This window comes from Streptomyces beigongshangae, assembly GCF_019710745.1.
GTDB lineage: Bacteria > Actinomycetota > Actinomycetes > Streptomycetales > Streptomycetaceae > Streptomyces > Streptomyces beigongshangae.
This window is the reverse complement of record NZ_JAHKJW010000058.1, coordinates 1-49,081: the sequence shown is the minus strand read 5'-3', so window position 1 is coordinate 49,081 and position 49,081 is coordinate 1. Positions and strand designations below refer to the sequence as shown.

The window sequence follows — 49,081 nt, the reverse complement described above, 5'->3', positions numbered from 1 at the left end:
CTCGCCCTCGCCGCGGCGATCGCGCTGGGGGCGGCACACCGTGCCCCCGCCGCGTGGGCCGCCGTGCCCCTGGCGGCGGCCGGCGGCCTGATCGCCGTCGCCGCGGCGGGTGGCGTGCTGCGCCAGATCCTGCCCGGCGCGTGGACGGTCCCGGCATGCCTGGCCTGCGGCATCGCGCTGCTGACGGTACGCGGCACCCGGCTGCCCCCGACCCTGCGCCGCGGCCTGTGGTGGTCCTCCGCGGCCGTGCAGGCCCTGGCCCTTTCCTGGACCCTGCCCGTGGTCGCCCTGGTCCTGCTGGGCCCGGCCGGCCGGACGGCACACGTGTGGTCGGGCGCGCCCTCCGACGCCCGTGACGCGGTGACGGTCCCGGCGTCCTGGCCGCCCGGCGCGGACACCGCCGCGCTGGTCCTGGCGGCCGTGGCGGTGGTCCTGGCCCTGGCGTTCCGGTCCGGCCCGCACCGGCTCCGCGCCCGGAGCGGGGCGTCGGCACTGGCCTGGGTCACCGCCCTCGTCCTGCCCGCCACCCTGCACCTCCCCTACGGGGCGGCGCTCCTGTGGCACGGCGCAGCCACGGTGGCGGCGCTGACGGCGGCGGCGCACGCCCACACCCGCGCGACCGAGGGCCGTTCCTCGACCGCCGACCGCCCCGACCGCATTTCGGCCACCGACCGCATTTCGGCCGCCGACCGGCTCTCGCTCCCGACCGCGACCGCGCTCGGTCTGGCGTTCCTCGGTTCCCTCCACCTCGCCGCCCTCTCGCTGGCCGCCGAGGCCGCCACGCTGGCCGTCCTGGCGGGCCTGACGGCCCTCTTCACGACGGCTGCCGCGCGACAGGGGCACAAACCGGTCGGAGCCGTCTCGGCGGCCCCCGCCCTGGCGTACGCCACCGCGCTCGCGTGCGCCACGGGGGCCTCCCTCGGCCTGCCGCCGCACCACACGGCCCTGCTCGTCCTGCTGGTACCGGCCACGGCGGCGCTGCTGGCCCCCCGCCTCGACGACGCGGCCCTGAAGGTGTCCGTCGAGGTCACGGGGGCGGTCGCGGGCCTGCTGGCGATCAGTCTGGCGGCCGCCGAACCGCCCGCGCTGGCGCTGGTCCTGGCCCTGTGCGGCGTGATCGCGGCGGGCACGGCCGTACGCCAGGACCGCGGGTGGGCGGGCTACGCGGCAACCACGCTGTTCGTACTGGCCACCTGGGTCCGGCTGGCGGCCTGGGAGGTGGGATCCCCCGAGGCGTACACGCTCCCGGTGACCGTGCCCGCGCTGATCGCCGGGTACGTCCGCAGGAACCGTGACGCGCAGGTCCCGTCCTGGCCGGCGTACGGGCCCGGTCTCGTGGTGACGCTCGTGCCGAGCCTCCTCGCGGTGTGGGGGGACCCGGGCGGGCCGCGCCCCCTGCTGCTGGGCGCCGCGTCGCTCGCGGTCACCCTGCTCGGCGTCCGCCACCGCCTCAGGGCACCCCTCCTCCTGGGCGGCGCCGCACTGGTCCTGACCGCTCTCCACGAACTGGCCCCGTACGCCGCCCAGGCCATGGGCTCGCTCCCCCGCTGGGCGCCTCCGGCCCTGGCGGGCCTGCTCCTCCTGGCCCTGGGCGCCACCTACGAACAACGCCTCCAGGACGCCCGCCGAGCCCGCGAGTCCCTGAACAAGATGCGCTGACGCCCCGACAGGGGCGCGGGGAACCGCGCGACAAGCCACGACGGACCCGCGGGTTCAAACCCACCCCGCCCCGGCCCGGCCCGGCGGAGCGTCACGGCATCCTGTCCCCGATCAGCGCCAGGTTCTGGATGGCCGCCAGCCCGTACAGTGCGGTCGCGTTGGTCGACACCCAGGCCGCCTCACGCCCCTCCACCAGCCCCATCGGCCCCTCGACCTTCTTCGTGGACCAGTCCGTCGACTCCTTGTAGTCCCAGGCGTCGGCGCTGCTGTAGAACTGCCGCCAGGCCCGCGCGGCCAGCGCGTCGTCGTCCAGGGCGACCGCCGCGTACGCGTCCTGCCGCGAGTGCCCCTGGAACAGCAGCAGCGACCCGAAGTCGGACCCGTAACGGGCCTTCTGCTCGGCCTTGGTCGCGTTGTAGTACCGGCAGTAGTCGAGCCACGCCTCCTTGAACGCCGGCATGTCGATCTGGTCGATCAGCTCGGCGTTCAGTTCGACCAGGCCGAACATCGCCGACAGGTGCGAGACCCCCACCACGGCCGCGTCCGCGACGGCGAACCTCCCGGTGTCCAGGTCGTACAGCGCGCTGCCCTGGACGAACCCGTTGGGTTGCGCGGCGATGGTCTCCATCGTCGACAGCACCCGTGCCCTCGCCTTCTCCCACTTGGGTCCCCGCCGCTCCCACTCGGTGAGCCAGGCGGACACGAGCCCGCTCCAGTCGGTGCCGAAGCCGATCGAGAGCGCGTTGCGGTCCGGCTCGTACGGCTCGGTGCGGATCTTGCGGATCGGGTCGAGCACGAGGAACGTCTCGTCGGAGTCGACGGTGGCGTGCATGAGGTCGCCGACGCGTTCGTCCCCGGTGAGGAAGTAGTAGTAGCGGCGGTAGGTGGTGTTGGCGATGCGCTGCTGCTTGGCGCTGTCGGCGTAGTGCTGGACGCCGTGCCGGGTGCCGAGGCCCGCCCACTCGCCCAGGTGGTAGACGTCTACCTCGCCGGTGTGCCGGGTCATGGCCTCCGCGAAGCGGAAGACGTCGGCGCGGCCGGAACGCAGGTAGGCGAACCAGAGCCACAGGTCGGGCGAGAGCTCGGAGTTGTCCCAGGCGTAACCGCCCACGTCGTAGCACCACTGGTGGCGGCTCGGGTCGTACGTGTGCATGATGTCGCCGTAGTCCCAGAAGCCGTACCAACGGCGCATCTCCACCTGGTCCTTGTAGTAGGTGAAGAGGAAGTCGAGGTGGTCCTCGATCCTCGCCTTCGCGGCGGTGGAGCGGTCCGGCTCGGTGAACAGCCCGCCGAAGACGCCCGCCGCGACGAGGTGCCGGGGCGGGGCGGCGAGCTGCGCGGGGGTGCGTACGGCGGCGACCTGCTCCGCCATCGTCCCGGCGCTCGGCGTCGACTCGTGGGCCCAGAAGAGGAGTTCGCTGGTGCGGGCGATGCCGTAGGGCGTGCCGAAGCCGGGCTCGTAGTCCTCGTAGGTGATGTTGAGCCCTTCGAGCTGTTCGGGATAGGTGTCCTGGCCCATGCCGTCGTGGTAGAAGCGCAGGTCCATGGGTTGCGCTTCGGGCGACCAGAGCCACAGGGTCACTTCGGCCTCGTCGGTCCGGGCGTCGCGGATGTCGAGCTGGGCGGGGAACTTCTCCCAGAAGTCCCGCAGCCCGAAGGCCAGTCCGCCGCTCGCGCCGCCGACGTAACCGAAGCCGCTCGCCCGCCGGCCGCCCCCCGCGCCGATCCAGCCGTGTCCCTCCTTCGTCCGCTTGCGGACCGTGAAGCCGTCGGCGGAGAGCTGCGAGAGGGTGTAGTCGCCCCACTCGGGGACGTACTGGAGCCGGGTGGTCACCCGCTGGTCCCAGGTCGACGGGTCGGGCAGCTTCCGCCCCTCGAACTGGGCGGTCCGCACGGCGGCGCCCGGATCCCGGCGCAGACCGGTGACGCCCTTCACCGCCTCGCGCAGCAGGCCGGTCCCCTCCCCGCCGATCCGGATGTGCCGGTCGTACGCGGCGTCGCGCATCGGCACCTTGAAGCGGACGCCGATGCCGCGGATGAAGTCGCCACGGGCCTCGCCCGGCTCCTGTGTGCCGTCGAAGGTGATCGTGTGCACCATGCGGAAGGACTCGGCGCCCGCGTAGAAGTAGAGGCGGACCGAGAAGGGCAGCCAGCTCCTGCCGCCCCTGCGGTGTTCTCCCTCGACGCGGACGACGGCACGGACCGGTCCGTCCTGCTCGACCTCGGTCCGCGCGACGGCGCTCTCGAAGCGCTCGTACTTCTGCTCGCCCCGGTCGCCGTCCTCGATCCCGGGCTGGCGCAGCAGGACGAGACGGCCCTCCCCGGCGATCTCCGTCGAGCCGCGCAGCACGGACCGCACGAGGGCGGAGCCGCTCCTGCCGATCCTCGCGGTGATGACACCGGTCGACACCTCGATGTACCCGCCGCGCCTGTCGACGGTCACCCTCTTCGCGGGCGCGGCGGGCGTCCCCGCGTCGAGCGTGAGCTTCCCGGCGCCCGCGCCCGGCCCGACCGCGTGGGCGGTCCACTTCAGGGAGCCGTCCGGCCAGTGGCCGATCGGCCAGGACTGGACGGGTACGTCCTTGCCGTCGGCGTCGGTCAGCGCGAACGTCTGGTCCTTGCCGTACGCGCCCTTCGGCCAGGGCACGCCCACGGTCGAGCCCGGGGCCTGGCCCAGGCCACCGCCTTCCAGCCAGTCCAGGGTCACCGGGTCCGCGTCGGCGTTCTCGGCACCCGGTGCCCAGCCGAGCCGGGAGGCGGCTCCGGCGACGGCGGCCGCCTTGAGGAGGGATCTGCGAGGGATGGGGGACATGGCTTTTCCTTTCCTTGCGAAGCCNGGATCTGCGAGGGATGGGGGACATGGCTTTTCCTTTCCTTGCGAAGCCTTGTGAAGCCTTACGAAAAAGTCAGGGACATGACATGTAGAGGAGTGGCGCCGGCGCATCGGCCCTGCCGGAAACCCCCGGTCAGCGGCGTCGGCCGCGCTCCCGCACGGCGCGCTCCCGCACTGCGCGTTCCTCCACGGCGAGGGCCGCCGCCGCGACGGCGCCGAGGACGGGGACCGCCAGCGGCGGCACGGACCAGGCGGAGAGGGCCACCACGGCCAGTCCCCCGACGAGCAGGAAGGACCCCGCGGGGTCGAGGACGGTACGGCGTCCGGCGGCGCCCAGCAGCTCCCGCCAGGAGGCACCGGGCTCCCAGACCGCCGCCGCGCGCAGTCCGGCGACGGCCAGCCCGATCAGCGCGAACAGCCCGACGGCCCCGACGGCCGGGCCGCCGGGTATCCCGGCGCGCACGGCCTGGACGTCCACCCACACCACGAGCGCCGCGGCCCACCCGGCGATTCCCGCGGCCCACCCGCCGCGCACGGCGGCACGGAAGTCCGCGACGAACTCCCGCCACCCGCCGCCCACCTGCGCCGTACGCCGCCGCAGGTGCCGTGACCCGGCGGCGAACGCGGCGGGGTAGGTGACCACGGGCAGCGAGGCCACCGCGATCCACACCCCGGTGAGCAGGCACTCCGCGAAGAGCCCGAACCGCTCGGCGAAGGCGGACTCCGGCCCGGCGGCGGCCGTACGGGGCTTCGTGCGAGGCTTCGTGCGGGGCTTCGTGCGCGTCTGGGTCATGACCGGCTCAGCCCTTCAGACCGGAGGTCGCCATACCGTCGATCAGGTAGCGCTGGAAGGCGAGGAAGAAGGCCAGCACGGGCAGCAGCGCCACCAGCGACATGGCGATCATGCCGCCGTAGTTGGCGACGCCCTCCTGGTCGCGGAACATCATCATGCCGAGGGAGACGGTGTACTTGGCCGGCTCGTTGAGGTAGATCAGCGGGCCCATGAAGTCGTTCCAGGCGTTGATGAAGGTGAAGATCGCACTGGTGATGAGGGCGGGCCGGCACAGCGGCAGCACGATCGACCAGTAGATCCGCAGATGACCGCAGCCGTCGAGCCGCGCCGCCTCGTCCAGCTCCCTCGGCAGGTTCCGCATGAACTGCACCATGAGGAAGACGAAGAACGCCTCGGTGGCCAGGTACTTGCCGATCAGCAGCGGCACGTACGTATTGATCATTTCCATCTTCTGGAACATCACGTACTGCGGGATGAGCAGCACGTGGTACGGCAGCAGCAGCGTGCCGATCATCAGCGAGAACATCAGGTCGCGCCCGGCGAACCGGATGCGCGCGAACGCGTACGCCGTCAGCGAGCAGGAGACCAGGATGCCGACGACGGAGCCGAGCGCGTAGAAGAGGGAGTTCTGGAAGAACGTGGCGATCGAGATGTCCGCGATGCCGTCGGCGAGCCCTTTGAAGTTCTGCAGGATCGGGCTGGTCGGGAAGAGCTCCAGACTGCCGATGATCTCCCGGCTGGGCTTGAACGAGGCGCCGAGGACCCAGATGACGGGATAGAGGACCACCGCGAGGACGAGCAGGGCGCCGAGGTGCCAGGCGAGCGCCCCGGCACCACCGCGCCCGCGTCCGCGTCCGGTGGGGCTCGTGGTGGTGCTCATCGGGCGGCCTCCTCGTAGTGCACCCATCGCTTCTGGGACCAGAAGAGGACCGCCGTCACCAGTGCCACGGCGAGCAGCAGCATCCAGGCCATCGCGGAGGCGAAGCCCATCTGGGCCTCCTTGAAGCCCTTCTGGTAGAGGTAACAGGTGTAGACGAGCGTGGCGTCGGCGGGCCCGCAGCTGGTGTTGGAGACGACGTACGCGGATCCGAAGATCTGGAACGAGTGGATGGTCTCCAGCAGCACGTTGAAGAACAGCACCGGGGAGATCATCGGCAGGGTGATGCTCCAGAACCGCTTGAACGGCCCCGCGCCGTCGACCTCGGCCGCCTCGTACAGCTCCTTCGGCACCTGCTTGAGCCCGGCCAGGAAGATGACCATCGGGGCGCCGAACTGCCAGACGGTGAGCGCCACCAGGCTGTGGAGCACCCAGTCCGGATTGCCGACCCAGCCGCCGACGTCGAAGCCGAGGGACGACTGCGTACGGTCCACGACGGCGTCGTCGGAGAACAGCGCCCGCCACACGAAGCCGACGGACACGCTCGCGCCGATCAGCGAGGGGGCGTAGAAAGCGGCCCGGTAGAAGGCCTGCCCGCGCCGGCTCTGCGCCAGCAGCAGGGCGACCCCCAGGGCGAGCAGCAGTTTCAGCGGGGTGCCGATGACGACGTATTTCGCCGTCACCTCCACCGACTTCTGCCACCGCGGATCGTCGAGCATCCGGGTGAAGTTGTCGAGGCCGATCCACTTCGGGGAGTTGAAGAGGTTGTAGTCGGTGAACGCGAAATAGAGCGAGGCGGTCATGGGTCCCGCGGTCAGCAGCAGGAAGCCCGCGATCCACGGCGACATGAAGAGGTAGCCGGCCAGGTTCTCCCGGCGCCCCCGGCGCCGTACGGCCGCGGGGGGACCGGGATGCTTCTCCGGGGCGTCCGGCGGAGAGTCCTCGATGAGTGTCGTCACGGCTGTTCCCCTCAGGCGGCGAGAGCGGTCTTCGCCTCGGAGAAGAACTGCTCGACCGCGTCGGAGACCTTGGTCTTGCCCGTCGACATGTCACCGGCGATGCGCAGGAACGCGGCCTCCACGGTGTCGGCGCCGGCCGGGTGCGGGGTGATGGCCCCGAGCAGTCCGGCCTCGGCGACGTCCTCCTCGTACTGGGCGATGGCCTGGTTGGGGGCGTCGGTCGGCTTGTACGCCTCGAACTGCTCGGTGGTGGCGAGGATGCCGCGGTCGTAGCCCATGATCCTGCCGACCCCGGGGTCGTGCACCATGAAGTCGATGAACCGGGCGACCTCCTCGGGATGCCTGGTCCGCGCGGAGCCGCTCAGCATGAGCGAGCCGAGGTACTGACCGGTCTCCTTGCCGTCGGTCGTGGGGATCGGCGCCAGCCCGTAGGTGCTGTCGCCCTCCGTGGTGTAGCGCACGGTGAAGTTGTCCCAGGTGAACTCCGACGCGCCGTCGCCGGATGCCAGCGCCGACTTGGGCTTGAGCTGCTCGACCCGCTTCGGATCGGTGACGATGCCGGCCTTCACGCGGTTGTAGCCGTCCTGCCACCACTCCGTCAGGTCGGCCTCGTCGAAGCCGAGTCCGTCCTCGGTGAAGAACGCCTTGCCGTTCTGCCGCAGATAGAGGTCGTAGAGGTACATGATCCCGAAGTAGCCGGTGTCGCCCGCCACCTTCTGGGTGTCGTGGATCTTCTTCAGCGCACCGAAGTACTCGTCCCAGGTCCAGCCCTGCTCCGGCGTGACGCCCGCCTTTTCGAAGACCTTCTCGTCGATGACGAGCGACATGGTGTTGGAGCCGACGGGCACACCCAGGAGTTTCCCGTCGACTTCGCCGATCTTCTCGATACCGGAGCGGAAGTTCTCAAGGCTCAGATTTCCGGCGTCCACCTGCGACTTGAGGTCGAGCAGAACGCTTCTCCTGTCGTACTTCCGAAGAAACGCGACCGCGTTCTGGAATACGTCCGGTGGATTTCCGCCCGCGGCCTGGGTCTGGAACTTCTCCCAAAAGGCCACGTAATCCTGGAAGTCCGTCTTCACCTTGATCTTCGGATACTTCTCCTCGAAGAGCTCGATGGACCGGTTGATGCGCTTGGCGCGTTCCTCCGCGCCCCACCAGGCGAAGCGGATCTCGACGGTTCCGTCACCCGGCCCGCCGTCGCCGCCGTCGCCGCAGCCGGCCGTCGCGGCCAGCCCGACCGTCGCCAGCGACGCTCCGGCCGCCGCCCTGAGGACCGCCCGCCTCTCGACACTCCCGTTTTTCCCCATGGTCGGGCCTCCCTGCGATGTCGCCGTCCGCTGTCCGTCGTCCGTTGCCGTGAATCGTTTCAAGTAAGCGCTTGCTGGCACAAGCTACGGAGGCGCTCCACGGGCGTCAATGATTCGGACAGGAATTGATGTGAACGGGCCCGCGGACGCGACGGCCCGAACCGGGGCGAATTCCCTGGGCAGTTGGGCGGTTGCGCAGGTAGGGCGGGAGGGCGGGCCGTACGGGTGCGCGAGGGACTGCGCGACCAGCCGCAGGACACCCGCGTCCGCCCCACGACGCCGGCCCCGCCCCGTGGGGCGCCCCCGGCCGCACATCGGGGCGCACTCCGGACGCGTTCGCGGGCACGGGAGGGCTTCGGAACCCCGGACGCGAACGGACCGGACGGACCGGTCGGACCCACCGGACCGACCGCGCCGACCGAGGCCGGCGCCGGGTCCGGACCCGGCGCCACGCCGACCGCCCGGCAGCCACCACGGCACGGCCGGAAATACGAGCACACCCCGCAGAACGCCGACAGGCGGTTCGGACCCACGGAACCCGTGGGCCGAACCGCCTGTCGGCAGTGTGGGCGATACTGGGATCGAACCAGTGACCTCTTCGGTGTGAACGAAGCGCTCTCCCGCTGAGCTAATCGCCCGGGCGCAGGAAAAGATTACCCCATGTCAGAGAGTGCCTCCGACCCGCCCGCACACGCACGCGGCGCCCCTACTCCTTGATCTTCCACGGCATCTCGAACCCGAACTTCCAGACGTACACCCCGGCCAGCACCGCGATGACCAGCAGTCCGACGGTCGTCAGGATGATGTTCCGGCGCCGGACCTTCGGATCGAGCGCCCGCTGTGTCGCCTCGGTCACTTTGCGTTTCGTCCAGCGCAACACCAGCTGCGCCCAGACGAACTCGGTCGCCCAGATCGCCATACCTGCGAAGATCACCAGCCACCCCGGACCGGGCAGGGGCAGCATGATCACACCGACCACGACGACCGCGAGACCCACCACGAACACGCCCACCTGCCAGCTCAGATGCAGCATGCGACGTGCCCTGACGAATTGCGGCGCACGGGATCCGAGCGCCTGCTCGCTCTTCGTTTCGTCGGCCGCCACGGCGACCTCCCCCGTTCGGTCACTCCCCGTATTCATACGGCCAAACCCTACCGGACCGAAACCGGTCACCGTAATGGTCGTAAGTCGCGAACGGAGACTCCGCCGGACGAGGTACCTAAAGCGACGCAAAACACTCAGAGGGGTTTACAACGGCACCGTAGGTGGCATGTCGATTTCGCCGACGTGCGAATCCCCGAGCGCACACTGAGCGAAAGGCCCTGGCGCTTATGAACACCACGGTCAGCTGCGAGCTGCACCTGCGCCTCGTTGTGTCGAGCGAGTCCTCTTTGCCTGTCCCCGCAGGCCTGCGGTACGACACGGCCGATCCCTACGCCGTGCACGCCACCTTCCACACCGGAGCCGAGGAGACCGTCGAGTGGGTGTTCGCCCGCGACCTTCTCGCCGAGGGTCTGCACCGGCCCACCGGCACCGGCGACGTCCGGGTCTGGCCGTCCCGCAGCCACGGTCAGGGCGTCGTGTGCATCGCCCTGAGCTCCCCGGAGGGCGAAGCGCTGCTGGAGGCCCCGGCACGGGCCCTGGAGTCGTTCCTGAAGCGAACCGACGCCGCCGTGCCCCCCGGCACGGAACACCGGCACTTCGATCTCGATACGGAGCTCTCGCACATCCTCGCCGAAAGCTAGGACGAGACTCCGCACCAGGCCGCCCGGCGCCGTCCACTCGGGGAGACGGCTCGGGCTCAGACAACTGCATAGGGAGCACATGGGCGCCGCCTCCGTGAGTACGCGGGGGCGGTGTCCGTGCGTTCACACATCCGCACCGGTCGCATGCTCCGTGGCCTGCGACTTGCCCGGCCGGGCGGGGCGGTCGGGGCGGGCGGTCGGTTCCGTGCGTCCGGACGTACGGACCGCCGCGGCCGGGCGAGCGGTTCCCCGCGCCCCCGGGCGGGTGGGAGCGCGGGTTCGTTTTCGGCCTCGGGGCGGTGAGGGGCGGGTTCCTCGCCGGTCGTCCTGCAGGGCGGTCGGGGCGGACGGCGGCGGTCTGCGGCGGCGGGGAGCCGCTAGCATCGGCCAGCATCGGCGGGCGTCCGCCCGACCCACAGGCCAGGGAGCGAAACGTGCTGATCACCCACGACACCCGGTGCGCCCTCGACACCGTGGTCGATCTGGTGAACACCGCCCCGGAGGACGACACCACGGACGGACTCGCGAATCTCGCGGCGCTGCTCGACTTCGTCCGCAAGCACGACATGAGCGATGTCGGGACCCTGTCCGAGCTGGACCTCTCGGCGGTGCGCAGGATCCGCGGACGCTTCGCCGCGGTCTTCGCGGCGCCCGACGCCCGGACCGCCGCCACGCTCATCAACGAGCTGGTCGCCGCCGCGGGCACCACACCGCGCCTCACGAACCACGACGGTTACGACTGGCACGTGCACTACTTCGCACCGGGCGCGTCCGTCGCCGACCACCTGGCCGCGGACTGCGGCATGGCGCTGGCGTTCTTCGTGGTGGCGGGGGAAGAGGAGCGGCTGCGCCGCTGCGAGGCACCGGACTGCCGGCGTGCGTTCGTCGACCTCTCCCGCAACCGCTCCCGCCGCTACTGCGACAGCCGCACCTGCGGAAACCGCCTGCACGTGGCCGCGTACCGGGCACGGCGCAAGGAGGCGGCCGGCTGACGGAGTCCTCGGCGGGTGGCGCCAGGGACTCCGCGTAAGGCTCAGAGCAGCAGCAGATCGTGCAGCGACGCCATGAGCAGCAGACAGCCGATCACCGCAAGGAAGATCATTAGCGGTGGCTGAGATAGCGCGAAGAGACAACCCCGCCGCTCCTCGGGAGGAACAGCGGTGTCGCTCTGGGTTGTGTCCAGCATCTCGCGGCGATGATGACGCAGCCGGGACTTGCAACGCGATCAACACGCCCGACTTGTGGGGGAGTTAGCCGAAATCCGTGACGGATCGTTCCACGATCTGGGATACGTACGCGCGCCAGGCCCTTCCCGTGTCCATCCGGCTCGCCGGGCCGGCGTCGGAAAGTCCTCACGTGCCGTGATTCTTTCCCCCCTGTCGTGCCCGATGTCTCGACGTTCCGGGGCCAGGGCCACGGTCACGGTCACGGGGTCATATGCCGTGTTTCTTGAGGATCGCCTCGATGTCGCTGAAGTCGTCCGACGACTCGGTCTTGCGGGACGTGGGTGCGGGGCGGGCCGCCGGCCGGGGGGTCGCCTGGCCCAGCGAGGGCGCCGACGCCGCCGGGGCGACCGCCTCCCGCTGCGCGGCCCGGGCCGCCTTGCGCTCCTTGCGGCTGCCGCCGGCCCGCCGCTCCACCGCCCGCGTGGTCATGAACAGCAGCCAGGCCGCCCCGAGCACGCCGAAGCCGGCCCAGGCCGTCGGGCTGAAGGCGGTCTCGGCCGCCCACTCGACGGCCCCGGTCAGCACCAGGCCGAGCGGGACCAGGGAGTACGCGACCAGACGGGCCGCCGCGAGGAATCGCTTGCGGTACGCGGTGACCGCGGCGATGCCCAGGCCTGCCGCGGCGACGGCGGAACAGACGGTCTCGGCAATCATCCGGTCCTCCAGGCGTGGCGGGCAGGGGCGGGCACGGTCACTTCGTCCCTTCCATCCTGCACCGCCCCGTGCCCGGTGTGCCATGGTCCGGGGAGACCTCAGGGACATCTCCGGGTCGGGTCCTCCTGAGGTGCCGGTCGGCCGAGGTCGGGCGGCCGGGGCGCGGTCCCGGTCGGGCGCCCGGGGCGCGGTCCCGGTTGGGCGGCCGGGGTCCCGGCTGGGAGACTGGTCCCATGAGCGACTCCACCTCCGCCCGCCCCGCCGTCCCCGTCCTGGACGTCTGGTGCGAACTCCAGTGCCCGGACTGCCACAGCGCCCTCGACGACCTGCGCGCGCTGCGCGCCCGCTACGGCGACCGGCTGGAGCTGCGGCTGCGGCACTTCCCGCTGGAGAAGCACCGGCACGCGTTCGCCGCCGCGCAGGCCGCCGAGGAGGCCGCGGAGCAGGGCAGGGCATGGCCGTACGTCGAGGCGGTGCTGGGGCGCGTGCCGGAGCTGGACCGCAGGGGGGAGGCACTCCTCGTGGAGGTGGCCCGCGAACTCGGTCTGGACGACGAGGAGTTCGACACGGCCCTCATCGACGGCCGGCACATCCTGATCGTCGACGCCGACCAGGCCGAGGGCAAGGCCATCGGCGTGACCGGCACCCCGACGTACGTCATCGACGGTGAGCGCCTCGACGGCGGCAAGAGCCAGGAGGGGCTGCGCGAGCGCATCGAGGAGATCGTGGACCGCCTACTGGCCGGGCAGGACGCCTGACCGCCGGCACGCCTTCACAGCAGGTCCTTGTAGAAGTGGTACGTGGTCGTCCCGTAGCCGAGTGACTCGTAGAGCCGCTCGGCCGGGGTGTTGCCGGCGAAGACGTTCAGACGCACTCCCCCGTGCCCGGCGAGGACCGCCCGCGCCTCCGCATGGAGCATCAGCGAACGGCCGTGCCCCCGGCCCCGGTGCCGTTCGCCGGTCTCCACCTTGTAGACGAACGTACAGTCGTCGCGGGACGCCAGCCACAGAACGCCCACCGCGGCCCCCTCGTGCTCCAGGATCCTGAAGTCCATGCCCCGGCTGCCGAGGCCGTCCGGCAGCGCGCCGTCGTGGTCCCGGTCCGCCTTGGCGCGGGCCTCGGCCTCGGGCACGCCCCGGGTGATCCACTCCTGGGCGTAGTCCTCCTTGGCCCGTACGACCCAGGAGGCGAACTCGGCCTCCGTCATGGCGCGCCCGCGACTGCCGGCGGGCAACTCGGCCGGCGGGCCGTCCAGCCGCTTCTCCATGGTCCGGTTGCGCAGCACGTACCCGAGGGCCGTCGTGAGCCGCAGGGCGGGTGCCGCGTCGGCGGGCACCGACACCTCAAGGCGTCTGCAGCCCCAGCCGCGCGCCACCTCCTCCGCGGCGAGCGCCGCCACGGTGCCCCGGCCGCGCCCCCGGTCCGGCCCCTCGATGCTCAGGGCGCGGATCTGCCCGACGGACGATCCGAAGGAGGGGTGGCTGGCGAGGTGTATCGCGCCGACCGGGCGGCTGTTCACGCACACCGTGTAGTGACGTGACAGCGCCCCGTCGGCATCGCGCTGAAGCGGCTCGGTCGGCCGCAGGGTGGTGGTCATCAGGGGTGTTGTACCCGCCCGGACGCGCTCGCGCCATCCGATTCCGACGGCGGACCCGACCGGCCGGAGAACTCGAAGGACTTCAAGGACTTCAAGGACTTCAAGGAGTCCATGGGCTCCGAGGGCTCCGGGAACCCGGTCGGGCCGGTGGCGGCCGTCTCAGGGGTCGAGGTCGTCGCCCGCCCGCTCGTCGAAGATCCGCATGGCCTTCGCGGTCACCGGTCCCGGTGCCCCGCGCAGCGCGCGGCCGTCGACGCGGTGCACGGCCTGCACGTCACGCAGCGTGGAGGTCAGGAAGACCTCCTCGGCCCGCTCCAGGACGTCGAACGGGAGGTCGGTCTCCCTGGCGCCCGTCCACTCGACGGTGAGGGCGCGGGTGATGCCCGCGAGGCATCCGGAGGAGACGGGCGGAGTGTGGATCTCGCCGTCGAGGACGACGAAGACGTTGGAGCCCGTGCCCTCGCAGAGCTGCCCGGCCGTGTTCGCGAACAGCGCCTCGGACCCGTCCCGTTCGCGCGCGCGGGCGAGGGCGACGACGTTCTCGGCGTACGACGTCGTCTTGAGGCCCGTCAGCGCGCCGCGCTCGTTGCGGGTCCAGGGCACGGTGATCACGGCGGTGGAGTCGGGACGGCGGGCGGACTCCCCCAGGGCCACCAGCAGGGTCGGGCCGCCCTGCCCCCGGTCCGAGCCGAGCGGCCCGTGGCCCCCGGTGTACGTGATCCGCAGGCGGCCGAGCGGCATCGGGTTGGCCTCCAGGACGGCCGCACAGGCCCTGCGCACCTCGTCGCGGTCGGGCTCGGGCAGTCCGAGGCCGCTCGCCGAGCGCGCCAGGCGGTCGAGGTGACGGGTGAGCGCGAACGGGCGGCCGTCGGTCGCCTTCACGGTCTCGAAGACGCCGTCGCCCACGGTCAGCCCGTGGTCGAAGACGGAGACACGGGCCGACTCGCCGTCCTGCAGTCCGCCGTCGAGCCAGATCTTCACTGAACCTCACCTCACCAGAACGCGCCGGGTTCCCGGCCGGACGTGCTGTTCCGGCCGGGGCCCCCGGGGCGGCCGGCGGAGGTTCCCCCGTCCGTGCCGTACGCCCCTGGGTACTCCCCCGACGCTACAGCGAGCGGCCGGGCGGCCCTCGGCTCGGTCCCCTCCTGCCCACGACGGGGTCGCCGGGGCGGGCCGGAGCTGGGAAGTCCTGCGTGGCCGCGCGTCCGTCGCGGACGACCTGCGGGCGCCCCGACCGTGTACTGGAGCGGGCGTAACGCAGCACGCTGCGCAAACGCGTTTTTGTGCTGGCCCCGGTATCCGCTAGAGTTCAACACGTCACCGGGACGTGGGAGCGGTCCGGAAACGACACGCGGACGTAGCTCAGTTGGTAGAGCGCAACCTTGCCAAGGTTGAGGTCGCCAGTTCGAACCTGGTCGTCCGCTCGCAGGAAGCGGGGATCTTCCCGACCCCCGTGCTCCTGGTGGAGTGGCCGAGAGGCGAGGCAACGGCCTGCAAAGCCGTCTACACGGGTTCAAATCCCGTCTCCACCTCCATGGACGATTAGCTCAGCGGGAGAGCGCTTCCCTGACACGGAAGAGGTCACTGGTTCAATCCCAGTATCGTCCACTGGATCAGCCGGTACGTACGGCGAGATCCTGTCCCGCGCGATTAGCTCAGCGGGAGAGCGCTTCCCTGACACGGAAGAGGTCACTGGTTCAATCCCAGTATCGTCCACTGGATCAGCCGGTACGTACGGCGAGATCCTGTCCCGCGCGATTAGCTCAGCGGGAGAGCGCTTCCCTGACACGGAAGAGGTCACTGGTTCAATCCCAGTATCGCGCACGCAGTACGCACCACCGCGCACCATCGACGTCATGCGCCACCGGCGTCACCAGCAGGTCCGTCCCGCGCGATTAGCTCAGCGGGAGAGCGCTTCCCTGACACGGAAGAGGTCACTGGTTCAATCCCAGTATCGCGCACCAGCCGAAGCCCCCGGCCGTCTCGTACGGTCGGGGGCTTCGTCGTGCCGGGGATGGCGCTCAAGATGTGTTCGGGCCGCGCTCAGGAGGAGAAGAGCATGTGGCCGAAGCTCTTCTGGCGCTTGTGGCCGTAGTGCCCGCCATGCCCGCCGTGTCCACCGTGCGGAGCGCCCCAGGCCGGTGCGGGGGCAGCCGGATACGCCTGCGGAGCGCCCGGGGGCGGCGGGGCGGGCTGCGACCACTGGCTCTCCAGCCGGGTCAGCGACTCCAGCTCGCCGTAGTCGAGGAAGATCCCCCGGCAACCGCTGCACTGCTCGATCTGGACACCGTTGCGGTTGTACGTGTGCATCGGCGCACGGCACTTCGGACACTGCATGCTCGGCTCAACTCCTCGCCGGTAGGTACTGCTTCCACCTGGACAGACTCTGCCCCGCTTCGATCGGTTGCACCCTACGCCGGGCGTCCTTTCGCCAACTCGGGCGGGATCGCCGCCATCCGGTCGCACGCGTCCACCACGGACATCTCCACCTCGTCCAACGGACGTCCCCGCTCCACCGACTTGGCGATCGCCAGTGCCGCGGTCTGCGCGGTCAGTGCGCGGGCCGGCACATCGAGGGCCGGCCAGGGGTCCCCGTCCGCGGTGACGGCCGGGCCGCCCGCCTTCCGGTACGCGGCGAGGAAGCGGGTCCATTCGTCGGGCGGGAGAAGGCCGCAGGCGAACCAGGCCGCGGGGCGGGCCAGGTCCCAGGCGGGGTCGCCCCGGCCCAGGTCGTCGATGTCGATGAGCAGCCAGTCACCGTTCCCCGCCCGCACCAGCTGACCCAGGTGGAGGTCGCCGTGGCACAGCGTCCCGGTGTCCGGCATCGGTGCCTCGTCCCGCGCCCAGGGCGGCAGCACGGCCCAGGCCCGCAGGACCGGGGCGGCCGCCGGATGCGGGCCCGCCGCGCGCAGGCGGGCGAGGGCGCGGGCCGCCTTCTCCGGGCCGCGCATGGGCGGCAGACCGGGCGGGAGCACGGCGTCCGGCGTCCGGTGGAGCCCCGCGAGGAGGGTCGCCGCGGCCTCCCAGGGGGCGGCGTCGGGGTCGTCGCGGTCCACGGGGGTGCCGTAGGGCCAGCAGGTGACGGGCCGGCCGTCCAGTTCGGCCGCGTCCGGGGTGAGCGGCGGCAGGAGGACGCCGTCCAGGCCGGGGTGAGCGGCCACGGCCAGCCGCGCCGCCAGATCGGCGCGGGCGGTGTCGGCGGCGTGCGCCTTCACCACGGTGGCGCCGTGCCGGACGACGGTCCCGTTGGGCCGGTCGGCCAGCACGGAGGTGGCGTCCGCACCGCAGGCGCAGACGTCCGCCGCCGGGTGGGCGGCGGTCCGCACCCTGGCGCTGAGCGCGGGCAGCACATCGGCGGTCACTCGGGTCCCCCTCGGGTCGTACGTCCCGTGCGGCTCCTGCGCCGACGGGTCCCCCGGAGCGTACGCACCCATGGCAATGCGGGCGCAGCTCCCCAGCTGCGCCCGCATCTGTGCCGTCCGCCGCACCCCCGTCCCCACGGGGTTTCATGGCCGGATGTCCCCGCCCGGACCGCTCTTCCGGGCCTGGGGCGCCGCTCAGCGCCCCAGCATCACGCCCACGGACGACGCCTGTGTGACCACTGCTTCCCAGCCGCCGAAGACGACCACGAGCAGGGTGGCCAGGGGGAGGACCATGGCCGTCGCCACCAGGGGGTGGCGCCGACCGGACCGGCTGGAACCGAACGCGGCGGTGTACGCCTTGCGGCCCTGCGCACGGATCATGGTCCGCGATGCCGTGTCCGCCATGGTCCCTCTCCTGACCGTTCTGTTGGGAAAAGCTGTGCTTGTCCGGTTGCTTGTCTGGCAGCGGCGGGTGACTGACCTCGGGGGACGAGTGCTGCACCCGCCGCTTGACAACAAATCTAGGCGGGAGGCGCGTGCGGGTCGTCATGCCTTCGTACCTATTACCGGGCCTCCCGGAGGATGAGCGGTGACCTGCGACGTACTCCCCTGGGTGGAGAAGACGTCCTAGGTCTCGGGGGTTCCCCGGAGGGGACGTCCGGTCTGTTCCGAGCTGTCCTCCCTCGGGACCGGTTGTTCGACCAGAGCGAGCACCCGGGTGACCATGAAGCGCGCCGTCCGGACGACCGGTCCTCCCCCGCAGCCTCAAAGGGCGCGGGGGCGCCCCCACCGGGTGACTTCGCTCACTTCGACCACCCCTCCGCGGACCGCCGTCTCCGCCCTGCGGCCCGCACGGCCGGCCACCACCTCGCACGTCCGGGTCGTGTCCCCCGCGTCGACCACTGTCTCCACGCGATCACCCTTCACGGGTCCAATCCCCCTTCCGGGGCCGATGGTTGAGGATCCGCGCAGCTCAACGCCGCCCGGCTCCCCCGTCCCCTGACCACTCCTCAAGTTTCGCACCCGGCACTGACAATCGGTCGGGCCGCGAGGGCGCGGCCTCTGCGCGCGCCCAGCCGTGGAAACGTAAGCTGTGGCTCGTCAAACGGACCGGGCAGCGGGGATGGACATGGCGATGATGCGCCTGAGGCGCGAGGACCCGCGTGTCGTCGGCTCGTTCAGGCTTCACCGACGGCTCGGCGCGGGCGGGATGGGCGTGGTCTACCTGGGCTCCGACCGGCGCGGCCAGCGGGTCGCGCTGAAGGTGATCAGGCCCGACCTCGCGGAGGACCAGGAGTTCCGGTCGCGTTTCGCCCGCGAGGTGTCGGCCGCCCGGCGGATCCGGGGCGGGTGCACCGCACGGCTCGTCGCGGCGGATCTGGAGGCCGAGCGGCCCTGGTTCGCGACGCAGTACGTTCCCGGCCCCTCGCTGCACGACAAGGTCACCGAGGACGGCCCGCTCCCCGCGTCCGAGGTCGCGTCCGTCGGCGCCGCCCTGGCCGAGGGGCTCGTCGCCGTGCACGAGGCCGGGGTCGTCCACCGTGACCTGAAGCCGTCGAACATCCTGCTGTCCCCCAAGGGGCCGCGCATCATCGACTTCGGCATCGCCTGGGCGACGGGCGCGAGCACGCTCACACACGTGGGCACGGCGGTGGGCTCGCCCGGCTTCCTGGCGCCGGAGCAGGTGCGGGGTGCCGCCGTCACCCCGGCCACGGACGTGTTCGCGCTCGGCGCCACGCTGGCGTACGCGGCGACGCAGGACTCGCCCTTCGGGCACGGCAGTTCCGAGGTGATGCTCTACCGGGTGGTGCACGAGGAACCGCACCTGCACGGTGTGCCGGACGCGCTGGCCCCCCTCGTACGCGCCTGTCTGGCGAAGGATCCCGAGGAGCGGCCCAGCACGCTGCAGCTGTCGTTGCGGCTCAAGGAGATCGCGGCGCGGGAGGCGCACGGACTCGGCGAGGCCCGGCCGCCGGCGCCCCGTGCGGCGGAGGCCGACCGGCCGACCGGGCGGATGGCCGACGGCCATCCGGACCAGCGCACCCAGCGGCGTACGCAGGGCACGCCCGCGCCGCGCGGCAACGGCACGCCGTCGCGGTCCGGGGCGCGCCCGGCACCCTCGCGGAACAACCCGGCACGCGGGAACCCGACCCGTGGCAACCAGACGCGCGGCAACTCGACGCGTCCTGCCCCGGACGGCCGGACCGGTCAGAGCGGCCGGCCGCGCGGCGGGGCCGGGCGTCCGGGACCGCGGACCACCGGTACCAGGCTGCGACCCGCCAATCCGCGGCTGCTCAGGCAGCGGCTCTTCGTGTTCGTCGTGGTGACGCTGCTGGTGGCACTGGTCATCGCGGTGGCACAGGGCTGTCAGGGACCCGCCCGCGGTCTCGGCGGCGACCGCGGGCACGAACAGACACAGCCACAGCGGGAGAACGTACCGCGGCCGGACCGTGATGTGCCGGACGGTGCGCGCGCGTCTGGAAGCCTGGGGTAGCCGGGCTGCCGGACCGCCGGGCCGGGCCTTCAGGCGCCGGGGCGGCCCGTCGCCACCGCGTAGAACGCGACCGCGGCGGCGGCGCCCACGTTGAGCGAGTCGACGCCGTGGGCCATCGGGATGCGCACCCATTCGTCGGCGGCCACGAGCGCCTGGGTGGACAGGCCGTCACCCTCCGCGCCGAGCATCAGCGCGACCCGTTCCATCCGGTGCGGGGCCACCTCGTCGAGGGTCTTGGCCTTCTCGTCCGGGGTGAGCGCCAGCAGGCCGAAGCCCGCCTCCCGGACCGATTCCAGCCCTTTGGGCCAGGTGTCCAGCCGGGCGTACGGAACCGCGAAGACCGCGCCCATGGAGACCTTCACCGAACGGCGGTACAGGGGGTCCGCGCAGTCCGGGGAGAGCAGGACCGCGTCCATCCCGAGGGCGGCGGCGGAGCGGAAGATCGCGCCGATGTTGGTGTGGTCGTTGACCGACTCCATGACGACGACCCGCCGGGCCGACCGGAGCAGGTCGCCGGGGGTCGGCAGCGGTCTGCGCTGCATGGAGGCGAGCGCGCCGCGGTGCACGTGGTACCCGGTGACCTGTTCGACGAGGTCCGGGCTGACCGCGTACACGGGTGCCGGGAGCTCGTCGATGACGTCGCGCATCACGTCGACCCACTTGGCGGAGAGCAGCATCGAGCGCATCTCGTAGCCGGCGTCCTTGGCCCGTCTGATGACCTTCTCGCCCTCGGCGATGAACAGGCCCTCGGCGGGTTCGCGCCTGCGGCGCAGTTCCACGTCGGTCAGGCCCGTGTAGTCGCGCAGACGGGGGTCGGCTGGGTCCTCGACGGTGATGAGATCGGCCACAGGGTGATACTGCCTTGTCCTGGGTGTGGTGCCAACGGCTGGGAACGGGTTGTGTTACCCGGGGTTACTCGCGGGGTCGCCCGGTCGGGCGTGGGTCACTCGATCGTCTCGAACGAGCCGTCCGTACCCACCGACACGACCTCGCCGATGACGATGACGGCGGGGGGCCGCACCTCCTGGGCGCGGACGGTCGCGGCGACCGTCGCCAGGGTCGCGTCGACGCGGCGCTGCGCCGCGAGGGTGCCCTCCTGGACGAGCGCCACGGGCGTGCCGGGCGCCTTCCCGTGGTCGATGAGCGTACGGGCGATGGCGCCGATCTTGTCCACGCCCATCAGGACGACCAGCGTGCCGCGGAGCTTTGCGAGCGCCGCCCAGTCGACCAGTGAGCGTTCGTCGTCGGGGGCCACGTGGCCGCTGACGACGGTGAACTCATGGGCGACCCCGCGGTGCGTGACCGGGATGCCGGCCGCGCCGGGGACCGAGATCGAGCTGGAGATGCCCGGGACGACCGTGCAGGAGATGCCCGCCTCGGCCAGTGCCTGGGCCTCCTCCATGCCGCGGCCGAAGACGAAGGGGTCGCCGCCCTTCAGACGGACCACCGACTTGCCCTGCTGGGCGTGTTCGATGAGGGCGTTGTTGATGGCCTCCTGGGCCATGAAGCGTCCGTACGGGATCTTCGCCGCGTCGATCACCTCGACGTGGGGCGGGAGTTCGGCGAGCAGATCTCGGGGGCCGAGGCGGTCGGCGATGACCACGTCCGCCTCGGCGAGGAGGCGGCGGCCGCGGACCGTGATCAGGTCCGGGTCGCCGGGGCCGCCGCCGACCAGGGCGACGCCGGGTGTGCGGGTGCGGTGGTGGGGGGCCACGAGGGTCCCGTCGCGGAGCCCTTCGACCACCGCGTCGCGGACAGCCGCGGTGTGGCGGGGGTCGCGGCCCTCGGCGTTCGTGGTCAGGACGGCCACCGTGACGCCCTCGCTGTGGCCGGTCGCCGGGGTCCAGGCGGTGGCCGCGTCCGCGTCGTCCGCGCGTACGCACCACACGCGGTGCTCCTCCGCCTCGGCGGAGGCCGCGGTGTTCGCCTCCGGGTCGGAGGTGGCGATCAGGACGTACCAGGCCGCCGCGAGGTCGCCCGGTGCGTACGGGCGCCTCGTCCAGACCAGCTCGCCCGCGTCCGCCATGGCCTCGACCGAGGGGGTGGCGGCCGGTGAGACGAGGTGGATGTCCGCGCCCGCCGCGATGAGGGCCGGCAGTCGGCGCTGGGCGACCTGGCCGCCGCCGAGGACCACGACACGGCGGCCGGAGAGGCGGAGACCTACGGGGTAGGCGGGGTGTTCGGCCATGGAGGTACGGCTCCTCATGCGGGGCGGTGCGGGGCGCGCTGCGACGGTGGAGCGGGCCTGACGTGCGGATTTTAAGGGGCGTGCGGACGGAGGGCCGGGGCGGGTGGCGGGCCGGTGCCGCTGGGGGTTCTCTCCCCTGGCCCGCCCCTTTCCGAAACCGGGCCGCGCCCCGGGCCCCGCGGGTGCGGGACCGTCACCGGTCCGCGCTGGTCCGCGCGGGTCCGCCCATCCGTTCCGTACCCGCCTGGTGCGCGGGCACGGAACGGATGGGCGGACGGGCGCAAGCCGGCGACCGGCGGCTACTTCTCGGTCACGCCCGCCGAGTCGAACGTGGCCACCTCGTGCATCGCGCGTGCCGCGCTCTGGACCACCGGAAGGGCCAGAAGGGCGCCCGTGCCCTCGCCCAGGCGCAGGTCCAGGTCGACCAGGGGGCGCAGGCCCAGCTTGTTCAGGGCGGCCACGTGGCCGGGCTCGGCGCTGCGGTGACCGGCGATGCAGGCCGCGAGAACCTCGGGGGCGATCGCACGGGCGGCCAGTGCGGCGGCGCCGGCGCTGACGCCGTCCAGGATCACCGGCGTACGCAGCGAGGCGCCGCCGAGGAGGAGGCCCACCATCGCGGCGTGCTCCAGACCGCCGACGGCCGCCAGGACGCCGATCGGGTCGGCCGGGTCCGGCTGGTGGAGTTCCAGGGCCCGGCGCACCACCTCGGTCTTGCGGGCCAGGGTCTCGTCGTTGATGCCGGTGCCGCGGCCGGTGACCTCGGCCGGGTCGCCGCCGGTGAAGACGGAGATCAGGGCGGCCGACGCGGTGGTGTTGGCGATGCCCATCTCACCGGTGATCAGGGCCTTGTTGCCGGCCGCCACCAGGTCGCGGGCGGTCTCGATGCCGACCTCGACGGCCGCCCTGACCTCCTCGCGGGTCAGCGCGGGACCGGTCGTCATGTCGGCCGTGCCCGCCCGGACCTTGCGCGGCAGCAGGCCCGGCGTCGCGGGCAGGTCGGAGGCCACGCCCACGTCGACGACGCAGACCTCCGCGCCGACCTGGGCGGCGAAGGCGTTGCAGACCGCGCCCCCGCCGAGGATGTTGGCCACCATCTGGCCCGTGACCTCCTGGGGCCACGGGGTGACGCCCTGGGCGTGCACGCCGTGGTCGCCCGCGAAGATCGCGACGGCGGCCGGTTCCGGGATCGGCGGCGGGCACATCCGGGAGAGCCCGGAGAGCTGCGCGGAGATGATCTCCAGCATGCCGAGCGCCCCGGACGGCTTGGTCATGCGCTTCTGGCGCTCCCACGCCTCGCCGAGCGCCTTCGCGTCCAGCGGACGGATGTTGGTGATCGTCTCGGCGAGCAGGTCGTGCGGCTCCTCGCCGGGCAGGGCCCGGCGGCCGTACGTCTCCTCGTGCACCACCCAGGACAGCGGACGGCGCTTGGACCAGCCCGCCTGCAGCAGCTCGGGCTCGTCCGGGAACTCGTCGACGTAGCCGACGCAGAGGTAGGCGACGACCTCCAGGTGCTCGGGCAGGCCGAGTGCGCGGACCATCTCCCGCTCGTCGAAGAAGCTCACCCAGCCCACGCCCAGCCCTTCGGCGCGGGCCGCGAGCCACAGGTTCTCCACGGCGAGGGCGGAGGAGTACGGGGCCATCTGCGGCTGGGTGTGGCGGCCCAGGGTGTGCCGGCCGCCCCGGGTCGGATCGGCGGTGACGACGATGTTCACCGGGGTGTCGAGGATGGCCTCGATCTTCAGTTCCTTGAACTGCTTCGCGCGTCCCTTGGGCAGCGACTTGGCGTACGCCTCGCGCTGGCGCACGGCCAGTTCGTGCATCGAGCGCCGGGTGTCCGCCGAGCGGATGACGACGAAGTCCCAGGGCTGGGAGTGGCCGACCGACGGCGCCGTGTGGGCCGCCTCCAGGACGCGCAGCAGCACGTCGTGCGGGATGGGGTCGCTGCGGAAGCCGTTGCGGATGTCGCGCCGCTCGCGCATCACGCGCAGGACGGCCTCGCGCTCGGCGTCGTCGTAGCCGGGCGCGGCCGGGCCGGTGGACTCCCGGGGCTGCGCCGCGACGGCCGTGGTCTCCTGCCGGCCGGTCGCCGGGGCGTCCTGGCCGTCCAGGTCCTCGGCCCGCTGCGCGGCCACGGGTTCCGGGCCGGTGTCCTCGATGCCCTCCGCGTCCTCGGCGCCCTCCGCGTCCTCGGCACCCTCCACGTCCGCGCCTTCGGCGGGAACGGGCGGTACGGGGGCGGGTGCGGGTGCGGGCGCCGCCCCGGCCTCGGGGACCACCGGCGCCACCGGCCCCTCCTCGATTCCGGCCTCCTCGGTCCCGGCCTCCCCGGCGACCGGCTCGGGCTTCCTGGGGGCGGGCAGCACGAGGAGGGGCTCCTCCTCGTCCTCGGTCCCCGGGGCGGGTTCCGGCTGGAGCTGGGACTGGGGCTGCGGCTGCGGCTGCGGCTGCTCGACGGGCAGTTCGACCTGGTTCGTCGGGTCCGTCGGGGTCGTCGGGGTCGTCGGGTCCGTCGGGGTCGTCGGGTCCGTCGGGTCCGTCGTCCCTTCGGCCGGCTGTCCGCCCAGCTCCTCCGGCAGGGGCTGGACGGTCACGCCGTGCGGCGGGGTGGGAGCCAGGTGGGCGGTGGTGGGAACCACGCCCTCGACCGGTACGAACCGGCCGTCGCCGACGGGCTGCTCGGCCGCCGGGAGGAGGTCCTGCTCCGGCGCGTCCTGAAGCGGTACGTCCTGGAGCCGGGGGTCTCGGAGCTGCTCGGCGGTGCCGGCCGGGGCCACCTGGGAGACGGCGGTGTCCTCGGCGGACTCGGCGACGTCCTGGGCCTGGAGCACCTCGGCGACGACGGGCTCGGCCTGCGCCGGCTGCGGCTGCTCCTGAGGCCGGTGCTCCTGAGGCTCGACGTGCTGTCCGGGTTCGGCGTCCGGCGGGGCGGCCGTGTCCTGGGCCTGCGGACCCGGGGCCGGATACCCGCGCTGCGGGGCGTCGTCGGCCTGCGGGACCTGGAGGGCGTCGGGCGCGGCCGGGAAGGGCGTGGGCTGCGGAACGTGCGCGAACCCCGGGACCGTCTGGACGAACTCGGCCCCCTGGCCGTCCTGCGGGGCCGGCGGGAACAGGGAACCGTCGGCGAGCTGGGGTGCCTGCGCGTAGTCCTGCACCAGGACCGCCTGCGGAGCCTGAACCTCCTGCGGAGCCCGGACGGCCTCCGCGACGACGGACCCGGCTTCCTCCGCCGCCTCCGCGCCGGGTGCTCCGGCGATCCCCGCCGGCTGCGCGAGGGACGCTTGATCCGCCTCCGGCTGCTGAGGCGCGTACACCTCCTCCGGCGCCTGCACGGCTTCCGGGACCTGCCCGGTCGTCTCCAGGACCTGCCCGGCCTCCGGAGCCTGTCCGGCGGCCACGGCTGGGTCCACGACGACGTGATCGGGCGCCGCGTCGGCAGCCTGGTCGTGCGCGGGGTCGGGGACCGGCGCGTGCGCCCCGTCGGCCGCCTCGGAGTGCGCGGCGTCCGGGAACCGGTCGGTGTCCGGCGCGCCCTGCGGCCCCGCGACCGCGGCCGGCTGCTCCACCACCGGTGCCTCGGCTGCCTCGGGCGTGTCGGGTACGTCGGGCGCCTGTTCGACCTGTGCGACCTGCGCAGCCGGTGCGACCGCCACGGACCCGGTGTCCTCCGGACCGCCCGCGTGCGCTGCCGTGTCCTGCGGAAAGACCGTTTCTGCGGCCGCGCCCGGCGATCCGACCTGAGCCACCGGCGGCGCGACCTGCACCTGAGCGGGGGCCGGAGCCTGGGTCTGGACCGGGGCCTGGGCCTGGGCGCCCCAGGGCGCGGCACCCTGCAGCGCGATCTCGTCGCGCGGAGCGTCGAGGTACTCGGGACCGGTCGCGGGCGCGGTGGCCTGCCGCCCGGGGTACGGGGCGGCAGGCGCCCCCGCCGGACCGCGGTCGGCGAGCGAGCGCACCGGGCTGCTCGTGCCGTCCGGCGTCGGCGGACCGAGGTGCAGCGGGCGCCGGGCCACGGGCGGCTGCGGCGCGGGCGAGGACATCCGGACGGCGCTGAGGTCGACCGAACCGCTGTCGCGGCCCGACGTCTCGTGCGGGCCGGGTTCGTGGACGGCCTCGACCACCGGCGCCGGGGCCGGCGGGGCCACTTCGTTGCCCCACGCTCCCTGGGCGCCCGGCAGCAGCAACAGGTCTTCGTCTTCGGCGGGTGACTCGGAGAGGTAGGTGTACGCGCCGGGGGCGGGGACGCCCGGCTGCTCCACCATGCCTGCGTTCTCCGGCAGCCCCTCGCCCGGGACCTGGCCGGTGTCGGTCATGCGTACCCCTCGCCCATCGGTTTAGTGCTCCTACGACCTGCTCGTCCGGGGCGGCGCACCGACCGCCCGTCATGAGAACGAGCACACGGGCCGGGCGGCACGAACGGCCGGTCGACAAAGCCATTAACTGGCATTGTCGCGGTCGTCCCGCCACCGCGACAGGGTGATCCGTCACGGCCCGCTGTGGACTGCGCCACTTTGCGCGTCCTCCGGTTCTGCCGTACCACACGCACCGCAAAATGAGTGCGTTTTGCGGGCATTGACCGATGAAACACCGGACAACCCGATTGCAGTACAACGATCGGCCAGCCTACCGCGCGCGGTACGACAACAGGATCACAAGATGCACGCACACCGTGACCCGCGCACCACGACTCGCGCGCCGTCGGCCGCCGCGCGTCAGCGGGACGCTTCGCGCCGCTCGCGTTCGGCCGAGAGGAGGAAGGCGACGCTGCGCTCCTTCTCCGTCCAGGCGCGGGTGTCCAGTTCGACGGACTGCAGGAGGGCGCACTCGACCCGGTAGCCGTGCTCCGTCAGGTCCCTGCCGATGAGTTCGGCGGCGTCGCGGGTCGCGGCGTGCGTGACGATCCGCTCGGGGCGCCGGTCGGCGACGGCGGAGACCACCGCGGCACCGCCGCCCCCGACCCGTACGACGTCCGGTTCGGGAAGGTTCTCCAGGACGTGCGGTGCGGTGCCGTGGGTGATCTGGAGCTGGACACCGAAACGGCGGGCGGTGGCCATGGTGCGGGCACAGGCGTCCGCGTCCCGGTCGACGGCGATGACGGCGGCGCCGCAGCGCGCGGCCTCCGTGGCGAAGGCCCCGCTGCCGGAGCCGATGTCCCAGAGGAGGTCGCCGGTCCGCGGCCCCAGCCGGGCGAGTTGCGCGGCGCGCAGCACCTCGGTCTCGCCCTCGCCGAGTTCGCCGCCGTACACGTCGCCGGGCAGCGCCCAGCCGCGCGGGCCGGTGCCGGGGCCGCGTCCGGCGATCCAGCCGCCGTCCTCGGAGGAGGTGACCGGGCCGCCCATGACGATGACGACGTTCGGGTCGCGCCAGGTGTGGTCGGCGACCTTGTCGGAGGTGAGGACCGAGACCCGCTCGCGCTCGGTGCCGAGTTCCTCGCAGATGACGAAGGTGCGGTGGACCCCTTCGAGGAGGAGGCCCAGTTCGGCGGGGCCGGCCCCCGGCGAGGTGAGGACGGCGACCTTGTGGTGGGCCCGGCACACGTTCACCGCGCGGCGCAGGGTGCGCCGGTGGGCGACGACCACCTGCGCGTCGTCCCAGGGCATCCCGGCCCGGGCGAAGGCGGCGGCCACGGACGAGACCGCGGGGACGACCTCGACCTCCAGGCCGAACTCGGGTGCGCGCAGGGTGCGTACGACGCCGAAGAAGGCGGGGTCGCCGTCGGCGAGGACGACCGCCGTGCCGCGGTGGGCGGCGACGCGGCGGGCCGCGAGGGCGACGCTGCCGAGCCGGACGCGTTCGGCGGCGGGTGGCACCTCGGGGAGGGTCAGATGATGTCCCGCACCCGCCACCAGCGTGGCGGCGGCGAGAGCGGAGCGCGCCGCGTCGGTCAGCGGCGAGCCGTCCCAGCCGATCACCGTGACCCGGTCGGCCATCGTCGTCAGTCTCCTGGAGTCGTCGCAGGTCGTCAGGTGGGTGTGCGGTCACCGGGCGGGCGTGCGGAGCCCCGCGAGCGTACCCTGTGACGTCCGGGGACACCGGCGGGGGTGGAGCGGGGCGGGCGGGTGAGGACCCCTGCCGGATCAGTTCCAGTCGGAGTACGAGGTGAAACCACCGGTGTCGGCGAGCTGCTCGGCGATGCCCTCGATGTCCTCGGGGAGCAGGCCCCACACGATGAAGTCGGTGCGCAGGTCCTCCCAGCGTCCGTCCTCGGTGCGGGTGCGCGCTATGCAGGCACCGCGCAGGACGCCCTCGCTGATGCAGCCGATCTTCTGCGCGACCTGCTGGGAGGCGGTGTTGTCGGCCGCGGTGCGCAGTTCGAGGCGCTCGAACTTCTGGTCGTTGAACAGCCATTGGGCGGTGGCGAGCGACGCCTCGGACGCGTAGCCCTCGCCGCGCGCCCAGGGGGCGATGATGTACGAGAGTTCCGTGGAGCGGACGTGCCAATCCGTGTTGCCGAGCTGGACGAGGCCGACCAGGCGCTGGGTGAGGAACTCGGTGACGGCGAGATCGAGCCCGCGGCCCGACGTGCGCTCGGCGGGGGCGTACTCGTCGATCCAGGTGCGGGCGGCGGCCTCGGTGAAGGGCTGCGGCACGGACGTCCAGGCGGCCACCTGCTCGTCGTTCATCATCTCCGTGAAGGCGGGAATGTCGTCGTCCTCAAGAGGGCGCAGCACCAACCGCTCCGTGTTCAGGGAGATGTCGGGGAAGGTGTTCGTCATACGCCGCTCCGTAACCATCAGGGACCGTCGGGCCAGCTGAACTGCCCAGCATGCAGCATGAGGCCCCCGGACTGCACCACGGGACGGGGTCCTTGTCGACGAGTCGACACCATGGTGCAGCCGGGGGCGCCGGCCGGCGGGAAAGCGGATCCTTCCCGGCGTCCGGAGCGCATGACGGAAGAGCGGGAGAACCGGAGAAGGGCCGGGGGCTACGACGTCAGAAGGACGCGATGACGGATCCGGCGTACTTGTCCTCGATGAACTTCTTGACCTCGGCGGAGGTCAGGAGCTTCGCGAGCTTCTTGACGCGCGGGTCGTCCTCGTTGCCCTCCTTGACGGCGAGGAAGTTGCCGTAGGGGTTGTCGTCGGCGGACTCCAGGACCAGGGCGTCGTCGGCCGGCTTCAGGTCGGACTCGATGGCGTAGTTGCCGTTGATCACCGCCGCGTCGACGTCGTCCAGGGAGCGCGGGGTCTGGGCCGCCTCCAGCTCCTTGAACTTGAGGTTCTTCGGGTTCTTCGCGATGTCCTTCGGGGTCGCGTCGTTGCCCGCGCCCTCCTTGAGCGTGATGATCCCGTTCGCGTCGAGGAGCTTGAGCGCCCGCGCCTCGTTGACCGTGTCGTTCGGGACGGCGACCGTCGCGCCGCTCTTCAGCTCGTCGGCCTTCTTGATCTTGTTGGAGTAGAGGCCGAGCGGCTCCAGGTGCACCGTGACGACGGGGGCGATGTGGGTGCCGTTCTTCTTGTTGAAGTCGTCGAGGTACGGCTGGTTCTGGAAGTAGTTGGCGCCGACCGAGCCGTCCTCGGTCGCGGTGTTCGGCAGGACGTAGTCCGTGAACTCCTTGACCTGGAGGTCGAGCCCCGCGTCCTTCGCCAGGTTGTCCTTCACGTAGGTGAGGATCTCGGCGTGGGGAACCGGGCTGGCGGCGACGATCAGCGGCCCGCTCGTGTCGGAGCCGGTGTCCTCCTCCGAGCCGCAGGCGGTGAGGCCCAGGGTGAGGGCGCCGACGGCCAGAACAGCGGTGGTGAGCTTTGCGGTGTTACGCACGAAAAGTGCCTTTCCTCATGGACTGGTTGTCCCGCGAAGGGTGTGCGGGGACATCTGTGGTGGGGTGGGACGTACCGGGGAGGGGGACAGCGGTGCGGGGCGGGGCGGTGGCGGGGCCTCAGGCGACCTTGCCGGCACCGGCCGCGGACGGCGCCTCGGCGGAGGTGTCCACGGGGTCGGCGCCCGTGGCACCGGTGTCCGCGGAACCGGTGCCATCGGGGTCGGCGGCGGCCGCGGAACCGGTACCGCCGGACGTCCGGGAGCCGGAGTTCGCCGGGGCCCTGCTCTTCAGCAGCCTGAGCCGCGGTGCGGCCCCCGACCGGCCGCCGCGCCGGTGCAGCCCCCGCGCGGCGTAGTCGCCGGCGAACTGGATGAGGGAGATGACCACGGCGAGGATGCCGACGGTGATCCACATCAGTTCGGTCTCGAAGCGCTGGTAGCCGTAGCGGATGGCGATGTCGCCGAGGCCGCCCGCGCCGACGGTGCCGGCCATCGCGGAGTAGCCGATCAGGGCGACGATCGTCGTCGTGGTGCTGGAGATCAGCGACGGGAGCGACTCCGGGACGAGCACCCTGCGGACGATGGTCCAGGTATTGCCGCCCATCGACTGCACGGCCTCGACGAGCCCGCCGTCCACCTCGCGGACGGCCGTCTCGACCAGGCGCGCGAAGAACGGGATCGCGCCGATCGCGAGCGGCACGATGGCGGCCTCACGACCGATGGTGGTGCCGGTGATCGACCGGGTGAAACCCATCAGGGCGACCATCAGGATGATGAACGGCATCGAGCGGGCGATGTTCACGACCTGCCCGATGACCTTGTTCAGCACGGTGTTCTGGAGCAGGCCGCCCCGGTCGGTCAGGACCAGCAGGATGCCCAGCGGCAGACCGCCGACGACGGCGATGACCGTCGACCAGCCGACCATGTAGAGGGTGTCCCAACACGCCTGCTCCAGCAGCGGCCACATCTCGGACCAGGTCACTTGGCACCTTCCTTGACCGGCGCGGACGCCTCGGCCGCCGCTCCGACGAGTTCGATCTGCAGCCCCTGCTCGCGCAGGAAGCCGACCGGCACGACGTTGTCCTCGTAGCCCCCGGGCAGTTCGATGCGCATGCGGCCGACCTGCCGGCCGCCGACGGTGTCCATCGCGGCGCCGAGGATCGAGATGTCGATGTTGTACGTGCGCGAGAGCTGCGAGATGACGGGGCGGGTCGCGGCGTCGCCGTGGAAGGTGACGTCGATGACGGTCCGGTCGACGGCGGTGGCGTCGCCGCTCACCGGGAAGAGCGCGGCGGCCAGCTCGGAACCGGGGGTGGCGAGCAGCTCGCCGACGGTGCCGGACTCGACGATCCGCCCGTTCTCCATCAGCGCGGCCGAGTCGCAGACGGTCTTGACGACGTCCATCTCGTGCGTGATGAGCAGGACGGTGAGCCCCAGCCGGCGGTTCAGGTCGCGCAGCAGCTGGAGGATGGAACGGGTCGTCTCGGGGTCCAGGGCGCTGGTCGCCTCGTCGGAGAGGAGCACCTTCGGGTCCCCCGCCAGGGCGCGCGCGATGCCTACGCGCTGCTTCTGGCCGCCGGAGAGCTGGGCCGGGTACGCCTTGGCCTTGTCGGTGAGACCGACCAGGTCGAGCAGTTCCAGCGCCTTGCGGGAACGTTCCCCGCCCGACTTGCCGAGGATCTCCAGCGGCAGCTCGACGTTGTCCTGGACCGTGCGCGAGGACAGCAGGTTGAAGTGCTGGAAGACCATGCCGATGCGGCTGCGCGCCCTCCGCAGCTCCTTGCCGGCGCGCGGGCCGCGTCCGGCGAGGGCCGTGAGGTCCTGCCCGGCGACGGTCACGGTGCCGGCGGTGGGGCGCTCCAGGAGGTTGACGCAGCGGATGAGGGAGGACTTGCCGGCGCCGGACTGGCCGATGACGCCGTACACCTCTCCCTCGCGGACGTGCAGATCGACGCCGTCCAGGGCGGTGATCTCACGGCCGCGCGAGCGGTAGACCTTGGTGAGGCCTGTTGTCGTGATCACTGGGGTTTCCGTCACTGTCGAGTGCAGGGCGCGGGTGTGCGCCGGGCACGGGTGCATGCGGTGGAACGCGGCACAGTCCTTCACACGGTGGCGTGAGGAGCCGGGCTTCGGCGGAACTGCGTGCGCGGGGCGGGCTCAGTCGCGTACGGCGGGGACGTACGGGCGGACGTGAGCGGACTCGCTTCGGGGCGCGAGGCGGGGGTGGTGCGGGGGCCCTCTAGAAGGCGCACATTCGACACATACAGCGAGCACCGGGCGTCATGGTCGCCTCGGTCGCAAGGGTGCGGTTGCTCGTCGTGGTCATGTGAAAAGTAAAGCAGACATATGCATGGGACGGAGAACCGCTGTCCGTATGACGGACAGCGGTGGACACCGCCCGGCCGGCTTCGGGTCGGCTTCCGGCCGTCGGTCCGGCCGTCGGTCCGGCCGGCTTCCAGTCACGGATCCGGTCACGGGTCCGGTCGCCTTCCGACCGGCGCCCGGCCCTTGCCCGACCGTCGTCCGGTCGGCTTCCGGTCGTCGTCCGGTCGGCGCCCGGCCCTCGTCCAGCCGACTTCCGGCCACCGGTCCGGCTGCTTTCCGGCCGTCGTCCGGCCCTTGCCCGGTCGTCGGCCGGTCGTCGGCCGGTCTCTGTCCGGGCGCCGTTCAGTCCCTGATGGAGAGCTCCACTCCCTCGTCCGTGACCAGCGCGGACACGGCCGAGAGGTCCTCGACCACGATGTCCGCGGCCGTCCCGGTCAGCTCGGCGGCCCGGTGGGTCGTGGTCAGCGCCACGGTCCGCATGCCGGCCGCGCGGCCCGCCTGGAGACCGGCGGGGGCGTCCTCGAAGACGACGCAGCGGGCGGGATCCACCCCGAGCCGCCGGGCGGCGAGCAGGAACGGCTCGGGGTCGGGCTTGCCGCGCGTGATGTCGTCGGCGGCGACGAGGTTCTTCGGACGGAGGCCGACCTCGCCGAGGCGGGCCTCGGCGAGGCGCCGCGTGGCAGAGGTGACGACCGCCCAGCGGTCGGCGGGCAGGGAGCCGAGGAGCTCCCTCGTCCCCGGCAGCAGGTGCACCCCGCCCGCGACGTCCTCGACCTCCAGTTGCTCGATGCGTGCGAGCGCTTCGGGCACCCGGGCGGCCGGCAGCAGGTCGGCGACTATGTCGGCGGCGGGACGGCCGTGCAGCTCGACCCGGGCGAACTCTTCGGCGGTGATCCCGTACTCCCCGGCCCACCTGCTCCAGCACCGGTCCACCGATTCCAGGGACGAGACGAGCGTTCCGTCGTTGTCGAACAGCAGGGCATCGGCTTGGATCTTCATGCCCACGACCCTACGGGGGCGTGCCGGGGCCGGGGGCATCGGGCCTTTTGCGCCGTAATAGGGTCGCGGCATGCTTGTTGCCCTGACGGTCGCGACCGCCGTCGCCGCGCTCGCGCTCGCCGCCTGGTGCGGCTGGGCCGCCCACCGCGACCAGCCGACCAAGGACTGGCACTTCATCGGTATGGCCATGGTGACACTGCTCGCCCTCGTCCAGCTCGTGGTCGGCGTCGTCCGGCTGGCCCGCGGCGAGAAGCCGGAGCAGGGCACGACGATCTTCGTGTCCTACCTCGTCGGCGCCCTCGCGTGTGTCCCGGCGGCGGCCTTCATGTCGCTGGCGGAGCGCACCCGCTGGGGTTCGATCACGGTCGCCGCGGGCGGCGTGGTGCTCGCGGTGCTGCAGGTACGGCTCTACGACATCTGGGGAGGCTGAGATGGCGGAGCCCGGCCGGACACGGCTCATCGGCGGTCCGGGCATGCTGCTGGTGTGGCTGTACGGGGTGATGGTCGTCGGCGCGGTGTCGCGGTCGGCCGTGCAGATCGCGACGGAGTTCGACAGGGCGCCGCTCGCCTACTCGCTGTCGGCGGTGGCCGGACTCGTGTACGGCTTCATCACCTACTCGCTCGTCCGGGGCGGCGAGCGGGCCCGCAGGGCGGCGCTGGTGTGCTGCGCCGCCGAACTCGCGGGCGTCCTGATCGTCGGCACCTGGACCCTGGCCGACCCCTCGGCCTTCCCCGACGCCACGGTCTGGTCGGACTACGGCATGGGCTACCTGTTCATCCCGGTCCTGCTGCCGGTCACGGCCGTGTTCTGGCTCCGCCGCAGCAGAGCGGCCACCTCGTAGGATCGCTCCACGGGGCGCCTTCGCAGGACCACGTCCAGAACCGCACCGCGTCACAGAACCGCACCGCGTCACAGGGCCGCGTCCCGCGCGGCGCCCTACGCGCTGGTGACGAACGCGCCGGCCCGTGCGTCCTTGGCGAGCGTCACCAGGCTGAGCCGCTCGTCCACCCGCTCCGTGGCCACGGCCTCGTACCCGTGCTTGCGGTACAGCCGCAGATTGCGCTCACTGCGGTGGCCGGTGAAGAGCTGGAAGCTCTTCGCCCCCTCGTCCGCGGCGAGCCGGGACTCGATCGCGTCCAGCAGCCGCCCGCCCAGCCCGTGCCGCTGCATCCGCGGGTGGACGATGAGCTTGTCGATACGGGCCGTGCCGTCCGTGGCCACGGCGCCGCGCACCGAGGCCACCACCTCGTCGCCGAGCCGGGCCACCAGGACCGTGCCGTCCGCGAGCTCCGCCTTGAGGGAGTCGAGGGACTGGGTGAGCGGCTCGATGCTGTAGTCGCCGTACAGCGCGGCCTCGCTCTGGTAGCAGAGGAACTGCAGTTTGAGGATCTGTTCGGCGTCCTGTTCGGTAGCCGCCGAGATGGTCACGCTCATGCCCATGTGTGCATGCCTCCCGCTCACCTGTTCCGCCGGTTGTCCCTCACTCCTATCCCCGCGGTTCATGCGCCGCAACCTCCGCCGTGAGCATTCGGCGCAGACATCCAAGGCATCTGGAACGTTCCGGACCGAGGCTGCCCTGTGAGATACCCAACTCGTCCGCGATTTCCCGGTAGGTGAGGTCCTGCGGGGAGAGCAGGGCCGCGATGAGGCGCGGGCAGCGGCCCGGCAGCCGGCGTACGGCGGAGTGCAGGGCGCGGCGGCGGTCGGCGCCCAGCGCGAGCCGCTCGGGCCCCGGCCGGGTGTCGTCCACGGGCTCGGACGCGTACGGCCGTTCGAGGTGGGCCATGTGTCCGGCGCGGCGCGCCTCGGCCCGTACGGCGGCCCGCAGCCAGGCCGCCGGATCGGCGGGTGGGCCGTCCGCGCCGAGACGTTCCAGGAGGCGCACCCAGACGGCCTGCTCCAGGTCGGCGGGCTCGGTCGCGCAGGCGTACGCCTCGGCCGACGCCTCCGCGGTGAGCAGGGGGCGCAGGGCGGCCACCAGGTCGTGGGTCATGTGCGGCACGACGCGGCCGCCCCGCGCGAGGTTGCCGGGGCGGCCGTCCGTCACCCGACCGGGTCCGCGGGCCCGGCCGTTGACGGACGGGCCCGCCCTCTCGGGCCTGCCGGTCCCGCGGACCCCCGCCGGGCCCGTGAACCCCGTCAGCCGCGGAGGAAGTCCTCGCGGGCGAGGACACCGGTGTCCGGGTGGTCGGTGAAGACGCCGTCGATGCCGGTCGCGAAATACGCCCGGAAGGCGCCGAAGGCGTCACCGTAGGCGTCCGCGTCGGTCCCCCTGCGGAAGTTCGCGGGCAGGAAGGGGTTCTCGTTGCGCATCGTGTACGGGTGCAGGATCAGGCCCGCGGCGTGCGCGTCCCGGACCAGGGTGGTGGGCGTGGTGAGGTTGCCGCTCGCGTCCTTCGGAACGACCAGGTCCAGGGTCGGCCCGATGCCCTGCGCGTACGAGGCGATCCACTTCAGGCCGGCCGGCTTCACCAGGTCGGCGACCGTACGGGGGTCACCCGTCTCCACGAAGTCCCAGGGGCGGGTACCGGCCGCGGAGAGGAGCACCACGAGCGGGTTGTCCACCAGCTTGTCGAGACGCTGGACGCTGGTCGGCTCGAAGGACTGGAGGATGACGGGCGAGTTCTTCTTGTCCAGGCCGTGCCTGCGCAGCACCTTGGCGACCCGCTCCTCCAGGCCGAGACCCAGCTTGCGGAAGTAGGTGGGGTGCTTGAGCTCGGGGTAGATCCAGACCTGCCTGCCGCGCTTCCTGCTCTGCTCGTCCCGCCAGCGCAGCACCTCCTCGAAGGTGGGGATCTCCCAGCGGCCGTCGTAGAGCGTGTTGTGCGGGCGGTTGGCCGGGATGCGCTCCTTGGCCCGGAGGGTCTTCAGCTCCGCGAGCGTGAAGTCCTCGGTGAACCAACCGGTCGTGGAGACCCCGTCGAGGAGCTTGGTCCTCCGGCGGTCCGCGAACTCCGGGTGGGCGGCCACGTCCGTCGTCCCGCCGATCTCGGGCTCGTGGCGGCAGACGAGGTGACCGTCCCTGGTCGGCACCAGGTCGCCCGCCTCGACGACGTGCGCGCCCATGTCGAGGGCCAGCTGGTACGCGCCGAGCGTGTGCTCCGGGCGGTAGCCGCTGGCGCCCCGGTGCCCGATGATCGTCGGCTTGGGCAGGCTCCGGTAGCCCCCGCCCGTGTGCTTCTCGCCGGCTCTCGCCGTGGCCGGCAGTCCGAGGACCGCCCCGCCGGCGCCGAGCACCGCGGCCCCGAGCAGGGCGCGCCGTCCCGGGGTGATCCCGTCCCGGCCCTCGTCGGGCCCCTGCGTCTCCTGCGTGCCGTGCGTGCTCATGAGCGCTCCTCCGCATACTGCCCTGCACCTGTCAAACCGGGACCGATCGTAGGTGCGGCCGGGTGACAGGCGGGAGACCTCGAACGGAACACGTGGGTGATGCTGGATGTCCCATGGGGTGGGCGGGCCGCGGGACCAGGCTTCCGTCGTCCCCGCCGGTCGCCGGTCGCCGGTCGCCGGTCGCCGGTCGGCGGTCGGCGGTCGGCGGTCGGCGGTCGGCGGTCGGCGGTCGGCGGTCGGCGGCGAACGGAAGTTTGGGGAGCGGACGTCGGGAACTAGACCCGAAGACGCCCATACGTGCGGACTTCGTCACACCGTCTCGTACGGGTGACAACCGGGTGACAAGGCGCTCCCGCAGGTAAACGAGGGTCAACAGTGCGTATCGGGTCGGTGAACCCGATGTGCGCGATCCCGCCACCCGCGAGTATCGTCCTCACCTGCACAGACTCATATTCCACCCCTTGACACCGGAGGGCCCGTTGTCCCGCTTCGCGCTCATCAAGGCAGTGCTCGGACCGATCATGCGCCTGATGTTCCGCCCACGGGTGGAGGGTGCGGAGCACATTCCGGGCACGGGCCCGGTCATCCTCGCCGGCAACCACCTCACCTTCATCGACTCGATGATCATGCCGCTCTTCTGCGACCGGCAGGTCTTCTTCATCGGCAAGGACGAGTACGTCACCGGCAAGGGCTTCAAGGGGCGGCTGATGGCCTGGTTCTTCACCGGCTGCGGCATGATCCCGGTCGACCGGGACGGCGGCCGCGGCGGTGTCGCCGCGCTGATGACCGGCCGCCGGGTGCTGGAGGAGGGCAAGGTCTTCAGCATCTACCCGGAGGGCACCCGCTCCCCCGACGGCCGGCTCTACCGCGGTCGCACCGGTATCGCCCGGCTCGCGCTGATGACCGGCGCGCCCGTCGTCCCGTTCGCCATCATCGGCACGGACAAGATCCAGCCCGGTGGCGCCGGCTTCCCCCGTCCCGGGAAGGTCACCGTCCGCTTCGGTGGGGCGATGGAGTTCTCGCGGTACGAGGGCATGGACCGGGACCGGTACGTGCTGCGGGCCGTGACGGACTCGGTGATGACCGAGGTCATGCGGTTGTCGGGGCAGGAGTACGTGGACATGTACGCCACGAAGGCCAAGGAAGCGGCCTAGCTCCGCTGGTTTTCTGCTTCCGGCGCTCCGGGGGAGTCGGAAGGCGGACGTCGGCTTGTCGGCTTGTCGGCTTGTCGGCTGCGGGCCACGTTGTGGCTGGTCGCGCAGTTCCCCGTGCCCTTCACAGAGCGGCTGCCGGTCATCGGATGCGGGTTTGCCCGGGGACGGGCTTGACGTCCGTCCAGCTCGACGTGGCTCTCTGCCGACCTTGTGGTGGGTGGGGGTGGGACGGCTGAACGCCTCACCGGTGGCGGGCACTCTGCCCACGTCATGACGGGTGGCTGGGCGGCGGCCCGTCCGGTGCTTGCCCCCGCCTCGGCCAAAGACGTGGCCGAAGACGTGGCGGAAGGCCCGGTCGGAGCAGGTACCGGCATCCCGGGGCCGATCCCTGCAGCCCGGGCAGGCGCTCGCCCACGGTGCGGTTGAGCAGGATGTGACAGCCCCAGCAGACGGCGGCGATCAGGGCCAGGCCGATGCCGGAGATAATCCGTGCTGGGCCGGGGGCGGGTGAGGACCACCACGCCCGCCGCGGCGGCGAGGGCACAGGCCAGATCGGTACGGCGGCGGGAGCTCGCCGGCGCCACAGCGAGCGGGCCGAGGAACTCCGGAGTGACCGCCAAGCCGAGCCCGGTCCGGTCGATCGCCGCATACAGCGTGAGGTTCACGGTCGCGAACACCGCGGCAAGACCAAGGACCGGACGCCACTGCGCGGCGGTGAAGGAACGCGGCTTCGGCCGGCCGGCGCTCGGCAGCATCACGGCGGCCACCCACTGGCGCAACCGCCACCACTCCCGTCGGTCCGAGCACCGGGAAGGCCAACGCGGCCATCGATGCTCCGACCTGGTTGGACAGGCCGCTGCCCACCATCAGCGCCGCCCCGGACCACCGGGGCGACGACGCCCGCGCCGCGGCGGCCACCGTGTTGCCCGCCCGCGCGATCTGCGCGGTCGGGGTCGGGGTCGGGCTGGACGCGCTGTTCCCCGCGCCCCTCATGGGTCGTCGTCGTCAGTTCTCGTTCTCCAGTTCCTGGTGGTGCAGGAGCAGCCAGGCCGCTGCCGACGCCGCCAGCAGGACCGCCGCGCCCAGGCCCGCCGCCAGGGCGACGCCGTCGACGAAGGCCGTGCGGGCCGCGTCCAGGAGGGGTCCGGGGGCCGCCAGGGACGACGACGCCTCCACCGCTCCGCCGAGGGATTCGTGGGCCGCGTCGGCCACGTCCCGCGGTGTGCCCGCGGGGGCCGTGAAACCGGCGTAGACGCCGGTGACGACCGAGCCGAGCAGGGCGATGCCCAGGGCCGCGCCCAGTTCGTACGCCGTCTCGGAGACGGCCGACGCGGCGCCCGCCTGCTCCTTGGGCACGCTGGAGAGGATCACGTCCGCGGTCACGGTGAAGGAGAAGCCCGCGCCGACGCCGACGACCAGCAGGACCGTGCCGAGCACCGGATAGCCGGTGGACTGGCTCAGCACGGTGAGGGTGCCCAGGGCCAGCCCGATCGCGGCCAGGCCGCCCGCCACGACGGCACGCACCGAGTACCGGCGTGCGAACGTCCCGGCGGCCAGTCCCGCCGCCACCGCCCCCACCGCCGCGGGCAGTTCGGCGAGCCCGGCCTCCAGCGGACCGCGGCCCTGCACGAGTTGCAGGTACTGCGACAGGAAGAAGACCACTCCGGACAGGCCGAGGATGGTCAGCAGGTCGGCGAGCACCGCTCCGGAGAAGCCCCGGTTGCGGAACAGCCGCATGTTCAGCAGCGGGGTCGGGAGCGTGAGCTGGCGGCGTACGAATCCGTACAGCGCGGCCGCGCCCAGCAGCGCCGCCGCGCCCGCCGCCGCGTTCGGGCCGTGCGAGGCCGCCTCCTTGATCCCGTACACGATGCCGATCATGCCGACCAGGGAGAGCACGACGCTGACGAGGTCCCAGGGGCCGGGCTCGGGGTTGCGGGACTCGGGCAGCAGCTTCACGCCGACCAGGACGAGGACCGCCATCACGGGGAGGTTGATCAGGAAGACGGAGCCCCACCAGAAGTGTTCGAGCAGGAAACCGCCGACGACGGGACCGACCGCGGTGCCGGCCGAGGCGGTGGCGCCCCAGATGCCGATCGCGAGGCTGCGTTCGCGCGGGTCGTGGAAGAGGTTGCGGATCAGCGCGAGGGTGGCGGGCATCAGCGTGGCCCCCGCGACACCGAGCAGCGCCCGCGCCACGATCATCAGTTCGGGCGTGCTCGCGTAGGCGTTCAGCACGGACGTCAGCCCGAACGCGACCGAGCCGATCAGGAGCAGTTTCTTGCGGCCGACGCGGTCGCCGAGGCTGCCCATGGAGACGAGCAGACCGGCGATGACGAACGAGTAGACGTCACCGATCCACAGCAGCTGCGTGCCGGACGGCTTCAGGTCCTCGCTGATGTAGGGCGTCGCGAGGCCGAGGACGGTCGCGTCGACGGCCACCAGGAGCACGGCGAGGACGAGGACGGCGAGCGCCAGCCAGCGGCCCGGCCGCTTCCCCGTCTCCGCCGCGGACGCCGGCCGCACCGTGCTGGTCATGATCCCTCTCTCCGTAGTGCGCCGCCGAGCAGCAGCTCGACGATCATGTACTGGAAGTCCTTGGCCGCCACCCGGCCCTCGCTCACCGCCCACGCCCCCGAGGCGCAGAGCCCGTAGAGGGCCTCGGTGAGCCAGGCCGGGGTCAGGTCGATACGGAACTCGCCGCTCTCCTGGCCCCGGCGGAACAGCGCGGCGACGCGGGCGTCGACCCGGGCCCAGCCCGCGTTCTGCTCCTCCCCCTCGAACAGCTGGTTCTCGGTGTAGAGGAAGGCGATCAGCCCGGCGGCGCCCTCGAACTCGCGCACCAGACGGCGTACGGCGTCCCGGGCGGTGCCCTCGTCCAGCCGGGCCGCGTCCAGCGCGGCCTCGCACTCCTGGATGCCGAGTTCTTCCAGCGCCCGTACGAGGGCGTCGCGTCCGGCGAACTGGCGGTGCAGGGTCGCCCTGCTGATCCCGGCCGCCCTGGCGACCTCGTCCATGGTGGCGGTGGATCTCCGCGTCAGCAGGGCGGCTGCACTGCGCAGCACATGTTCACGGTCAATGGGCATGAGACAACCATAACCCGAATGAGACGTCAACGTCTCATCAGAGGCGTGCGACGCTCACCGGTAGTGGGTCAGGTCACGTCGGAGCAGCATCGGAGCAGCACTGAAGAGGACTCGAAGGTGAAGAGGACCCGAAGGTCTCGAAGGTTCCGGAGGTTCCGGAGCCGCCGGGGGGGGTCAGTGCCAGGGGAGCCGTCCGCGCCGCGCCCAGTACGCTTCCGGCGCCTCGGCCAGTGCGTCGAGCCGCGCCGTCCGCTCGTCGTCGAGGTCGACCACCGCGGCATGCAGGTTGGACGCGAGCTGAGCGGTGGTGGCCGCGCCGGACAGGACGACGCCCGCCCAGGGCCGGCGCAGGACATAGGCGAGGGCGACCGCGTCGGCGCCGAGGCCCGCGCCGTCGGCGAGGGCGCGTACGGCGGCCGGTGCGTGCGGGCCGGCGAGACGGCCGTTGGCCATGCCCTCCTTGACGATCACGGTGAGTCCTGCTTCGTGCGCCTCGGCGAGAGCCGGCCCGGCGGAGGTGTCCAGGACGTTGTACGTGGCCTGGACGGTCCGGAAGAGGGGTTCCGAGCCGACGGTCACGGCGAGCGCGGCCCGGATCGCGTCGGCCTGGGCGGGGCCGCTGGTGGAGAAGCCGACGGTCAGGCCCCGCGCCGCCGCTTCGGCCAGTTCGGCGTGCAGCTCCTTGTCCGTGAGGGCCGGGCTCCCGGGCGTCACCGAGTGGATCTGGTAGAGGTCGAGCCGGTCGCCGAGCAGCTCCGCGGTCTCGGCGCGCTGCCGTAGGTACGTGGCGAGGCCGTGGTCCTTGATCTCGTGCGCCTCGGCGTCGGTGCGCCACCCGGCCGTGTAGGTGTAGCCCCATTTGCTGCCGACGACGATGTCGTCGACGCCGGGCCGCGCCTTCAGCCAGTCGGCCAGGAACTCCTCCGAGCGGCCGTACGAGCGGGCGGCGTCGAAGTAGCGCACCCCCTGGGCGTAGGCGGCGTCGAGGAGTTCATGGGTGCGGGTGCGCAGCGCCTCCACGCTGCGGTCCTCCCCCAGGTCGCGGTCCCGGCCGAGGTTGATGTAGCCGGGGCGGCCGACTGCGGCGAGGCCCAGGCCGATGTGGCAGGTGGGGGTCGTCGCTGTGGCCAGTCGGGCGAAGGGCATCGCGGGCTCCGTCGGTCGGCTGCGGTTCGGCTCCGCCTCAACGTAACCCGATGACCCGCGGCGCGGACGGGCACCCCGACCCGCCGCCCCGGCCCGCGCCGCGGTGCGTACGGGCGCGCGGTCTCCACCCGCCGTCCTGGCCGGTGGCACGGGCAGGACGCCCGGGAGCCCGGCTCGTACGGTGTTCCAGCAGGTGGGCCCGGACACCGGCGGCACGCCCGCCGCGGCGGCGGGCGCCGACCGGCCGCGCCCCGCGCCTCAGCCGACCCTGCCCCGCGCCCCGACCGATCGCGTCCCGGCCGACCGGATACGCTCCGGAGGCCGCCGAACACCCCTCTCCACCCCGTCCGAGGAGCAGTGATGACCGAGCCCGTGCCCAGCCCTCCGAGTGCGGCACTCGACGGACAGCTCAGCTACGCCGTCTTCCAGCTCGCCCGCGCCCACCGCGGCCACGCCGCCGCCATGCTGCGCGCCATGAACCTGCACCCGGGACAGGAGCTGCTGCTGATGCAGCTCTACGACCGCGACGGCCAGACCCAGTCCGAACTGCTGGAGAGCGTCGGCCTCGACCACTCCACCGTCTCCAAGGCGCTGCGCCGCATGCAGGACGCCGGGCTCCTCACCCGGGAACCCGCCGCACACGACCGGCGCGTCATGGTCGTCCACCTCACCGACGCCGGCCGCGCCCTGCGCGGGCCCATCGCCGACATGTGGCGAAAGCTGGAGGAGATCTCCGTGCGCGACCTGACGGCGGAGCAGATCGAGGCGTTCACCGCGTCCGCCTACACGATCGAGCGGTCGGTCAGGGACCACGGCCGCCGGGCTCCGGCGGACAGGTGACACGCCGTCACCCCTGTGAGGGACTTCCCGGATGGATCCCACGCCCGATCGGGCCGCACCGGCGGTAGAACGTCACGGATGCCCGAACTGTGACGCGACTCCTGCAGCGCTCTGCCCTGCGGCGGGATCAGCAGGGCAGAGCACGGGCCGGTGCCTACGCTTGCCTCCGAGCGGTGGGAGGCACTGCTTTCGTCAGAAGAGTCGGACCTTGTCGACCCGGTTGTTCCAGGTGCCTCCGCAGGATCGGGGAAGGTCGCTGAAGTCGGATTCGACGCTGCCCGGTTCGGCGACGAGCACATAGTCCGGGCAGGCGCTGTCGATCATCCAGACGGTGCCGGAGCGATGGTTGTAGGCGCTCGATCCCTCGTTCATGATGTCGCCCTCCTGCAACTGCCAGGTGCCGGCACCGATGCGCCAGCGCCACAGGCCGTCGGAGTCGTAGTTGGGCCATGCCCAGATGCAGAACCGGCCCGGCGCGCAGTCACTCAAGGACATAGGGGCGACTGCGTCGGTCACGCCCTCGCCGACCGCCCCGGAGGCCGCGAGGGCCGCGGCCTCACTGTCGTAGCAGCGGATGCTTCCGTCGAGCTCCTGCAGGCACAGACCGGGGCCAGAGCTGTGGCCGATGCCGCTTGCGGCTCCCGCGCCGGTGGTTGCCCCTCCGAGGAGCAGCAGGGCGGCCAGCACCGCGAACAGCGTGCGGAGTAATTGCCTACTGCCGCGCTGCGGGGCCGGTGGCTTCAGGAGACCACGTTCCATGTCGTTCATATGCCATTCCCTCCCAGGAGGTTCCCCGTTCGCTCCCAGGTCCGCCGAGCTGACGGACCACGGGCGGTGACGGGCGTTCCCAGAGTGAGGGAAATGCGACGCGGAGTCCTTGACCTCGTATCTCCGCCCTTTGACGATCCGTGTCCTCACCCACCCGTGCACGGTCCGTGCACGCCAGGGCTGGGCAGCGCTGGGCCAGGCGGGGTCAGAGGTCCAGTTCCTGTCGTCGGTAGTCCTGCGGCGTCAGTCCGTACGTGACGCGGAAGGCGCGGGTGAACGTGGCGTGGTGGGTGAAGCCCCAACGGGTGGCGAGGCGGTGGACGGAGACGTCCCGCAGTGCCGGGTCGGCGAGGTCGCGGCGGGCGCGTTTGAGGCGCTGGCTTCGGATCCAGGCCGCGACAGTGACGCCTTCTTGCCGGAAGTCCCGGAAGATGCGGTGCAAGTGGCTGACGGAAATGTGGTGTGCGGCGGCGATGACCGAGGGCGTCAGTTCCGGATCATGCAGGTTGTGCTGGATGAAAGCCCGGATGCGCAGCGTCAGAGTGCGTTGGTGTGTCTCGGGTGACAGGAGGTCATCGGCGTCGTTGGCGCGGGCGAGGAGAGCCGTGACCAGGTCGGCGACCACGGATTCGAGCCGGAGGCCGTCGAAGGACGCGTACTGGGAGGTGTCACAGGAGGCCAATTGGGTCGCGAAGCCCGCCAGCAGGGCACCGATTCCCTCACCTCCTGGCATGGTCCGCTCCATCACCTGGTCGGTCTTGGACCGGGGCAGCGAGATCAACGCCTTGGATATCTCGATGCCCACGATGACGGACCGATGTGGGGCGCTGCGGAACTCGAAGGGACGGGAGGAGTCCAAGAGAATCAGCTCCCGCGGGCGGCACACGGTGACCTGATCGTGGTGGCCGAGACTTCGGAACGTGCCGTCCAGCGGTAGGACGAGCCGGATGCTCTCCGGATCCGCCTGCTTGATCATTTTCGTGGAACGCCGGAAGACCAGTGGGTCGAAGGACGACGACACCACGAAAGCGGCGCCGAGTTGCAGGAAGCGTTGTTCCATCCAGAAGGCGTCGGTGCGATCGCTGTACAGCTCCATCGGCAGGACTCTCCGCCCGAGGTGCTCGCGGCAGTAGTTGAACCGTTCCGCAGCGGGTACGGCCTCGCTCCGAAAGACCGTCTCGAACATGCTCCCCCCTTCAAGGCCACCAAAATCTCACATCGGTCGGTCAGTGACCAAGACGAACGCCAGCCCACCGAGGGGCTTGTTCGAAACTCCGTCTCCGCAGGTCAGAACGGGTGCTCCACGAGCTCGCGGAACGGCGCTCCGCCTTGCCGGGAACGCCTCGGTCCTGAGACGTGAGGGCCGCCCGAATGCAGTCGGCTCTCGGCTCCCAGTACACTTGTGCGCAACAGGCTCAAATGCCTCCAGTACCGGCCCCACACCCTCGACGGCTTCATAGCCGGCACCGGTCTGATCCTCCACGACCCACCGTCATCCTGACGAGCTGACGCCAGTCATCGCAGGGTGCGGTGCGAAGGGCCGGTCTTCGCTTCCCCGGCGGGAGTAGGGATTGCCCCGACCTGTAACGTGGCGATCTTCGGATGGCGTAGGCCCCGGAGTCCCGAAGGTGAGTCCCCATGGCGATCGACGAGTTGCCCGTCGCATGGAGGCTGTCCCCCGAGGACGTCCAGGCGGGGTGGCGGGCGCTGTGGTGGACCGTGGGACCGGCCGGCGAACTCGCCGTGATGTTGGTCCAGCGGCGGTACCTGAGCCGCGACAAGTATCCCCGCGGGTGGATCGGATGGCGTGCCGAAACGCCGTTCGACGGAGAGCTGGTCATCGCCTCCGGGCAGGAGCAGCGGCGTATCCCGGTCGAAGGGATCGACATGCGGCCCAGCCACCTGGCTCTGCTGCCAGGCTCCCGGTTCCTGCTGGCATCGAGCCGTACCCACCGGGACGCGGAGGGAGCCTGGTGGAAGAACGCCGTCGTGTACTCCCCCGAGGGCCGGCCGGAGGGTGCCTTCTGCATCGGTGACGACATCCCAGCCCTGGTCACCGACCGCAGCGGGGGCATCTGGACCGCCTACGGTGACGAGGGCATCTACGGCACCCACCCGGAGTCCGGGGCCGGCCTGGCGGGCTGGAACACCCGGGGTGTCGCGACGTGGGCACCGGAGGGGAGACTTCCCGACTGGCCACTGGAGGGTTGCACGGCCGCCACGGAGGGCGAGTCGGTGTGGCTGGTCTGGTATAGCCCCAAAGGAACCTTCCTCACCCGGATCACACCCACCACCGGCGAAGTCGCGAGCTATCGCAGCCCGGTAAAGGCCCCGGACGGATTCGCAGTGCGCGGCACGCGGGTGGTTCTGACCAGCCGCGACCACTACAAGCGCAGCACCACCGTGACCCGCGCGGAGCTGGTCGGCGACGTGTGCGTGGCCATCTGCCAGGAGCGAGTGCAGGTGCCCGGGCGGGTGGCCATGAAGTGCGGCCAGGGCCGCGACGGAACCCTATGGCTCCGAGCTGGCCGTACCTGGGTACGCATCGACGCCTGAGACCCGCGACTCGACGCCTGAGACCCGCGACCGTCAAACCAGCGGCAGGGCGCCCGTCACGGTGCACTTCGCGCACCGCAGATGCGCCATCCTCCCCTGGTCGAGGAGGCCATGGGGCGCCAGACACTACAACCGTGCCGGGTTCCCAGCCGTCATACGCGGTATGACCTTACGAAGATCCGTCGGCGCCGCCGTCATGGTCGTCCTCGGCACCGCCCTCCTCCTCGGCCCCGCCACAACCGCCGCGTCCGCGCTGCCACACCTTCGGAGCGGCGATGGCCGGCCCGCAGCACAAGCCGACGATCCCGCGCCCGCCGCGCCGACCGGCCTCCAGGCGTCGTACGACCCCGCCACTCGGACCACGACGGTCGGCTGGGACTCGAACACCGAACCGGACCTCGCCGGGTACCGGCTCTACCGGCGTCTCGCCGAGAGCGGGGAATGGACGCTCGTCAGCGGCGCCACACCCCTGGCGGCGACCTTCACGACCGATCCCCTCCCATCCACCGGCGACGTCTACGCCTACGCCGTACGCGCCGTTGACCAGGCGGGCAACGAGTCGGAGCGCAGCTACGACTGGTACATCGAGACGCCGGACACGTCGCCGCCCGGCGTTCCGGCGGACCTCACCGCGCGAGGCACAACGGCGGGCAACACCGTGCGCTGGCACGCCTCGTCGGACCACGTGGACCACTACGAGGTGTGGGCGGCGCCCGCGGGCGGGCAGGACCTGGACGGGCCGGACGAAGTACGCGGCACCGCCTACACCGACCCGCGGGCCCCGCAGGACGTGGCCGTCACCTACACCGTCGAGGCGGTCGACGCATCGGGGCAGCGTTCCGGCGTCTCCGGACCGGTGAACGCCACGCGGCCCGCGCCGGGCACCGCGCCGAAACCCGGCGGGTTGACGGCCCGGCACGACGGGAACGGGGTCCTCATCTCGTGGGACGGGCACTCCGGTGACATGGGCCAGAGCTACCGTGTCTACGCCCGGTACCCCGACCCGTCCGCATGGTCCTTCCTTGCCACCTCCTACCCCCGCAACGGGGAGGTGCGGGTCCCGGGGGCCGGCGGACTCTTCTACGTGGTGAGCGCCGACGACGAAAACAGGGAGTCGGCCCCCGTCTATGTGGGTGCCTACTGAGCACCACCTGACCCGGGCAGACGTTCGTCGGGAGGCCGACCGCCGGCCCGGGGCCTGCACCTCGATGCTGATGTCCGGCGCCTGAGGAGCAGGGCCGAGGGCTCCGGCGTCGGGGCGGTTCGGCCGACAGCACGCCCCGAGAACCGATCGTCAACGGCTCCTGCTGAGAACCCGCCGGAGCTGCCTTGACGAGCGAGGTCCGGTCCGTGAGGGGTTTCGGGACGTCCTCCTACCTGCTCGCGCTCACCTGCTCCTGGCCGTGGCCCAGGCGTGCTGCGCCGCCACGTCCGACTTCACCTCGGCGAGCTGCACGGCGACCGCGCCGGGGGCCGTACCGCCGCGGCCGTCGCGGGACGCGAGCGCGCCCGGCACGTTCAGGACGGAGCGCACCTCGGGCGTGAGGTGGATGGAGATCTTCGCGAACTGCTCGTCGGTGAGGCCGTCGAGCTCGACGCCGTCGGCCTCGGCGGCCTTCACGCACTCGCCCGCGACCTCGTGCGCGACCCGGAACGGCACGCCCTGCTTGACCAGCCACTCGGCGATGTCGGTGGCGAGCGAGAAACCGGCCGGGGCCAGTTCCTCCATGCGCTCGCGGTTGACCGTCAGGGTGGCCATCATCCCGGTGAAGGCCGGCAGCAGGACCTCCAGCTGGTCGCAGGAGTCGAAGACCGGCTCCTTGTCCTCCTGGAGGTCGCGGTTGTAGGCGAGGGGCAGCGCCTTGAGGGTCGCCATCAGACCGGTGAGGTTGCCGATCAGCCGGCCGCTCTTGCCGCGCGCCAGCTCCGCGATGTCCGGGTTCTTCTTCTGCGGCATGATCGACGAGCCGGTGGAGAAGGCGTCGTGGAGGGTGACGAAGGAGAACTCCTTCGTGTTCCAGATGATGACCTCCTCGGCGATCCGGGAGAGGTTCACCCCGATCATCGCGGTGATGAAGGCGAACTCTGCGGCGAAGTCGCGCGAGGCCGTGCCGTCGATGGAGTTGCCGACGCTGCCGCCCTCGAAGCCGAGGTCCTCGGCGACGGCCTCCGGGTCGAGGCCGAGGCTGCTGCCCGCGAGCGCGCCGGAGCCGTACGGCGACACGGCGGTCCGCTCGTCCCACTGGCGCAGGCGCTCGGCGTCCCGGGAGAGGGCCTGCGCGTGGGCCAGCACATGGTGGGCGAAGAGCACGGGCTGGGCGTGCTGGAGGTGGGTGCGGCCGGGCATCGCGACGTCCGGGTGCGCCTCGGCCAGACCGATCAGCGCGTCCTGCAGCTCGGCGATGAGGCCGCCGATGATCCGGGCGTGGTCCCGCAGGTACATCCGGAAGAGCGTGGCCACCTGGTCGTTGCGCGAGCGGCCGGCGCGCAGCTTGCCGCCGAGGTCCGGTCCGAGCTGCTCCAGGAGGCCGCGCTCCAGGGCGGTGTGGACGTCCTCGTCGGCGACGGTGCCGACGAAGGAGCCGTCGGCGACGGCGGCCTCCAGCCGGTCGAGCCCCACGAGCATGCGCTCCAGCTCGTCGTCGTCGAGGAGGTGCGCCTTGTGCAGCACACGCGCGTGGGCCCGCGAACCGGCGATGTCGTAGGGCGCCAGCCGCCAGTCGAAGTGGACGGACGCGGACAGCTTCGCCAGGGCCTCGGCGGGACCGTCGGCGAACCGGCCGCCCCAGAGCCGTACGTCACCGCTGTTGCTGCTCACTCGCTGCGCTCCTCAAGACCGTTGATGTACGACAAGACCGCTGATGTACGACAAGACCGTTGGTGTGCGACCGCCGATGCACGACCGCGCCCTCCAGAGGCGCGGGGAACCGCGCGACCGGCCCGGGACAGCCCGCACATGCCCGCGTACCGGCGTACCGGCCGTACCGGCTTACCGGGTTGTCCGTACCGCACATCCGCTGTCATGCATGAGTATGCAGAGCTCTGCATGATTCGTCAATCCAAGACGCGGCGCGGAGACCTCGTCAAGTAAATCCCGCTCCCGTTGAACGTGAGAAACCGCTTGCCCGTATTCCCTCGCGAACGCCGGCGCCGCTTCTGTACACCCACCCCTGACCCAAGTGAGGCATTCCCATGTCCAGGGCCCTTCCGAAGTACCACAAGCGCCGCGTCGCGATCATCGGCGGCGCCGCCGCGGTGGCGTTGTCCGGAGCGGTGATCGCAGGTTCCGCCCTCGCCGGGGAGACGTCCGACGACAACGGCGGAGCGGCCGCGTCGCCGGGCACGATCAGCTGCCCCGCGGTGCAGGGCAGTCTGCCCGCGATCCCCGCCTCCGCGCAGGCCGAGGTCACCAGCAACCTCGCCCAGCTG

Annotated in this window: 42 protein-coding genes, 7 tRNA genes and 4 pseudogenes; 19 read left to right on the top strand and 34 right to left on the bottom strand. The window is 72.0% G+C overall.

The genetic code is table 11. The features are described from left to right. Positions 1-1,659, top strand: a 1,659-nt coding sequence (locus KM933_RS32000; RefSeq protein ID WP_430727396.1) for an SCO7613 C-terminal domain-containing membrane protein, incomplete at its 5' end; no start/stop codon positions are given. A gap of 91 nt (positions 1,660-1,750) precedes the next feature. Here KM933_RS32000 and KM933_RS31995 read toward each other — a convergent pair. The 7 genes from KM933_RS31995 to KM933_RS31965 all read right to left on the bottom strand — a co-directional run bounded on the left by KM933_RS31995 (position 1,751) and on the right by KM933_RS31965 (position 9,569). Further along, positions 1,751-4,471, bottom strand: coding sequence for an exo-rhamnogalacturonan lyase family protein (locus tag KM933_RS31995; protein ID WP_221358816.1), 2,721 nt, complete (start codon positions 4,469-4,471; stop codon positions 1,751-1,753). A 154-nt stretch (positions 4,472-4,625) separates the two neighbouring features. Next, positions 4,626-5,285: a hypothetical protein gene (locus tag KM933_RS31990; protein ID WP_221358805.1), complete on the bottom strand. Its 660-nt coding sequence runs from the start codon at positions 5,283-5,285 to the stop codon at positions 4,626-4,628. Positions 5,286-5,292: 7 nt separating this feature from the next. Continuing rightward, entirely contained in the window at positions 5,293-6,165 is an 873-nt protein-coding gene (locus KM933_RS31985) for a carbohydrate ABC transporter permease (RefSeq protein WP_221358803.1), read from the bottom strand. Then, complete coding sequence (locus tag KM933_RS31980) at positions 6,162-7,121, bottom strand: carbohydrate ABC transporter permease (RefSeq protein WP_308013607.1); 960 nt, start codon at positions 7,119-7,121, stop codon at positions 6,162-6,164. The genes KM933_RS31985 and KM933_RS31980 overlap by 4 nt, the downstream gene beginning before the upstream one ends. A gap of 11 nt (positions 7,122-7,132) precedes the next feature. Then, the gene (locus tag KM933_RS31975) at positions 7,133-8,428 is read right to left on the bottom strand and encodes an ABC transporter substrate-binding protein (RefSeq protein ID WP_221358792.1); all 1,296 of its coding nucleotides are present in this window, start codon (positions 8,426-8,428) and stop codon (positions 7,133-7,135) included. A gap of 566 nt (positions 8,429-8,994) precedes the next feature. Next, a tRNA-Val gene (locus KM933_RS31970) sits at positions 8,995-9,066 on the bottom strand. 68 nt (positions 9,067-9,134) lie between these two features. Continuing rightward, positions 9,135-9,569 carry a TIGR02611 family protein gene (locus KM933_RS31965; RefSeq protein ID WP_221358829.1) on the bottom strand — a complete coding sequence of 145 codons (435 nt, stop codon included), beginning with the start codon at positions 9,567-9,569 and terminating at the stop codon, positions 9,135-9,137. Positions 9,570-9,760: 191 nt separating this feature from the next. Between KM933_RS31965 and KM933_RS31960 the strand changes: the two genes are divergently transcribed. Beyond that, positions 9,761-10,174: an SsgA family sporulation/cell division regulator gene (locus KM933_RS31960; RefSeq protein ID WP_003959770.1), complete on the top strand. Its 414-nt coding sequence runs from the start codon at positions 9,761-9,763 to the stop codon at positions 10,172-10,174. A 434-nt stretch (positions 10,175-10,608) separates the two neighbouring features. Next, entirely contained in the window at positions 10,609-11,166 is a 558-nt protein-coding gene (locus tag KM933_RS31955; protein WP_221358789.1) for a CGNR zinc finger domain-containing protein, read from the top strand. Between the two features lie 41 nt (positions 11,167-11,207). On the opposite strand, the gene KM933_RS31950 is transcribed toward KM933_RS31955, so the two are convergent. Both KM933_RS31950 and KM933_RS31945 read right to left on the bottom strand, forming a co-directional pair. Further along, entirely contained in the window at positions 11,208-11,360 is a 153-nt protein-coding gene (locus KM933_RS31950) for a hypothetical protein (RefSeq protein ID WP_169800124.1), read from the bottom strand. A 247-nt stretch (positions 11,361-11,607) separates the two neighbouring features. Continuing rightward, positions 11,608-12,054: a hypothetical protein gene (locus KM933_RS31945; protein ID WP_221358787.1), complete on the bottom strand. Its 447-nt coding sequence runs from the start codon at positions 12,052-12,054 to the stop codon at positions 11,608-11,610. 233 nt (positions 12,055-12,287) lie between these two features. On the opposite strand from KM933_RS31945, the gene KM933_RS31940 reads away from it, so the two are divergent. Further along, positions 12,288-12,812 carry a DsbA family protein gene (locus KM933_RS31940; protein WP_221358785.1) on the top strand — a complete coding sequence of 175 codons (525 nt, stop codon included), beginning with the start codon at positions 12,288-12,290 and terminating at the stop codon, positions 12,810-12,812. A 14-nt stretch (positions 12,813-12,826) separates the two neighbouring features. Here the strand turns inward: KM933_RS31940 and KM933_RS31935 are convergent, their stop codons facing one another. Continuing rightward, entirely contained in the window at positions 12,827-13,651 is an 825-nt protein-coding gene (locus KM933_RS31935) for a GNAT family N-acetyltransferase (RefSeq protein WP_221358767.1), read from the bottom strand. 159 nt (positions 13,652-13,810) lie between these two features. Further along, positions 13,811-14,632, bottom strand: a complete 822-nt coding sequence (locus tag KM933_RS31930; protein WP_221358765.1) for an aminotransferase class IV — start codon at positions 14,630-14,632, stop codon at positions 13,811-13,813. 370 nt (positions 14,633-15,002) lie between these two features. On the opposite strand from KM933_RS31930, the gene KM933_RS31925 reads away from it, so the two are divergent. From KM933_RS31925 to KM933_RS31900, 6 genes are all read left to right on the top strand, one after another. Beyond that, positions 15,003-15,075, top strand: a tRNA-Gly gene (locus KM933_RS31925). 37 nt (positions 15,076-15,112) lie between these two features. After that, positions 15,113-15,186 (top strand) — tRNA-Cys (locus KM933_RS31920). Position 15,187: 1 nt separating this feature from the next. Then, a tRNA-Val gene (locus KM933_RS31915) sits at positions 15,188-15,259 on the top strand. Positions 15,260-15,298: 39 nt separating this feature from the next. Further along, positions 15,299-15,367 (top strand) — tRNA-Val (locus KM933_RS31910). A 36-nt stretch (positions 15,368-15,403) separates the two neighbouring features. Then, positions 15,404-15,475: transfer RNA gene (locus tag KM933_RS31905), tRNA-Val, on the top strand. 65 nt (positions 15,476-15,540) lie between these two features. Beyond that, positions 15,541-15,615, top strand: a tRNA-Val gene (locus KM933_RS31900). 79 nt (positions 15,616-15,694) lie between these two features. Here the strand turns inward: KM933_RS31900 and KM933_RS31895 are convergent. The 4 genes and pseudogenes from KM933_RS31895 to KM933_RS39870 form a co-directional block, all read right to left on the bottom strand. Next, the gene (locus KM933_RS31895; RefSeq protein WP_221358763.1) at positions 15,695-15,988 is read right to left on the bottom strand and encodes a TFIIB-type zinc ribbon-containing protein; all 294 of its coding nucleotides are present in this window, start codon (positions 15,986-15,988) and stop codon (positions 15,695-15,697) included. Between the two features lie 74 nt (positions 15,989-16,062). Beyond that, positions 16,063-17,013 (bottom strand): phosphotransferase, encoded by a 951-nt coding sequence (locus KM933_RS31890; protein ID WP_308013606.1) that lies wholly within the window; start codon positions 17,011-17,013, stop codon positions 16,063-16,065. Positions 17,014-17,208: 195 nt separating this feature from the next. Continuing rightward, positions 17,209-17,418, bottom strand: coding sequence for a hypothetical protein (locus tag KM933_RS31885; protein WP_221358761.1), 210 nt, complete (start codon positions 17,416-17,418; stop codon positions 17,209-17,211). A 222-nt stretch (positions 17,419-17,640) separates the two neighbouring features. Then, positions 17,641-17,940, bottom strand: a pseudogene (locus KM933_RS39870) (hypothetical protein). A gap of 196 nt (positions 17,941-18,136) precedes the next feature. On the opposite strand from KM933_RS39870, the gene KM933_RS31880 reads away from it, so the two are divergent. Next, entirely contained in the window at positions 18,137-19,507 is a 1,371-nt protein-coding gene (locus tag KM933_RS31880) for a serine/threonine protein kinase (protein WP_221358820.1), read from the top strand. A gap of 29 nt (positions 19,508-19,536) precedes the next feature. Here KM933_RS31880 and KM933_RS31875 read toward each other — a convergent pair whose 3' ends face one another. From KM933_RS31875 to KM933_RS31835, 9 genes are all read right to left on the bottom strand, one after another. Then, the gene (locus KM933_RS31875; RefSeq protein WP_221358752.1) at positions 19,537-20,355 is read right to left on the bottom strand and encodes a TrmH family RNA methyltransferase; all 819 of its coding nucleotides are present in this window, start codon (positions 20,353-20,355) and stop codon (positions 19,537-19,539) included. Positions 20,356-20,450: 95 nt separating this feature from the next. After that, positions 20,451-21,695 carry a uroporphyrinogen-III C-methyltransferase gene (gene cobA, locus KM933_RS31870; protein ID WP_221358750.1) on the bottom strand — a complete coding sequence of 415 codons (1,245 nt, stop codon included), beginning with the start codon at positions 21,693-21,695 and terminating at the stop codon, positions 20,451-20,453. A 299-nt stretch (positions 21,696-21,994) separates the two neighbouring features. Then, complete coding sequence (gene cobT, locus KM933_RS31865) at positions 21,995-26,005, bottom strand: nicotinate-nucleotide--dimethylbenzimidazole phosphoribosyltransferase (protein WP_221358748.1); 4,011 nt, start codon at positions 26,003-26,005, stop codon at positions 21,995-21,997. Positions 26,006-26,404: 399 nt separating this feature from the next. Then, positions 26,405-27,622 (bottom strand): precorrin-6y C5,15-methyltransferase (decarboxylating) subunit CbiE, encoded by a 1,218-nt coding sequence (gene cbiE / locus KM933_RS31860; RefSeq protein WP_221358746.1) that lies wholly within the window; start codon positions 27,620-27,622, stop codon positions 26,405-26,407. A 147-nt stretch (positions 27,623-27,769) separates the two neighbouring features. Beyond that, positions 27,770-28,408 (bottom strand): GNAT family N-acetyltransferase, encoded by a 639-nt coding sequence (locus tag KM933_RS31855; protein ID WP_221358744.1) that lies wholly within the window; start codon positions 28,406-28,408, stop codon positions 27,770-27,772. 217 nt (positions 28,409-28,625) lie between these two features. Beyond that, positions 28,626-29,453 carry a MetQ/NlpA family ABC transporter substrate-binding protein gene (locus tag KM933_RS31850; protein ID WP_221358742.1) on the bottom strand — a complete coding sequence of 276 codons (828 nt, stop codon included), beginning with the start codon at positions 29,451-29,453 and terminating at the stop codon, positions 28,626-28,628. Between the two features lie 118 nt (positions 29,454-29,571). Continuing rightward, on the bottom strand, positions 29,572-30,435 hold the full coding sequence (locus tag KM933_RS31845; RefSeq protein ID WP_308013605.1) for a methionine ABC transporter permease: 864 nt from the start codon (positions 30,433-30,435) through the stop codon (positions 29,572-29,574). Continuing rightward, entirely contained in the window at positions 30,432-31,475 is a 1,044-nt protein-coding gene (locus KM933_RS31840; RefSeq protein ID WP_221358740.1) for a methionine ABC transporter ATP-binding protein, read from the bottom strand. The genes KM933_RS31845 and KM933_RS31840 overlap by 4 nt, the downstream gene beginning before the upstream one ends. Positions 31,476-32,120: 645 nt before the next feature. Beyond that, positions 32,121-32,777 (bottom strand): HAD family hydrolase, encoded by a 657-nt coding sequence (locus KM933_RS31835; RefSeq protein WP_221358738.1) that lies wholly within the window; start codon positions 32,775-32,777, stop codon positions 32,121-32,123. A 70-nt stretch (positions 32,778-32,847) separates the two neighbouring features. Between KM933_RS31835 and KM933_RS31830 the strand changes: the two genes are divergently transcribed. Beyond that, positions 32,848-33,207 carry a hypothetical protein gene (locus tag KM933_RS31830; protein ID WP_221358736.1) on the top strand — a complete coding sequence of 120 codons (360 nt, stop codon included), beginning with the start codon at positions 32,848-32,850 and terminating at the stop codon, positions 33,205-33,207. Position 33,208: 1 nt separating this feature from the next. Continuing rightward, positions 33,209-33,619, top strand: coding sequence for a hypothetical protein (locus KM933_RS31825; protein ID WP_221358734.1), 411 nt, complete (start codon positions 33,209-33,211; stop codon positions 33,617-33,619). A gap of 95 nt (positions 33,620-33,714) precedes the next feature. On the opposite strand, the gene KM933_RS31820 is transcribed toward KM933_RS31825, so the two are convergent. The 3 genes from KM933_RS31820 to KM933_RS31810 form a co-directional block, all read right to left on the bottom strand. Beyond that, on the bottom strand, positions 33,715-34,218 hold the full coding sequence (locus KM933_RS31820) for a GNAT family N-acetyltransferase (protein WP_221358732.1): 504 nt from the start codon (positions 34,216-34,218) through the stop codon (positions 33,715-33,717). Positions 34,219-34,264: 46 nt separating this feature from the next. Continuing rightward, positions 34,265-34,771, bottom strand: a complete 507-nt coding sequence (locus KM933_RS31815; protein ID WP_221358818.1) for a sigma-70 family RNA polymerase sigma factor — start codon at positions 34,769-34,771, stop codon at positions 34,265-34,267. A gap of 146 nt (positions 34,772-34,917) precedes the next feature. After that, positions 34,918-36,105, bottom strand: a complete 1,188-nt coding sequence (locus KM933_RS31810) for a glycerophosphodiester phosphodiesterase (protein WP_221358730.1) — start codon at positions 36,103-36,105, stop codon at positions 34,918-34,920. A 461-nt stretch (positions 36,106-36,566) separates the two neighbouring features. Between KM933_RS31810 and KM933_RS31805 the strand changes: the two genes are divergently transcribed. After that, positions 36,567-37,259 carry a lysophospholipid acyltransferase family protein gene (locus KM933_RS31805; protein ID WP_221358728.1) on the top strand — a complete coding sequence of 231 codons (693 nt, stop codon included), beginning with the start codon at positions 36,567-36,569 and terminating at the stop codon, positions 37,257-37,259. A gap of 379 nt (positions 37,260-37,638) precedes the next feature. On the opposite strand, the pseudogene KM933_RS39865 reads toward KM933_RS31805, so the two are convergent. From KM933_RS39865 to KM933_RS31790, 4 genes and pseudogenes are all read right to left on the bottom strand, one after another. After that, positions 37,639-38,126 (bottom strand): annotated as a pseudogene (locus tag KM933_RS39865) (EamA family transporter); the annotation flags it as partial. Between the two features lie 138 nt (positions 38,127-38,264). Next, positions 38,265-39,794, bottom strand: coding sequence for an MFS transporter (locus KM933_RS31800; protein ID WP_221358718.1), 1,530 nt, complete (start codon positions 39,792-39,794; stop codon positions 38,265-38,267). Beyond that, complete coding sequence (locus KM933_RS31795) at positions 39,791-40,342, bottom strand: TetR/AcrR family transcriptional regulator (RefSeq protein ID WP_221358716.1); 552 nt, start codon at positions 40,340-40,342, stop codon at positions 39,791-39,793. The genes KM933_RS31800 and KM933_RS31795 overlap by 4 nt, the downstream gene beginning before the upstream one ends. A 174-nt stretch (positions 40,343-40,516) precedes the next feature. Continuing rightward, positions 40,517-41,488 carry an aldo/keto reductase gene (locus tag KM933_RS31790; protein ID WP_221358714.1) on the bottom strand — a complete coding sequence of 324 codons (972 nt, stop codon included), beginning with the start codon at positions 41,486-41,488 and terminating at the stop codon, positions 40,517-40,519. Between the two features lie 360 nt (positions 41,489-41,848). Here KM933_RS31790 and KM933_RS31785 point away from each other — a divergent pair, with 360 nt between their 5' ends. Further along, positions 41,849-42,328 (top strand): MarR family winged helix-turn-helix transcriptional regulator, encoded by a 480-nt coding sequence (locus KM933_RS31785; RefSeq protein ID WP_221358712.1) that lies wholly within the window; start codon positions 41,849-41,851, stop codon positions 42,326-42,328. Positions 42,329-42,520: 192 nt separating this feature from the next. Here KM933_RS31785 and KM933_RS31780 read toward each other — a convergent pair whose 3' ends face one another. After that, positions 42,521-43,096 (bottom strand): peptidase inhibitor family I36 protein, encoded by a 576-nt coding sequence (locus KM933_RS31780; RefSeq protein WP_221358710.1) that lies wholly within the window; start codon positions 43,094-43,096, stop codon positions 42,521-42,523. A gap of 205 nt (positions 43,097-43,301) precedes the next feature. Next, entirely contained in the window at positions 43,302-44,282 is a 981-nt protein-coding gene (locus tag KM933_RS31775; protein ID WP_221358708.1) for a helix-turn-helix domain-containing protein, read from the bottom strand. Between the two features lie 213 nt (positions 44,283-44,495). Here KM933_RS31775 and KM933_RS40400 point away from each other — a divergent pair. The 3 genes and pseudogenes from KM933_RS40400 to KM933_RS31765 all read left to right on the top strand — a co-directional run. Next, a pseudogene (locus tag KM933_RS40400) lies at positions 44,496-44,597 on the top strand (transposase); the annotation flags it as partial. A 137-nt stretch (positions 44,598-44,734) separates the two neighbouring features. Beyond that, positions 44,735-45,652: a hypothetical protein gene (locus KM933_RS31770; protein WP_221358706.1), complete on the top strand. Its 918-nt coding sequence runs from the start codon at positions 44,735-44,737 to the stop codon at positions 45,650-45,652. A 163-nt stretch (positions 45,653-45,815) separates the two neighbouring features. Next, positions 45,816-46,796, top strand: coding sequence for a fibronectin type III domain-containing protein (locus tag KM933_RS31765; protein ID WP_221358704.1), 981 nt, complete (start codon positions 45,816-45,818; stop codon positions 46,794-46,796). A 243-nt stretch (positions 46,797-47,039) separates the two neighbouring features. Here KM933_RS31765 and argH read toward each other — a convergent pair whose 3' ends face one another. Further along, positions 47,040-48,470, bottom strand: a complete 1,431-nt coding sequence (gene argH / locus KM933_RS31760) for an argininosuccinate lyase (protein ID WP_221358702.1) — start codon at positions 48,468-48,470, stop codon at positions 47,040-47,042. A gap of 374 nt (positions 48,471-48,844) precedes the next feature. Between argH and KM933_RS31755 the strand changes: the two are divergent. Beyond that, positions 48,845-49,081 (top strand): annotated as a pseudogene (locus KM933_RS31755) (hypothetical protein); the annotation flags it as partial.

Coding starts and splice junctions, on each gene's coding strand:
- KM933_RS31880 (WP_221358820.1), top strand. CDS start 18,137: ATGGACATGGCGATGATGCGCCTGAGGCGCGAGGACCCGCGTGTCGTC.
- KM933_RS31810 (WP_221358730.1), bottom strand. CDS start 36,105: ATGAGCACGCACGGCACGCAGGAGACGCAGGGGCCCGACGAGGGCCGG.
- KM933_RS31765 (WP_221358704.1), top strand. CDS start 45,816: ATGACCTTACGAAGATCCGTCGGCGCCGCCGTCATGGTCGTCCTCGGC.
- KM933_RS31835 (WP_221358738.1), bottom strand. CDS start 32,777: ATGAAGATCCAAGCCGATGCCCTGCTGTTCGACAACGACGGAACGCTC.
- KM933_RS31935 (WP_221358767.1), bottom strand. CDS start 13,651: ATGACCACCACCCTGCGGCCGACCGAGCCGCTTCAGCGCGATGCCGAC.
- cobT (WP_221358748.1), bottom strand. CDS start 26,005: ATGACCGACACCGGCCAGGTCCCGGGCGAGGGGCTGCCGGAGAACGCA.
- KM933_RS31995 (WP_221358816.1), bottom strand. CDS start 4,471: ATGTCCCCCATCCCTCGCAGATCCCTCCTCAAGGCGGCCGCCGTCGCC.
- KM933_RS31985 (WP_221358803.1), bottom strand. CDS start 6,165: ATGAGCACCACCACGAGCCCCACCGGACGCGGACGCGGGCGCGGTGGT.
- KM933_RS31855 (WP_221358744.1), bottom strand. CDS start 28,408: ATGACGAACACCTTCCCCGACATCTCCCTGAACACGGAGCGGTTGGTG.
- KM933_RS31780 (WP_221358710.1), bottom strand. CDS start 43,096: ATGAACGACATGGAACGTGGTCTCCTGAAGCCACCGGCCCCGCAGCGC.
- KM933_RS31895 (WP_221358763.1), bottom strand. CDS start 15,988: ATGCAGTGTCCGAAGTGCCGTGCGCCGATGCACACGTACAACCGCAAC.
- KM933_RS31770 (WP_221358706.1), top strand. CDS start 44,735: ATGGCGATCGACGAGTTGCCCGTCGCATGGAGGCTGTCCCCCGAGGAC.
- cbiE (WP_221358746.1), bottom strand. CDS start 27,622: ATGGCCGACCGGGTCACGGTGATCGGCTGGGACGGCTCGCCGCTGACC.
- KM933_RS31885 (WP_221358761.1), bottom strand. CDS start 17,418: ATGGCGGACACGGCATCGCGGACCATGATCCGTGCGCAGGGCCGCAAG.
- KM933_RS31945 (WP_221358787.1), bottom strand. CDS start 12,054: ATGATTGCCGAGACCGTCTGTTCCGCCGTCGCCGCGGCAGGCCTGGGC.
- KM933_RS31825 (WP_221358734.1), top strand. CDS start 33,209: ATGGCGGAGCCCGGCCGGACACGGCTCATCGGCGGTCCGGGCATGCTG.
- KM933_RS31815 (WP_221358818.1), bottom strand. CDS start 34,771: ATGACCCACGACCTGGTGGCCGCCCTGCGCCCCCTGCTCACCGCGGAG.
- KM933_RS31795 (WP_221358716.1), bottom strand. CDS start 40,342: ATGCCCATTGACCGTGAACATGTGCTGCGCAGTGCAGCCGCCCTGCTG.
- KM933_RS31830 (WP_221358736.1), top strand. CDS start 32,848: ATGCTTGTTGCCCTGACGGTCGCGACCGCCGTCGCCGCGCTCGCGCTC.
- KM933_RS31965 (WP_221358829.1), bottom strand. CDS start 9,569: ATGAATACGGGGAGTGACCGAACGGGGGAGGTCGCCGTGGCGGCCGAC.
- KM933_RS31775 (WP_221358708.1), bottom strand. CDS start 44,282: ATGTTCGAGACGGTCTTTCGGAGCGAGGCCGTACCCGCTGCGGAACGG.
- KM933_RS31960 (WP_003959770.1), top strand. CDS start 9,761: ATGAACACCACGGTCAGCTGCGAGCTGCACCTGCGCCTCGTTGTGTCG.
- KM933_RS31800 (WP_221358718.1), bottom strand. CDS start 39,794: ATGACCAGCACGGTGCGGCCGGCGTCCGCGGCGGAGACGGGGAAGCGG.
- KM933_RS31820 (WP_221358732.1), bottom strand. CDS start 34,218: ATGGGCATGAGCGTGACCATCTCGGCGGCTACCGAACAGGACGCCGAA.
- KM933_RS31990 (WP_221358805.1), bottom strand. CDS start 5,285: ATGACCCAGACGCGCACGAAGCCCCGCACGAAGCCTCGCACGAAGCCC.
- KM933_RS31940 (WP_221358785.1), top strand. CDS start 12,288: ATGAGCGACTCCACCTCCGCCCGCCCCGCCGTCCCCGTCCTGGACGTC.
- KM933_RS31975 (WP_221358792.1), bottom strand. CDS start 8,428: ATGGGGAAAAACGGGAGTGTCGAGAGGCGGGCGGTCCTCAGGGCGGCG.
- KM933_RS31950 (WP_169800124.1), bottom strand. CDS start 11,360: ATGCTGGACACAACCCAGAGCGACACCGCTGTTCCTCCCGAGGAGCGG.
- KM933_RS31790 (WP_221358714.1), bottom strand. CDS start 41,488: ATGCCCTTCGCCCGACTGGCCACAGCGACGACCCCCACCTGCCACATC.
- cobA (WP_221358750.1), bottom strand. CDS start 21,695: ATGGCCGAACACCCCGCCTACCCCGTAGGTCTCCGCCTCTCCGGCCGC.
- KM933_RS31785 (WP_221358712.1), top strand. CDS start 41,849: ATGACCGAGCCCGTGCCCAGCCCTCCGAGTGCGGCACTCGACGGACAG.